Origin of the sequence: Micromonospora sp. NPDC052213, from assembly GCF_040679695.1 — a bacterium.
Lineage (GTDB): Bacteria > Actinomycetota > Actinomycetes > Mycobacteriales > Micromonosporaceae > Micromonospora.
Window position 1 is genome coordinate 1 of the sequence record NZ_JBFAVI010000025.1, and the last position, 57,671, is coordinate 57,671.

Annotated in this window: 43 protein-coding genes; 22 read left to right on the forward strand and 21 right to left on the reverse strand. The window is 73.3% G+C overall.

From position 1 onward, the window contains the following. The 6 genes from AB0L34_RS09260 to AB0L34_RS09285 form a co-directional block, all read left to right on the forward strand. A partial coding sequence (locus tag AB0L34_RS09260) for a LuxR C-terminal-related transcriptional regulator (RefSeq protein WP_363703316.1) occupies positions 1–232 on the forward strand: 232 nt, incomplete at its 5' end. Between the two features lie 171 nt (positions 233–403). Beyond that, positions 404–1,294 carry a peptidoglycan DD-metalloendopeptidase family protein gene (locus AB0L34_RS09265; protein WP_363703317.1) on the forward strand — a complete coding sequence of 297 codons (891 nt, stop codon included), beginning with the start codon at positions 404–406 and terminating at the stop codon, positions 1,292–1,294. A 191-nt stretch (positions 1,295–1,485) separates the two neighbouring features. Beyond that, positions 1,486–2,202 (forward strand): helix-turn-helix domain-containing protein, encoded by a 717-nt coding sequence (locus AB0L34_RS09270; protein WP_363703318.1) that lies wholly within the window; start codon positions 1,486–1,488, stop codon positions 2,200–2,202. 5 nt (positions 2,203–2,207) lie between these two features. Continuing rightward, the gene (locus AB0L34_RS09275; protein WP_363703319.1) at positions 2,208–3,179 is read left to right on the forward strand and encodes a VOC family protein; all 972 of its coding nucleotides are present in this window, start codon (positions 2,208–2,210) and stop codon (positions 3,177–3,179) included. 543 nt (positions 3,180–3,722) lie between these two features. Next, a complete protein-coding gene (rpmF, locus tag AB0L34_RS09280; RefSeq protein ID WP_363703320.1) occupies positions 3,723–3,908 on the forward strand; it encodes a 50S ribosomal protein L32 in 186 nt (61 codons plus the stop codon). A gap of 311 nt (positions 3,909–4,219) precedes the next feature. Further along, positions 4,220–5,023, forward strand: a complete 804-nt coding sequence (locus AB0L34_RS09285) for a radical SAM protein (protein WP_363703391.1) — start codon at positions 4,220–4,222, stop codon at positions 5,021–5,023. A 239-nt stretch (positions 5,024–5,262) separates the two neighbouring features. On the opposite strand, the gene AB0L34_RS09290 is transcribed toward AB0L34_RS09285, so the two are convergent. Further along, positions 5,263–6,165, reverse strand: a complete 903-nt coding sequence (locus AB0L34_RS09290; protein ID WP_363703321.1) for a LysR substrate-binding domain-containing protein — start codon at positions 6,163–6,165, stop codon at positions 5,263–5,265. A gap of 108 nt (positions 6,166–6,273) precedes the next feature. Between AB0L34_RS09290 and AB0L34_RS09295 the strand changes: the two genes are divergently transcribed. Beyond that, positions 6,274–7,236, forward strand: coding sequence for an FAD-dependent oxidoreductase (locus AB0L34_RS09295; RefSeq protein WP_363703322.1), 963 nt, complete (start codon positions 6,274–6,276; stop codon positions 7,234–7,236). 257 nt (positions 7,237–7,493) lie between these two features. Beyond that, positions 7,494–7,838 carry a nitroreductase/quinone reductase family protein gene (locus AB0L34_RS09300; protein WP_363703323.1) on the forward strand — a complete coding sequence of 115 codons (345 nt, stop codon included), beginning with the start codon at positions 7,494–7,496 and terminating at the stop codon, positions 7,836–7,838. A 148-nt stretch (positions 7,839–7,986) separates the two neighbouring features. Here AB0L34_RS09300 and AB0L34_RS09305 read toward each other — a convergent pair whose 3' ends face one another. The 11 genes from AB0L34_RS09305 to AB0L34_RS09355 form a co-directional block, all read right to left on the reverse strand. Further along, positions 7,987–10,185, reverse strand: coding sequence for an FtsX-like permease family protein (locus AB0L34_RS09305; RefSeq protein WP_363703325.1), 2,199 nt, complete (start codon positions 10,183–10,185; stop codon positions 7,987–7,989). Next, positions 10,182–10,853, reverse strand: a complete 672-nt coding sequence (locus AB0L34_RS09310; protein ID WP_363703327.1) for an ABC transporter ATP-binding protein — start codon at positions 10,851–10,853, stop codon at positions 10,182–10,184. The genes AB0L34_RS09305 and AB0L34_RS09310 overlap by 4 nt, the downstream gene beginning before the upstream one ends. After that, positions 10,850–11,374, reverse strand: a complete 525-nt coding sequence (locus tag AB0L34_RS09315) for a PadR family transcriptional regulator (RefSeq protein ID WP_363703329.1) — start codon at positions 11,372–11,374, stop codon at positions 10,850–10,852. The genes AB0L34_RS09310 and AB0L34_RS09315 overlap by 4 nt, the downstream gene beginning before the upstream one ends. Positions 11,375–11,426: 52 nt before the next feature. Further along, positions 11,427–12,269 (reverse strand): PPOX class F420-dependent oxidoreductase, encoded by an 843-nt coding sequence (locus tag AB0L34_RS09320; RefSeq protein ID WP_363703331.1) that lies wholly within the window; start codon positions 12,267–12,269, stop codon positions 11,427–11,429. Positions 12,270–12,505: 236 nt separating this feature from the next. Beyond that, positions 12,506–14,035, reverse strand: a complete 1,530-nt coding sequence (locus tag AB0L34_RS09325; protein WP_357461161.1) for an FGGY-family carbohydrate kinase — start codon at positions 14,033–14,035, stop codon at positions 12,506–12,508. Continuing rightward, on the reverse strand, positions 14,032–15,693 hold the full coding sequence (locus AB0L34_RS09330) for a glycerol-3-phosphate dehydrogenase/oxidase (protein ID WP_363703333.1): 1,662 nt from the start codon (positions 15,691–15,693) through the stop codon (positions 14,032–14,034). The genes AB0L34_RS09325 and AB0L34_RS09330 overlap by 4 nt, the downstream gene beginning before the upstream one ends. 60 nt (positions 15,694–15,753) lie before the next feature. Continuing rightward, positions 15,754–16,638: a 3-hydroxy-5-phosphonooxypentane-2,4-dione thiolase gene (gene lsrF / locus AB0L34_RS09335; protein ID WP_357461168.1), complete on the reverse strand. Its 885-nt coding sequence runs from the start codon at positions 16,636–16,638 to the stop codon at positions 15,754–15,756. Continuing rightward, positions 16,631–17,650: an ABC transporter permease gene (locus AB0L34_RS09340; protein WP_363703335.1), complete on the reverse strand. Its 1,020-nt coding sequence runs from the start codon at positions 17,648–17,650 to the stop codon at positions 16,631–16,633. The genes lsrF and AB0L34_RS09340 overlap by 8 nt, the downstream gene beginning before the upstream one ends. Continuing rightward, positions 17,647–18,606 (reverse strand): ABC transporter permease, encoded by a 960-nt coding sequence (locus AB0L34_RS09345; RefSeq protein ID WP_363703337.1) that lies wholly within the window; start codon positions 18,604–18,606, stop codon positions 17,647–17,649. The genes AB0L34_RS09340 and AB0L34_RS09345 overlap by 4 nt, the downstream gene beginning before the upstream one ends. Continuing rightward, on the reverse strand, positions 18,603–20,138 hold the full coding sequence (locus AB0L34_RS09350) for a sugar ABC transporter ATP-binding protein (RefSeq protein ID WP_363703339.1): 1,536 nt from the start codon (positions 20,136–20,138) through the stop codon (positions 18,603–18,605). Before AB0L34_RS09350 ends, AB0L34_RS09345 begins: the two co-directional genes overlap by 4 nt. A 25-nt stretch (positions 20,139–20,163) precedes the next feature. Next, on the reverse strand, positions 20,164–21,264 hold the full coding sequence (locus AB0L34_RS09355; RefSeq protein WP_363703341.1) for an ABC transporter substrate-binding protein: 1,101 nt from the start codon (positions 21,262–21,264) through the stop codon (positions 20,164–20,166). A 278-nt stretch (positions 21,265–21,542) separates the two neighbouring features. Here AB0L34_RS09355 and AB0L34_RS09360 point away from each other — a divergent pair, with 278 nt between their 5' ends. Further along, the gene (locus AB0L34_RS09360) at positions 21,543–22,286 is read left to right on the forward strand and encodes a GntR family transcriptional regulator (RefSeq protein ID WP_363703343.1); all 744 of its coding nucleotides are present in this window, start codon (positions 21,543–21,545) and stop codon (positions 22,284–22,286) included. A 181-nt stretch (positions 22,287–22,467) separates the two neighbouring features. Then, positions 22,468–23,079, forward strand: coding sequence for a dihydrofolate reductase family protein (locus tag AB0L34_RS09365; protein ID WP_363703345.1), 612 nt, complete (start codon positions 22,468–22,470; stop codon positions 23,077–23,079). Between the two features lie 445 nt (positions 23,080–23,524). Here AB0L34_RS09365 and AB0L34_RS09370 read toward each other — a convergent pair whose 3' ends face one another. The 3 genes from AB0L34_RS09370 to AB0L34_RS09380 form a co-directional block, all read right to left on the reverse strand. After that, positions 23,525–24,340, reverse strand: coding sequence for a hypothetical protein (locus AB0L34_RS09370; RefSeq protein WP_363703347.1), 816 nt, complete (start codon positions 24,338–24,340; stop codon positions 23,525–23,527). Positions 24,341–24,542: 202 nt separating this feature from the next. Then, positions 24,543–25,229 (reverse strand): response regulator transcription factor, encoded by a 687-nt coding sequence (locus tag AB0L34_RS09375; protein WP_363703349.1) that lies wholly within the window; start codon positions 25,227–25,229, stop codon positions 24,543–24,545. After that, complete coding sequence (locus tag AB0L34_RS09380) at positions 25,226–26,362, reverse strand: sensor histidine kinase (RefSeq protein ID WP_363703351.1); 1,137 nt, start codon at positions 26,360–26,362, stop codon at positions 25,226–25,228. Before AB0L34_RS09380 ends, AB0L34_RS09375 begins: the two co-directional genes overlap by 4 nt. A gap of 82 nt (positions 26,363–26,444) precedes the next feature. On the opposite strand from AB0L34_RS09380, the gene AB0L34_RS09385 reads away from it, so the two are divergent. Further along, positions 26,445–27,551, forward strand: coding sequence for a DUF418 domain-containing protein (locus AB0L34_RS09385; RefSeq protein WP_363703353.1), 1,107 nt, complete (start codon positions 26,445–26,447; stop codon positions 27,549–27,551). Between the two features lie 160 nt (positions 27,552–27,711). Here AB0L34_RS09385 and AB0L34_RS09390 read toward each other — a convergent pair whose 3' ends face one another. Both AB0L34_RS09390 and AB0L34_RS09395 read right to left on the reverse strand, forming a co-directional pair. Further along, complete coding sequence (locus AB0L34_RS09390) at positions 27,712–30,423, reverse strand: M48 family metalloprotease (protein WP_363703355.1); 2,712 nt, start codon at positions 30,421–30,423, stop codon at positions 27,712–27,714. A 143-nt stretch (positions 30,424–30,566) separates the two neighbouring features. Beyond that, the gene (locus AB0L34_RS09395) at positions 30,567–31,028 is read right to left on the reverse strand and encodes a hypothetical protein (protein ID WP_363703357.1); all 462 of its coding nucleotides are present in this window, start codon (positions 31,026–31,028) and stop codon (positions 30,567–30,569) included. A 113-nt stretch (positions 31,029–31,141) separates the two neighbouring features. On the opposite strand from AB0L34_RS09395, the gene AB0L34_RS09400 reads away from it, so the two are divergent. Next, positions 31,142–31,474, forward strand: a complete 333-nt coding sequence (locus tag AB0L34_RS09400) for a putative quinol monooxygenase (RefSeq protein WP_363703359.1) — start codon at positions 31,142–31,144, stop codon at positions 31,472–31,474. A gap of 153 nt (positions 31,475–31,627) precedes the next feature. After that, a complete protein-coding gene (locus AB0L34_RS09405) occupies positions 31,628–32,179 on the forward strand; it encodes a dihydrofolate reductase family protein (RefSeq protein ID WP_357461224.1) in 552 nt (183 codons plus the stop codon). Here AB0L34_RS09405 and AB0L34_RS09410 read toward each other — a convergent pair. Further along, positions 32,176–35,226 carry a BTAD domain-containing putative transcriptional regulator gene (locus AB0L34_RS09410; RefSeq protein ID WP_363703361.1) on the reverse strand — a complete coding sequence of 1,017 codons (3,051 nt, stop codon included), beginning with the start codon at positions 35,224–35,226 and terminating at the stop codon, positions 32,176–32,178. The two genes, AB0L34_RS09405 and AB0L34_RS09410, sit on opposite strands and share 4 nt — an antisense overlap. 57 nt (positions 35,227–35,283) lie before the next feature. On the opposite strand from AB0L34_RS09410, the gene AB0L34_RS09415 reads away from it, so the two are divergent. Continuing rightward, complete coding sequence (locus AB0L34_RS09415; protein ID WP_363703363.1) at positions 35,284–36,060, forward strand: alpha/beta fold hydrolase; 777 nt, start codon at positions 35,284–35,286, stop codon at positions 36,058–36,060. Positions 36,061–36,241: 181 nt separating this feature from the next. Here the strand turns inward: AB0L34_RS09415 and AB0L34_RS09420 are convergent, their stop codons facing one another. Continuing rightward, positions 36,242–37,075: a DUF4328 domain-containing protein gene (locus tag AB0L34_RS09420; protein ID WP_363703365.1), complete on the reverse strand. Its 834-nt coding sequence runs from the start codon at positions 37,073–37,075 to the stop codon at positions 36,242–36,244. 226 nt (positions 37,076–37,301) lie between these two features. After that, positions 37,302–38,213: a GNAT family N-acetyltransferase gene (locus tag AB0L34_RS09425; RefSeq protein WP_363703367.1), complete on the reverse strand. Its 912-nt coding sequence runs from the start codon at positions 38,211–38,213 to the stop codon at positions 37,302–37,304. Between the two features lie 625 nt (positions 38,214–38,838). On the opposite strand from AB0L34_RS09425, the gene helR reads away from it, so the two are divergent. After that, positions 38,839–40,983, forward strand: a complete 2,145-nt coding sequence (helR, locus tag AB0L34_RS09430) for an RNA polymerase recycling motor ATPase HelR (RefSeq protein ID WP_363703393.1) — start codon at positions 38,839–38,841, stop codon at positions 40,981–40,983. A gap of 142 nt (positions 40,984–41,125) precedes the next feature. Continuing rightward, positions 41,126–41,878 carry a HEAT repeat domain-containing protein gene (locus AB0L34_RS09435; RefSeq protein ID WP_363703369.1) on the forward strand — a complete coding sequence of 251 codons (753 nt, stop codon included), beginning with the start codon at positions 41,126–41,128 and terminating at the stop codon, positions 41,876–41,878. Positions 41,879–41,913: 35 nt separating this feature from the next. On the opposite strand, the gene AB0L34_RS09440 is transcribed toward AB0L34_RS09435, so the two are convergent. After that, positions 41,914–42,939: a DUF6461 domain-containing protein gene (locus AB0L34_RS09440; RefSeq protein WP_363703371.1), complete on the reverse strand. Its 1,026-nt coding sequence runs from the start codon at positions 42,937–42,939 to the stop codon at positions 41,914–41,916. A 144-nt stretch (positions 42,940–43,083) separates the two neighbouring features. Between AB0L34_RS09440 and AB0L34_RS09445 the strand changes: the two genes are divergently transcribed. The 6 genes from AB0L34_RS09445 (at position 43,084) to AB0L34_RS09470 (ending at position 57,410) form a co-directional block, all read left to right on the forward strand. Continuing rightward, positions 43,084–43,875, forward strand: coding sequence for an NAD-dependent deacylase (locus AB0L34_RS09445; RefSeq protein WP_363703395.1), 792 nt, complete (start codon positions 43,084–43,086; stop codon positions 43,873–43,875). 619 nt (positions 43,876–44,494) lie between these two features. Then, complete coding sequence (locus AB0L34_RS09450) at positions 44,495–45,352, forward strand: DUF4132 domain-containing protein (RefSeq protein ID WP_363703373.1); 858 nt, start codon at positions 44,495–44,497, stop codon at positions 45,350–45,352. A 5-nt stretch (positions 45,353–45,357) separates the two neighbouring features. After that, entirely contained in the window at positions 45,358–50,403 is a 5,046-nt protein-coding gene (locus tag AB0L34_RS09455; protein WP_363703375.1) for a hypothetical protein, read from the forward strand. A gap of 115 nt (positions 50,404–50,518) precedes the next feature. Beyond that, on the forward strand, positions 50,519–51,709 hold the full coding sequence (locus tag AB0L34_RS09460; protein WP_363703377.1) for an AAA family ATPase: 1,191 nt from the start codon (positions 50,519–50,521) through the stop codon (positions 51,707–51,709). Continuing rightward, positions 51,706–55,476, forward strand: a complete 3,771-nt coding sequence (locus tag AB0L34_RS09465) for a DUF5682 family protein (RefSeq protein ID WP_363703379.1) — start codon at positions 51,706–51,708, stop codon at positions 55,474–55,476. Before AB0L34_RS09460 ends, AB0L34_RS09465 begins: the two co-directional genes overlap by 4 nt. After that, the gene (locus AB0L34_RS09470; protein ID WP_363703381.1) at positions 55,473–57,410 is read left to right on the forward strand and encodes a hypothetical protein; all 1,938 of its coding nucleotides are present in this window, start codon (positions 55,473–55,475) and stop codon (positions 57,408–57,410) included. Before AB0L34_RS09465 ends, AB0L34_RS09470 begins: the two co-directional genes overlap by 4 nt. The last annotated feature ends 261 nt before the right edge of the window (positions 57,411–57,671 follow it).

Below are 57,671 nucleotides of genomic sequence, written 5' to 3' on the forward strand. Positions count from 1 at the left end.
CGCCCACCGGCCGGTGTTGTCGGCGCGCGAGACCGAGGTGCTGATCCAGTGGTTCCAGTCGCAGTCCAAGGAGTTCGTGGCTCAGCGTCTGGGGATCTCCCTTAGCACGGTCAACTCCCATCTGGAGCACATCCGGATCAAGTACGCGATGCGTGGCCGGGCGGCCCCCACCAAGGCGATGCTGGTAGCGCGCGCCATCCAGGACGGGCTGATCCAGCTCGACGATCTGTGACGGTGTGCGTGGTTGGTTTCCTGCCCCGGACGGCTGTCGGTCGAACGCACGCCTCGCCCGTCCTCCTCTGGCGCCTATCCCTGATCGGTCGATCAGCCGATATTTGTACAGTCCGATGCCCTTAGTCTCGTCGCCATCCACCCACGACAAGGCACGGATGAGGAGCCGATGATGAGTGAGGAGATTCAGCCCAACTGCTGTGGCGGTGCGACAGGCCGGCCACCGACCGGGCTCAGCCGCCGTACGTTGCTGCGCAGCACGACTCTGACCGCCGGTGCCCTCGTTGTCGGTGGCGGCGTCGTCGGGCTGCCCGGCACCGCCCACGCGGCGCCGGCGATCTACAACCCGTTCGCCGGCTACCCGATCACCGGCACCTGGCAGGACCACCTCGACTACGGGTCGCTCGGCGGGATCGACTTCGGGATGGGGGTCGGCACCGCGCTGCCCGCCTGCGGCGCCGGCACGATCCAGAACATCCCCTACAACGGTACGGGCGGGCACACCGTCACGATCCACCACGCGGACGGGTACCGCAGCCAGTACATGCACCTGTCACAGTTCCTGCTGGCCAACGGGACCGCGGTCGGCGCCGGGACGATCGTGGGACGGTCGGGCGGCGCCGTGGGTGCCCCCGGCTCGGGCAGTTCCACCGGCCCGCACCTGCACTGGCACATGATCAACCCGAGCGGGGTACGCATCAACCCGCTGACCTACATCGGCCAGAACCCGGGTGGCGGTGGCCTGCCCAAGACGACCACCGAGCAGGACGGCATCCCCGGCCCGATCTTCTACCAGCGGATGCAGAACTGGCTACGGATCACCGCCGGCTACACCGGCCCGATCGACGGCGTGCCCGGCGTGAACACGTACGCCGCACTGCAACGAGCCATGCGCAACTACGGCTACACCGGCCCCATCGACGGCATACCGGGGCCGAACACCTGGAAAGCGGTACAGCGACTCGCCTCCGGCTGGGGCTACACCGGCCCGATCGACGGCGTGATGGGACCGAACTCGTGGCGGGGCTTCGCCCGCTTCCTCAACCAGGACCAGTGGGACTGACCCCTTCCCAGACCACCGCCGCCGACGAGGCAGGCCGCTGAGGTCACGACAGCGGAAATCGACAAAGCCGTTCGGCCCCACCCGCCCGGGAGCCGAGCTACCCGCCACCGCAGCGACGGCAGCCTTCGACGCTCCCGTCGTGACTGATGACCGGAATGATATTCTGGTCATCAGTCACAGGGAGGGGTGCCATGACCGAGTCGCAACCGGGCCGGATCGACCGCGCCGACCGGATCCTGGACGCGGCGAAGGAGTTGCTGCTGCGCTGGGGATACCGGCGGGTCACCATCGACGAGATCGCCCGGCACGCCGGTGTCGGCAAGGGCACCGTCTATCTGCACTGGCGCAGCCGCGAACAGTTGTTCTTCGCAGTCGGTGCGCGGGAGGCGGTCGCGATGCTCACCGCGGTGGTGGCCGCGATGCGCCAGGACCCGAAGGAGATCGCGCTCCACCGGTACATGCGCCGGTTCTTCCTGGAGGCGATGTCGCGACCAGTGCTGCGGGCGATCTTCACCCGGGACAGTGACGTGCTGGACCGGTTCCTGTCCAGCCCCGCCCGCCGGCCGCTGCAGAGCTCCAAGCTGCTGGCCTCCCGCGAATACCTGGGCGTACTCGCCGACAACGGCCTGCTGCGGGCGGACCTGCGTCCAGCGGATCTGGACTACACCCTGCCGGCGGTCGTGTTCGGCTTCTTCGGCATCGATCCGTTTCTTGCCGACGCGGTGGAGTTGAGTCTGCCGGACAAGGCCGATCAGCTGGCCGACACGCTCCGCCACGCGTTCGAACCGGCGAAGCCGCCGCCATCGGCGCGGCTCGCCGCGGCCGCGCCGCCGGTCATCGCCATCTTCGACGGGCACACCGACGACTACCGCCGCGCTGCCTATGGCGCATCAGCCGACCAGAGGTGACAAGCATGGGCACGGACATCAACGGCCTGCACCACGTCGGCATCGTCGTGCGCGAGATGGCCGCGGCGATCGAGACCTACCGGCGGCTCGGTTTCACCGTGGCGCCGCCGGCCTATCCGACGCTGCCCGCCGCCCCGGGAGCGCCCGCCCTTCCGGTCGGCGCAGCCAACACCCACATCTACCTGCGCCGCAACTTCGTCGAACTCGTGACCGTCGTCAGGGACGGCCAGCCGGTCCCCGGCGAAGCCAAACTGATTCCCATCAACGTTCCCGACGACAAGCTCCCCGGGCTCCTGGCCGCCGTTCGCGGCGCCGCCGCGAACCTCACCGCCTGCCTGGACCGGTTTCAGGGCATGCACATCCTCATCTTCGACTCGCCGGACATCGACCGCGCTGCAGCCCGCCTCGACACCGCAGGTGTCGCCCACGGCGGCGTGCACGCGATACAGCGCCCGATCGAGACCGCCAGGGGCACCCGAATGGTTCCCGCCCGCTACCTGGAAATCAGCGACGACGAAGCGGGCGCGCCACCCGGCCGGCTGCCCGAGGGCAGGCTCGGCGTCGCCGAGAACGCCGCCGTCGAGGAGCGGCAGCCGGAGCACGCCAACGGTGCCATCGACCTGATCGGATGCACGCTGTGCGTACCCGACGGCGCCTTGCCCGACGTCAAGCGCCGCTACGAGACGTACCTCGGCCGCACCGCTCACCACGACGGCCCCACCGCGACCTTCGACCTCGACGACGCCATCGTCACCCTGGTCGCCGCCTCCGCGCTGCCCGACCTCCTGCCCCACGAGCGTCCGCCAGCCCTACCCGCCTTCGTCGGTTACACCGTCGCGGTACACGACATCGCCCAAACCGAGCACCACCTGCGGGCGGCCGACGTGCCGCACATCAAGCCCCGCGCGGGTGAAATCGTCGTACCAGCCAGCGCGGCCCTCGGCGCCACGATCGCCTTCCGCCCCGCCACCGACTGACATCCGAACTCCTGCCCGGCTCTTCCCTTGGTGCCTACGTGCTCACGGGCGCGCTCCGTCGGTTCGCGACGGACGCGCGGTAGCCCATGTGCGCGGGGAGGAGGCGGGCGGACCTCCCCGCCGCCGGGCGCGCACACATGGGCTGATACGGTGGCCGGCATGGGAATGATTGAGGTCGACAGAATCTAGCCACCGAACTGCCGGTGGCTTTCACTCGTGTGGGCAGCGCCCGCACCGGTGAATGATCGTTTCCTGACGCAGCGTGAGTCCGCCCACTCCGGGCGTCGATACCCCTGCGTGAACCTCGCCGGCACGTTCGCACCGCACCGACCTCGGTCCAGAGTGCGTGCCTGCGAACGCGCGACTTCGATCCTCTCCGTACTCGTCCGTCCATCGCCCGTCACCCAGGCAGCGGCCTGACGGCGCAGGCGGGTGTGCCTCGGCAGGTCCGATCGAATCTCCCGCCGCATCGACTCACGGCCCGTGGTCGGTTGTCCCGCCAGCTCCGCTGGCAGCCACAACCACTCACGAAAGGCCATCGCCATGCAGCACCGTACGTCGCGTTCCCGAACCCGCCACCGTCGCGCGTACTGGAAGACCAGCGTTCCGGCGCTCACCACCTGCACAAATCCCGCCTGCGGCAAGCCCACACCGCCGCACCGCGCCTGCCAGCACTGCGGCTTCTACCGGGGTCGCGAGGTCTCTCCTCCCAAGGGCGGCGACTCGTGAACACCGTCCTGACCACGAGGAGCCGCTGGATGCGCATCCGCGACCATCTTGCCCAGACCGGCGCTCTCGCGTTCCGATTCCGCCAGCTCATCACCGCGTGGCAGAGTTCGACGGCCGAGACGTTCGCCGACGTCCACGCACTGCCGGCCGGCCTGCGCGCCGAGCTTGCAGAGCAGTTCGGCCCACGGCTGCATCCGCTGACCCCGTTGGAAGTGCAACGGGACGATCAGGTCGAGAAGGTGCTCTTCGCATCCGACACCGGTGCCCGCATCGAGACCGTCGTCTCGCACTATCGGGCCGGATGGGACTCCATGTGCATCTCGTCGCAGGCCGGGTGCGGCCTGGGCTGCACCTTCTGCGCGACCGGCGCGGTGGGCCTGGTCCGCAATCTCACCGCCGACGAGATCGTCGCGCAGGTGATGCACCCGCACTGGACCCGCGAAGGGCTGCCCAGGCCCGCGAGCGTCGCGTTCATGGGAATGGGGGAGGCGCTCGCCAACCCCCACGTGTTCGACGCGCTCACCCTGCTGACCGACGCCGGATACGCGGGGATGTCCGCACGCCGGGTCACGGTGTCGACCGTGGGGTTCGCGCCGAACCTGGCACGCCTGGTCGACGAGCACCCGCAGGTGACGATCACCCTGTCCGTGCACTCGCCGTTCCCGCAGGAACGGGCCCGCATCGTCCCCCTCGAGGAACGGTTCCCGCTCGCGCGGAGCCTCGACATCCTCGACCGGCATGCCGCCACGAGCCGCCGAAAGGTCTACCTCGCCTATCTGCTCATCGCCGACGTCAACGACAGCGACGACCACCTCGCCGCTCTCACCCAACTTGTCCACGAGCGGTCTCGACCCGAGCTGTTCCACGTCAGTGTCATCCGCTACAACGAGGCGATCGGCGCGGCACCGGACCACCGCGCCCCGTCCTCGGGGCGAGCGGACGACTTCGTGCGCGGGCTCACCGCGCGGGGTGTGCACGCGACCAGGCGCCGACAGCTCGGCACCGGCATCGACGCCGCCTGCGGGCAGCTCCACGGCAGGTACCTCGCCGCGAACCCTCCGGTCGCCGCTCCCGTCGACACCGAACTGATCCCAGTCACACCCGTCCGCAGCTGACGGGACGAAAGAAGAGAAACGCCAACCATGTCTACGAAGTCCGCGATCACACTCCGCGATCCGACCGTCGAATGGCCGGACGGGACCGTCGCGCCCGCCTGTTCCTTCGGTGGGAAACTGTTCACGCCAGCCACACCCTCGGCGGCCGGCCCTGCGACCCTCCCTGTTCCGGCTCGTGAAGGCGCCTGTGCGGGAGGCGGAACGCCCGACGTCTTCGCCTGCCAGCCTCTCGCCCGGCCTCAGTCGAGCAGGGCGAGGAACCGGCGGAGGGCGGGGTTCGTGCTGTCGCGCGGCCAGGCCAGGGCGACGTCCACGGTGGGTGTCGGGGCGGTGAACCGGCGCAGCCGTACCTCGCGCAGCCGCAGCGCGCGGGCGCGGCCGGCCGGGACGGCCGCGACCACGTCTCCCTGCGCCACCGCCCGCAGCAACTGCTCGTCGTCCGGCTCCTGCCGGACGAGCCGGAACCCGCCCTGCGGCCAGACCTGGGCGATCGTACGGTCGAACATGCCGGGGCCGTTCTCGCGCGGCCACATCACGGCTGGCAGGTCGACCACCTCGGCCCGGCTGACCCGGCGGCGGCTGGCGGCGAGGGGGTGACCTGCGGGCAGGGCCAGCAGCAGCTCCTCGGTGTCGACCGTCCGGCAGGCCAACGCCGGCTCGTCGACAGGCGGGCGGACGAACGCCACGTCGAGCCGGCCGGCGAGCAGGCCGGCCACGTTCGGCGCCGTCCAGGCCGTCTCCGGGACCACCTCGATGTCCGGGTGGGTGGCCCGGAACCGGGCGACCAGCGCGTCGACCCGGCCGCCCCGCGCCGACCGCGTGTACGCGAGCCGGAGCCGGCCGCCCCGCCCGCGCACCAGGTCCCGGATGCGGGCGGTCCCCGCGTCCACCTCGGCGAGCAGCCGGGTGGCCTCGTCGGCGACCCGCGCCCCCACCTCCGTCAGCCGGCAGCCCCGGCTGGTGCGGTGCACGAGCGGCACGCCGAGCTGGCGTTCCAGGGCCCGGATCTGCTGGCTGAGCGCGGGCTGGGCGACGCGCAGCCGGGCGGCGGCCCGGGTGAAGTGCAGTTCTTCGGCGAGCACGGCGAAGTAGCGCAGCCGCCGCAGGTCCAACCAGGCGTCCAGGGTCGGCGCGTCGGACATGGATCGATCATAAGCCCCGCTTATCGCCGGCTGTCCGATCCGTCTTGGACGGCGGCCCGTCGGGACGGCGACGATCCGAGGCCAACGGCACGAGCGAGGGAGCGGATGATGACGGCAGCGACGGACGTGGTGGTGGTCGGGGGTGGGGTCGTCGGGATGACGGCGGCGGTCACCCTCCAGCGGCGGGGGGCGCGGGTGACGGTGCTGGCCGCCGACGACCCGGCGGACACGGTGTCCACGGTGGCCGCCGCCGTCTGGTACCCAAGCCACACCGACCAGGACCCGCGGGTGCTGCGCTGGGCGCGGGAGACCCACACGGAGCTGGGCCGCCAGGCCGCGGACGGCGTGCCGGGGGTGGTCGCGCGGCCGACCCGGATGCTGCTGCGCCACCCGTACGCCGGCCCGCCCTGGTGGGCGGAGGCGTGCGGGGACCTGGTGGCGGAGCCGGCGCGACCGCCGTACACGGCGCTGCTGCGGTTCACCGCGCCGACGGTGGAGATGACGCCATACCTGGCCTGGCTACGGCAGCGGCTGGAGGCGGGCGGCGGGCGGGTGCTGCGTCGCCGGGTGCGGCGGCTCGCCGACGCGTTCGACACCGCGCCGACGGTCGTCAACGCGACGGGTCTGGCCGCCGGCCAGCTCGCCGGCGACCCGGCCGTGCACCCGGTGCGCGGGCACCTGGTGCTGGTGGCGAACCCGGGCCTGACCGTCTCGGTGCGCGACGAGGACGACCCGGCCGGGATCACGTACGTGCACCCGCGCCGGCACGACGTGGTGCTCGGCGGCACATACCAGCCGGGGGTGGGGCACACCGCGCCCGACCCGGACACGGCCGCGGCGATCCGGCGCCGCTGCGTCGCGCTGGTGCCGGAGTTGGCCGAGGCGCCGGTGCTCGGCGAGCGGATCGGGCTGCGGCCGGCCCGGCACGGCGGCCCGCGGGTCGAGGTGGACCCGGAGCCGGCGGGCCCGCGCGGCAGCCGGCTCGTGCACGCGTACGGCCACGGCGGGGCGGGGGTCACCCTGTCCTGGGGGTGCGCCGCCGAGGTGGCGGACCTCGCCCTGGGCGGCTGACCGGGCGCACCCGGGCGAGGCTCCTGTGCCGCCAGGCGGCTGGGGCGGGGGCCCGGGTGCGTCCCGCCAGGTGGGGTGGCGGCTGGGCGCCGTCCGGGGAGCGGGTGGGAGCGCCCGATCCGGCTCGCACACCGGGCCGGAGCCTTCGGCCACCCCGCCTGCCGCCGGATGCCGGAATCCGGGACGAGCCTGCGCGCCGGTTCATAGGCTGGCGAGCGGGAGCACGTCGGGAGGCTGGCGGAGGTATCGTGGGCAACGTGATCAGGGACGCTCTGGAGGGCGTACAGGAGGTCGAGATCACCGTGACCGGCCGGAAGACCGGACGGCAGATCTCGCACCCGGTGTGGTTCGTGCAGGAGGAGGACAGCGTCTTCCTGGTGCCGATCACCGGCTCGGACAGCGACTGGTACAAGAACGTCCGGCGGACCCCGTTCGTCCAGCTGGCCGCGAACGGCACGGCCCTGAGTTCGAGCGCCACCCCCATCACCGACGCCGACCGGGTCGACCACGTCGTCGAGATGTTCTGCCAGAAGTACGGCGCCGACCAGGTCGAGGCGCTGTACCCGAAGCACGACGTCGCCGTGCAGGTCCCACTCGGCTGACCCGACACCACATCGACGACCGGCGGAGAGGTGTCGGTCGCCGGGGCTACTCGACGTGTCGGTGGCCGAGCCACGTTCCGTAGCGCGGTTGCACCTCGTGCACCGAGCGCCGTCGGCTCGAGATGCAACCGCGCTGCCGGAGGGCGGCTCAGTCGTTGCGGGCGGTCTCCGGGCCGGTGATCCGCCGCAGCAGCGGCAGCGTCGAGGCGACGATGCCCAGCGACACCGCCAACCCACCGACCACCGTGAGGTAGAACGACGGCTTCGGCGCCAGCAGCGTGTAGCCCAACTGCGCCCGCAGGAACAGATGCGCGGCCAGGAACCCGATCCCGATCGCCACCGCCGCGACGATCAGTAGCGGCGCGACGGTCTCCAGCGCGACCACCCGGCGCAGGGTGCGCAGTTGCACCCCGGTGAGCCGCAGCATGCTGAACGGCCGCCGCCGGTCGCTCAGCCCGCCGGCCACGCTCACCGCCAGGCTGCAACCCGCGATCGGCAGGCTGGCCAGCATCACCACGTTGGCCAGCTGCTGGAACTGCCGCAGCAGCCGCGCGGAACTCGACTCCCATTCGGCGGTGCTGGTCGGGAAGCGATCCTTCGGGAACGCGTCGATCAGCATCGTCCGGGCCCGCTCGAACGCGGAGCGGCTGGTCGTGTCGACGACCACCGACACGATCGGTTGCCGGTCGACCTGCGCGGGATCGATGTCGGCGGCCTTCCAGACGTACGTGTCGTTGGTCAGGTCGAACGCGCGCAAGCCGACGAGGTCGGGGGTCACGGTCGCGACCTTCGCGCCCGCGGGGCAGCTGCCGTACGCCGCCAGGCGGTCCAGCTCGGCACAGGTGATGATGCCGTGCCACCCGTCCGGGTCGGGGTTGCGGTGCACCACGCTCACGCTGCGCACCCCGGGGATCGCCGCGAGCCCGGCCGGGATCTGGTCCGGGGTGGGCGCGGGACCGTCCTCGGGCCAGAAGATCTTCGACAGGGACGTGGCGGCCACCGAGTCGGTGCGGGGCTCGCCGCGGTTGGCGATGTACGTGGTGATCGTGCCGGTCGCCACGCTGGTCACGAACAGCGCCACGATCAGCCCACTCACGGACCGGAACCCCGCCTGCGGGTTGTCCGACAGGCGGCGCGCGGCGATGAGCGTGGCGGGCCGGCTCGCCCGGCCGGCCAGCAGCCGCGCGGCGATCATGGTCAACCACGGTCCGGCCAGCACCAGCCCGACCAGGATCAGCAGAAACCCCGAGAGGTACGCGGTGAGCTGGCCGTTGGTCGTGGGGGGACGCCGGCCGATGAAGTAGGTCAGCTCGGCGAGCCCGGCGACCAGCGGGATGAGCCGCCAGGCGCGCGGCGGCTTCGGCGTCACCCGCCGGCTCACGCCCAGCGGCGAGATCTGCACCCGCCGCAGGGCCAGCCAGGAGGCCACGACGGCGCCGACCGGGATGCCGAGCGTGACCAGCAGGACGTCGACGATCGTGAGAGAGAGGTCGGCGGCGAAGAACGGCTCGCCGGTGAACGGGATCGCCGCGAGGCCGGGCCGGAACGCGAAGAACAGGCCGAACCCGGCTGCCGTACCGGCGACGGCGGCGAGTGTCGACTCGACCGCCGAGATCAGCGAGATCTGCCGTGGCGTGGCGCCGACCAGCCGCATCGCGGCGAAGCGCTGCTCCCGGCGGGTGGCGGCCAGCCGGGTCGCGGTGCCGATGAAGATGAGCACCGGGAAGAGCAGCGCGGCCGCGACCACGGACAGCACGAGCGCCATGCCGTCGCCGTTGATGCCGACATAGCAGCCGTCGGCGCAGCCGTCCGGAGAGGTGGTCATGATCTGGGTGACCTGGCGGGCACCCAGGTGCTCCAGGTCGGCGGGCGGGCGGCCGATGACGATCAGCAGCGAGTCCGGAGAGGGCAACGCCGCCCGGCCGATCGTGCCGACCTCGCGGCCGGGGAAGCGGTCACCGAGTTCCGCGGCCGGGGTGGCCCGCAGCAGCTCACCGAGGGCGGGGGAGACGTAGTACTCGCCGGGCCCGGGCAGGCGCGGGATGCCCGGCGGGAGGGGCGCGTCCGGGCCGGTCGCCGCGACCTCGACCCGGCCGATGGACGTGCCGTGGTAGTAGTCCTCCCGGACGAGCCACCACAGCGGGTCGACCGAGGGATCGGAGGAGGCCGGCGCGACGGCGGTGTTGAGCCAGGCGTTCCGCTGGTTCTGCGCGCCGACCGCGTTCATGCCGGCGACTGTCGCCAGGAGCATGCCGACGCCGAGCGCCACCGCGGCGGCGATGATGACGAGCCGGGTAGCGGCTTCCCGCCCGCCGGCGACGGACAGCCGTACCGCGAACCGGATCATGCGGGCACCAGCGCGTTCACCTTGCCGTCGCGCACGATGACCTGCCGGTCGGCGTACGCCGCGACGCGGGCCTCGTGGGTGACGACCACGACGGTCGTGCCCTGCTCCCGGGCGGAGGCGACCAGGAGGTTCATGACCTGCTCGCCGGTCAGCGAGTCGAGCGCCCCGGTCGGCTCGTCGGCGAACAGCGCCCCGGGCCGGGCGACCAGGCCGCGGGCCAGCGCGACCCGCTGCGCCTGACCGCCGGAGAGCTCACCGGAGCGGCGCCGCTCCAGCCCGGCCAGGCCGAGCCGCTCGAACCAGGGCCGCGCCTCCGTGAGCGCCGCGGCCCGCCTGACGCCGCTCAACAGCAGCGGCAGCGCGACGTTCTCCTCCGCGGTCAGCTCCGGTACGAGCTGTCCGAACTGGAACACGAACCCGAACTGGTCCCGGCGCAGGATGCTGCGCTCCTGCTCGCCCAGGGTGTCGATCCGGCGGCCGTCGAAGTGGATTTCGCCGGCGTCCGGCACGAGGATCCCGGCCAGGCAGTGCAGCAGGGTGGACTTGCCGGAGCCGCTCGGGCCCATGATGGCGACGATCTCGCCCGGGGCCACCGAGACGCTGGCGCCGCGCAGCGCCGGCGTCTCGCCGAAGGACAGGTGGACGTCTCGCGCCTCGATCGCCTTCATCCGCGTACCACCGTCCGGAGGGCGTCCAGCCGGGCGACCGTGGTGTCGATCCAGTGCAGGTCGGCTTCCAGGTGGAACAGGCCGTGGTCGGCCAGCATGGTGTCGACCAGGTTGCCGTTGCGCTTGATCTCGGTGAGTTCCGTCATCCGCCGCAGGTGTGTGGCGCGCTGCGTGTCGAGGTACTCCTCGGCGGGGCGGTCGAGCATGAGCGCCAGCACGACCTTGGTGAACAGCACGGTCTGCAGGTTGGGCTCGGCCTCGACCGGCTCGGTCAGCCACGACTCGAACTCGGTCGCGCCCCGGTCGGTGATGACGTAGCGCTTGCGTTCGGGGCCGACGCCCGGCTCGACCTCGCCGACCACGATCTTGCCGTCGCGGACGAGCCGGCCGAGGGTCGCGTAGACCTGGCCGAACGGCAGCGGCTTGCCGCGGCTGAAGAAGGAGTCGTAGTCGCGCTTCAGGTCGTAGCCGTGGCTGGGCTCGCGTTCGAGCAGGCCGAGGAGGGTCATGGGAACGCTCATGGCGGCCACCATACCCCGAGCGTATACCTCGCGTATATACCTCGCGCGTATATCAGCGTTCGTCGACCGCGGGCGTGGGCGGCCGACCTGCCACGGCGGTGGGGCTGACGTGCCCGGCCGACGCCACCGGGGTCAGCGCGAAGTGGACCGTACGCCCGGTCTTCGCCCGCCCGAGCCAGTGCGTCAACGGCACCACCACCCCTTGCAGCAGCGGTTGCTTGCGTACCAGCGCCCGGCTGGCCGCCCGGTCCTCGGCCCCGGTCAACCGCCGCGCCTCGGCCTCGACCGCCGCACCGGTCGGCTTTCCCAGCGCGGTCGACGGGGCCACGGCCACCCGCGGATTGTTGCGGATCCGCCTGGTCTTCCACGCCTTCTCGAAACTGCGCACGTACGCCCGTTCCCCCGCCACCGCGATGCTCACCGCCGCGGCCACGGCCGTGCCGTCGCGCTTGTACGTCGTCAGTGCCACCGTCTTCTGGCGGACCAGCGGTGCCCAGACGGCGGACGGGGCGGGATCGACGTACCCAACCACCCAGCCCAGCTGCCGCAGCCGGGCCGCCAGCGCAACCAGGGCGAGTACGGCGGACAGGCCGACCAGCCAGGTCTGCGCGGCGCTGCCGCCGGCGTCCGCGTCGACCAGGTGCGAGACCGTGTGCGCCGCCCCGCCGACCAGATACCCGGCGAGGGCGACGGCCAGGGCGTCGGCCCAGATCAGCGCCAGCAGCAGGGTCATCCCGATGCCGAGCTGGAACGCCCCCACGTCGTGCACGAAGTGCTCGTGCGGTGGGAAGTTCACCGCCGAACTGAAGGAGAAGGGCCGCAGCAGGGCCCACAGCCCGATGATCACCGACGCCGCGCCGAGCAGCGCGGCCACCCCACGTCCAAGGCTTCTCATGCCCCTGAGACGGGCCGGCCGCCCGCGGTGTGACCGTGGCCCGGCCGGGGACCGCCAAATCGACCACGCCCCGCACGTCGGGGTCAGCGACGGCGGGGCCCGGTGGGCGGCCGGGCAGCAGCAGCGGTGCGATCGCGGCCCACGAATCGTCCGAGGCGATCCACCGCGGCTGCTCACCCTTCTCACATCCGGCGGGACAGTCCTCAAGCCCGCCGGATGTCACCCGCCACCCGACGTCAGGAGTTTCCTCCAGCGCTGCGGTAACGCTCGACCTCCGACCACACGGCGGACATCCCGGCGAGGCAGCGGTCGAACGCCTGGGCGTGTTCCCGGTAGGCGGCGCGGTTCGGCCCCGGGTGCACGCAGAGGTCGTCCTCGTCGTTGACGGTCCACGGCGGCACGTCGTGGCCGAGGGCGCCGGGCAGCAGGGAGGCGACGCCCCGGGCACCGAGTTCGCTGGTGAGCTGCCGCCGGACCGGGCGGCCGAGCACGTCGGCGAAGATCTGCGCCCACACCGTCGACCGCGCTCCGCCGCCGGCCAGCCGCCAGGGCCGGTCACCGACGTCCGCGCCGCTGGCCAGCACCCGGTCGAGCTGCACCCGGTGGTACTGCGCGACGCCTTCGATGACCGCCCGGGTGAGGTGGCCCCGGCGATGGTTGCTGGAGATGCCGAGGAAGGTGCCGGACGCCGACGGATGCTCGGGCGAGCCGTTGACGAAGGGCAGGAACAGCAGGCCGTCGGCACCGGGCGGCACCGCGGCGGCCTCCTGCAGCAGTTCCGCCGCGGCGACGCCGCCGGTCTGCTGGTGGGGCACCCCGGCGCAGGCGAGCCAGTCGAGGTTGGCGGCTGACGTGGGGGCCACCTCCATGGCCAGCATCGTGGCCGGATCGGGCATGAAGGCGCTGAGCGTGACCTCCGGGGCGGGGGTGCGGGCGGGCACCACCACGCCGTTGATCGCCCAGGTGCCGACGATGATCGTCCCGTCCCCGAGCTCCCGACCTCCGGCGCCGAGTGTGGCGGCCACGCAGTCCATGCACCCGGCGATGACCGGCAGGCCCTCGGGCAGCCCCGTCCGGGCCGCCGTCGCCGCGCTCAGACCGGCGACCACCTCGTCGGACCGGCGCAGCGGTGGGAACCGGTCCAGGTCGGCGGCGGGCAGGCCCACCAGTTCGAGCGCCGTGGGCGTGTACGCGCGGGTGTCGAGCCCGACCATGCCGAACGCGCTGGCGTCGCTGTAGTCCGCGCTGGCCACGCCGGTGAGCTGCGCGGTGACCCAGTCTTTGCAGGACAGCACCCACCGGGTGGCGGCGTAGGTCGCCGGTTCGGCGTCCCGCAGCCAGCGCAGCAGGACGGCGGGCTGGGCGGCCCACGGGATCGAGCCGGTCTCCCGGGCCAGCCGGCGGGCCCCCTCCGGCGGGATCGCCTGGACGATGTGCTGCGCCCGGCTGTCCGACGAGGCGATGGCCGGCCCGATCGGGCGCAGGGACGCGTCGACCGGGTAGATGCCGTTGCCGTGTGCGGCCACGCCGATGCCCGCCGGGGCGTACCCCTCGGCGGCCAGCTTGCCGGCGACGTCCGCCAGCAGCGACAGCACCGTGTCGGCGAGGGCGGTCATGTCGACGTCGTGGCGGTGGGCGGTGACGCTGGTGCGCGGAGTGCGGGCGTGCACGACGGCCAGCTCGTTGCCGACGACGTCGAAGGCGGCCACCTTGGTGGCGGTGAGGCCGACGTCGACCCCGAGGTAGCAGGTGTGCGGGGTCGTCACGACGTCCTCCTGTCGCTCGTTCCGGTCGCCGGGGCGAGGCTCAGCCCGCGCGGGCGGAAGCGCCGCAGCTCCGCCCGGTAGGCGGCAACCTCGGCGTCGGCCCGTTCGGTGTCCCAGCCGAGATGCCGTACGGCGACGTCCGCGCAGGTCACGGCCGTCGACACCGCCATGTCCGGGCCGAGGCCGATCAGCGTACGGCGCAGCAGCACGTCCGCCAAGGTCACGGCCCGTTCCTCGCGGAAGGCCATGACAATCTCGGCGGCGACCGCCCCGGTCCGCTCGTCGACGACTTCGGCCAGTGTCGGGTCGGCTACGGCGAGTTCGAGTACCTGGCGGGCCCGGACGCCGTAGATGTCCAGCAGCCGGGCGGACTGCGCCGGAGTGAACGGAGTGGCCGAACGCGCGAAGTCCGCGCGGAAGGCGTACCAGTCCGGCGTGTCGGCGCCGGGCAGCGGGCGGGTACGGGTGGTGCACCGTTGCGCCGGCCGGCCGAGCACCTTCAGCGCCTCGTCGGTGGCGTCCTCGGCGAGGGCCCGGTGGGTGGTCAGCTTGCCGCCGATGATCGTGAGCAGCCCCTCGTACGCGGGCGCGTGGTTGAGCACCGTGTGCCCGCGACTGATCTTGGCGTTGTCCGACACGCCGGCCGTGTAGGGCAGCGGGCGGATTCCGGCGACGCTGTAGAGCACGTCGTCCGGGGTGAGGCCGGCCTGGGGGAACAACCGGTTGGCCTCGGTGAGCAGGTAGTCGATCTCGGCGTCGCTGGCGACGACCTCGTCCAGGTCACCCTCGTACGTGAGGTCGGTGCTGCCGAGGACGTAGCGGCCCTCCCAGGGGAAGATGAAGATCGGTCGCCGGTCGGCGGCGGCCTCGAAGAAGATGCAGGTGTCCGGGGCGCCCGGGAACGGGTCGATGATGATGTGGCTGCCCTTGGTGCCGCCGTTGAGGCGCCCGCTCGCCACCTGGCCGTCGAGGATCCGGTCGATCCACGGCCCGGCCGCGTTGATCGTGAGCCGTCCCCGGATCTCCCCCTCGCGCCCGGACTGGTTGTCCCGGGTCCGGACCCCGTCCACCCGCCCGCCCGTCACGAGCAGACCAGTCACCGTCGTGTAGGTCAGCACCCGCGCGCCCAGCCGCTCGGCGTCGATGAGCAGTTCGACGCAGAGCCGCTCGGCCCACGGCACCTGGGCGTCGTTGAAGAGCACCCCGCCGCGCAGCCCCTTGCGCGAGAGGTGCGGCCAGCGCCGGCCGATCGCCCGGGCGGACATGCCCCGGCTGCGTCCGCGCCCACGGCCCGCGGCCAGGACGTCGAACGCGGCCAGGCCGAGGCGGATCAGGGGTCCCGGCCGGCTGTCACCGGCGTAGAACGGGATCAGCATGGGGTAGTCGTGGACCAGGTGCGGCGCGGTGCGGAACAGCAGGTGCCGTTCCCGGATCGACTCGTGCACCAGGGCGAAGTCGTAGCGCTCGAGGTACTTCAGGCCGCCGTGGATGAGCCGGCTGGAGGTGGCGGTGGTGCCGGCGCCGACGTCACCGCGGTCGACCACGACGACGCTGAGGCCCCGGCTGGCGGCGTCTCGGGCGATGGCGAGGCCGTTGATGCCGGCGCCGATGACCACGAGGTCGACGATGTCGTCGGCGCCGGTCTGTGGGTGTGGCATGAGGAGCTCCCGGAGATGAGGGGTGCGGGCCGGGTGGGAGGCCCGCACCCCTGGCGATGATCAGGACGCGGAAGAGGCCGACCGCTCCCGGAACAGCTCGTAGGCGTCCTCGGGCTTGGCGTCGTCGTGCACCACGGCGCGGACCGCGGCCAGCATCGCGGCCGGGTACTCGCTCTGGAAGATGTTGCGGCCCATGTCGACGCCCGCCGCGCCCTCCTGCATCGCCCGGTACGCCATGGTCAGCGCGTCGAGCTCGGGCAGCTTCTTGCCGCCGGCGACGATGATCGGCACCGGGCAGGCCGCGGTCACGGTCTCGAAGCCCTCGTTGACGTAGTACGTCTTGACGATGTGGGCGCCCATCTCCGCGCTGATCCGGGTGGCGAGCCGGAAGTAGCGCGCGTCGCGGACCATGTCCTTGCCCACGGCGGTCACGCCGAGCACGGCGATGCCGTGCCGCTGCCCGGCGTCCACCAGGGCCGCCAGGTTCGCCACCGACCGGGACTCGTGCTCGCCGCCGATGAACACCTGGATCGCCAGCGCCGCGGCGTTGAGCCGGACCGCGTCCTCGATGTCCAGGGCGATGTGCTCGTCCGAGAGGTCCCGCAGCACGCTGGGCCCGCCGCTGGCCCGCAGCACGACACCGGCGTTGCTGTGCGACGGGATGCTGGTGCGCAGGGCGCCGCGGGTCATCATGATCGCGTCGGCGTCCGGCACGAGCGGGGCGATGTTGGTGTCCAGCCGCTCCAGGCCGGCCATCGGCCCGAGGAAGTAGCCGTGGTCGAAGGCCAGCATCACCGTACGGCCGTTGTCGGGTCGGAAGATCCGGGACAGCCGGTTCTGCAGGCCCCAGTCCTGGGCGTGGGCTCCCTTGACGTGGAACCCGGCGGCGGTGGCGGCGGCCCCGCCGAAATCGCGGGCGTCGAGCAGACCGTCGGTGTCAGCCATTGCTGTTTTCTCCTGTGCTAGTTCCAGCGGTTGTCGCGGCCGCGGGTCGCAGCCGTCGACGGGTTCGGGTGGTCCCGCCGGCGGTGCGGAGCGCTCCGCCACCGGCGAGGAAGAGGACGAACAGCACCAGGCCGCCCTTGAGCAGGTTCTGCGCGGCCGTGCTCCAGCCCACGAGGTTGACGAGACCGTCGAGCAGGATGAAGAAGAGCGCGCTGCCCCAGATGCCGACCGGCACGGCCCGGCCGCCCGAGATGAGCGTGCCGCCGATGACGACGACGGCGACCGAGTCGAGCAGGTAGCGCGTGCCCAGGTCGGGCGACGGCGCGATGTAGGCGGCGAGCAGCGCGCCCGCCAGTCCGGCGAGGGCGCCACTGGCCAGGTACGTCGTGCCGATGATCCGGGTGACGGGGATGCCGGCCCGTTCCGCGGCCGGCCGGCTCTGCCCGACCGCGAGCAGCGAGCGGCCGTACGTCGTGCGGCGGAGCAGGACGACGACCAGCGCGGTCAGCGCGGCCACCGCGACGGCGAGCACGGGTACGCCCGCCGGGCGCAGGTTGAGCAGCTTGCGCAGCCCGTCGTCGGGCACCGCGGTGAAGCCGTCGGCCAGCGACAGCGTCAGCGACGAGGCGATCAGCCCGGCGGCCAGGGTGGCGATGATCGGCGGGACGGACAGCCCGAGGATCGCCACCACGCTGATCACCGCGACGGCCAGCCCGGTCCCGATGCCGGCCAGGATGCCGACCGGCACCGAACCGGTCGACGCGGTCACCTGGACCGCGACGAAACCGGCGAGGGAGATGATCGGCGCCACCGACACGTCGATGTTGCCCGGCCCCGCGGTGATCACCAGCATCTGGCCGAGGCCGACGATGACCAGGTACGGGGCCAGGGACAGCGCGAGCGAGACGGTCTGCCCGCTGCCCTGACTGGAGATGGCGAGGATGGTGACCCAGACCAGCGTGGCGGCGACGAAGCCCCAGATCCAGGGGCGGGCGAGCGTACGGAGGGTCATCGGAGCACCTTTCCGACCACGGCGCGGCCGGCCAGCACGGCCAGCACGATCACGCCCTGTACGGCCGACTGCATGTTCGACGGCACGTCGAGCAGGCTGAGGACGACACTGACCAGGCCGAGGGTGATGCCGCCGATGGCGACGCCCCACGGCACGGCGGTGCCGCCGGCGAAGGATCCGCCGCCGAGGATCACCGCGGCGACCGTGATCAGGGTGTAGCTGGTGGCGGACGAGACGTCGCCGCCGCCGGTCTGCGACGCGAGGGCGAGCCCGGAGAGCACGCCGAGCGCCCCGGCCACGACGTACGCGATGATCCGCGCGGTCAGCGGTCGCAGGCCGGCCCGTTGCAACGCGACCGGGTTGCTGCCCAGCGCGCGGACCCGCACCCCGACGGAGCTGCGGGCGGACAGCAGCCAGACCACCGCGGCGACGACGAGGATCGGCAGCAGCGGGGCGGGGAAGCCGCCCGGCTGCCAGGAGCCGAAGGTCGCCAACCACTCGGGGGTGCTGCCGCCCGGCGTGGGCAGGACGAACATTCCCAGTCCCAGCCAGACGAACGAGGCGCCCAGGGTGGCGATCAGTGACGGCACCCGGCGCAGGTGGATCAACGCGCCGAGCACCGCGTAGGCCGCCACGAGGCTGAGCAGCATCAGCGCCCCGGTGCCGGGGGAGGAGACCAGCTTCGTGGCGGTGATGACGGTGACCAGGCCGACGAAGTTGCCGATGCCGAGGTCGATGTCGCCCACGGACATGAGCACCATCTGGGCCTGGGCCGCGATGACCAGGGGCACGGTGGCCGAGAGGACCAGGGTGAGACCGGGGACGGTCAGCACGTCGGACTGCAGCGACGCGCAGACCGCGATCATGGCCACCATGGCGACCGCGCTGACCATGGCGGGGCCGGTGCGGCGCAGCAGGGCCCGCGACGGCATCGCCGTCGCGACGAGATTCGTCATCGCTGTGCTCCCGTGGGCTCGGATTCGGCGAAGGAGACGGCGATGATCCGTTCCTCGGAGATTTCCGCGCCGGTCAGCTCGGCGACGACCCGGCCGGCGCGCAGCACGTAGACCCGGTCGCAGTGCGCCATCTCGGCGTTCTCGCTCGAGTACCAGACCACGCTGCGGCCGCCCGCCGCCTCCTGCCGGATGAGCGTGTAGAGGTCGGTCTTCGTGTGCACGTCGACCCCGCGGAACGGGTCGTCGAGCAGGACCAGGTCCGCCGTGGAGGCGAACGCCCGGGCCACGATGACCTTCTGCTGGTTGCCGCCGCTGAGCTCGGTCATGCCCGCGTCGGCGCCGCCACGGATGGCCAACCGGTCCACCCAGTCGCGGACCGCGGCCTCCTCCGCGCCGGTACGGCGCACGCCGTACCGGGCCAGGCCGCGCATGGCGGTGACGATGAGGTTCTCCGCCACGGACCACAGCGGCAGGATGCCGGAGCGCTGCCGGTCACCGGGCACGTAGGCGCGGGTGCCCTCGATGGTGGTGTCCCGCCGGACGGGGCGCCACAGCCGTTCGAGCACCTGCTGCTGGCCCTGGCCGGCGAGGCCGGCCAGCCCGACGACCTCGCCCCGGCCGACCGTGATCGACACGTCGTGCAGGCCGTGGCCGGTGGCGCCGCGCAGTTCGCCGACGACCGGCCGGTCGCCGGCCACGCGGGCGGGGGCGGGCGCGGCGGCGGGCTCGGCCACCTCCGCACCCATCAGGGTGAGCACGTCCTGTTCGCTGAGGCCGGCCGCGGGCCGCTCCTCGACGACCGCGCCGTCGCGCATCACCGCGACCCGGTCGGCCACGGAGAGCACCTCACGGATCCGGTGCGAGATGAGCAGGACGGCCGTGCCCTGGGCGGTGAGCCGCCGGACGTACGCGTAGAGCGACCGCGCGGCGTCCGGGCCGAGCGACTCGGTCGGCTCGTCCAGGATCAGCAGGTCGAGCCGATCGACGAGGCTCGCCCGGGCGATCTCCACCATCTGCCGCTGGGCCAGCGACAGGTCCTCGACCCGGTCCCGCGGCGACACCCCGTGGCCCGGGAACATCTCGTCCAGCCGGCGGGTGACCTTGGCGCTGGCCGCCCGCCGCCAGCGCAGGCGGGGCAGGCAGTGCCGGGAGGAGACCCAGATGTTCTCCGCGACGGTGAGGTCGGGGCAGAGCGACGTCTCCTGGTAGGCCATCCGGACCGCACGGAACGGCTCGGAGCCCGGCGCGACGGCGCGCGGCGCCTCCTGCCCACCCACGGTGACGATGCCCTCGTCGCACGCTTCCAGGCCGGCAAGGATGCGCATCAGCGTGCTCTTGCCTGCGCCGTTGTGGCCGACGAGGCCGAGCACCTCACCGGCGCGGACGTCGAGGTCCACCCCGGTGAGGGCTCGGGTGCGCCCGTACGTCCTGGTCACCCGCCGCGCGGTGACGACCGGTGGCGCCGCGGACGGCGTCCGGTCGTCCTGCGGCGGGGCCGCGTGCGACCCCACCGGCAGGTTGTCGACGTGCATGATGCGCTCCTCTGTTGCTTTTTGGTCAGCCGGCAGCCGTCGGGATCGGCGGCTGCACCGGGGCGCCGCCGCTCTTCACGGCCTCGACCTGCTTGCGGAAGAGCTCCTGGGTCCACGGCCATGCCGCGTACTCGTCGGGCTTCAGGACGCTGGCCCACGCGGCGACGTCCTTCTGCTCCACCAGCACGATCGGGAAGGTCATCTCCTTCGGGATGTCCTTGCCGTCGAGCAGGTCGATCGCCTGCCACAGGGCGGCGACCGACTGGCCCGGGTCGGACATGACCGCGACCGAGCCGTTGTCGAGCTTGCTGTCCTGCCAGTACTTCAGCGCGCGACCGTTGGTCTCGAAGGTGACCGCCGGGACCGGCTTGCCCGCGCTGGTGAAGGCCTGGGCGACGCCGTAGCCGTCACCACAGCCGATGACCCCGTCGACCTGCGGCACGCTCGACAGCACACCGAGCACGGCCTTCTGCGCCTTGGCGCCGTCGCACATGCCGTTGACGGTCGCGGCGACCTTGACGTCCGGGTTCTTGGCCAGGATGTCCTGCGTGGTCTGGTACATCTCCGCCTCGGGCTGGGAGCCGACCACGCCCCGGCTGACGATCACCGTGCCCTTGCCGCCGATGCCCTTCACCAGCGGCTCGGCGGCGGCCGTCGCCCAGTCCTTGAAGCTGTTGAGCAGCACGTGGGCGCAGGGGGCGTCGATCGCCGAGTCGAAGACCACGACCTTGATGCCGGCGTCGCAGGCCTGCTGGATGACCGGCTTGAGCGCGGTCGGCGAGGCCGGGTCGATCAGCAGGGCGTCCGGCTTCTGCAGCAGCAGGCTCTTGATCTGGGCGACCTGCTCGGTGGCCGAGTTCTCGCCGGGGGCGTTGACGACCTTGAACTTGCCGATCAGCCCGTCGCTCTGCGCCTTGGTGGCGGCGGCCTCGAACTTGGCGATCATGGTCTGCCGCCAGCCGTTGCCGATGAAGCCGTTGCTCAGCGCGATGAACGGCTTGTCGCCGTCCTTGGCGTTGCCGCCGCTCGCGCCGGAGCCGCAGCCGGCCGCGGTGACCGCGACCGTCGCGACGAGCGCGGCCACGACGGCGGTGCGCCGCCGCCGGGACGAGGGATGGGTACGCATGGTGGGGGCCTCCAGATAGAGCGAAAACCCGTCGGAGCGGGAGTGGACGTGCTCAGTCAGCCGACCGCAGCTGAGGGGCCGCGGTGAGGTCCAGTCATTACAGACCTGTAGTGACAGGTTGGCTAGATCTAGATGACAAACGTGTTTCAAGTCACAGTGATGGTGGTTACGTTAACGTGCCAATTCGGTGATTGGGCTGGCAAACGACCCTCGCTTCCTGTCATGACAGGGCTGCACGGTCATGGCATGCTGTATCCGGTCGATGGGGAAGGAAGTCCATGACGATGACGTACCGGCGGCTCACCCGCGATGGGAGCGAGCCGCTGTGGATGCAGCTGATGCGGGAGCTGCGCGGCCAGATCGAGGCCGGTGAGATAGCCCCGGACCAGCCGTTGCCGTCGGAGGCCGAGCTGACCGACCTCTATGGCGTCTCCCGCACCGTCGTCCGTGAGGCGCTGCGTGAGCTCGTCCAGCAACGGATGATCTACAAGGTCAAGGGGCGGGGCGCCTTCGTCGCTCCCCGCAAGACAGAGCTGCGCTTCGTCGGCTCCGTGTCCGGCTCCGCCGACGACCTGCGGGAGTCGGGACGCCGGGTCACCACCCACACGATCAGCCAGAGCCTCAGCCCGGCGGACCAGCGCGAGGCGGACCTGTTGCAGATTCCGGTCGGCGAGCCGGTCGTGCGGATGCGCCGGCTCCGGGGTGTCGACGGCCAGCCCTGGCTGCTCGTCGACACCGCGCTGCCCGCCCGGCTGGTGCCCGGCCTGGACCGCGCCGTCCTGGAGAACCAGTCCCTCTACGACGTGCTGCGCCGCCGGTACGGGCTCGAACCTGTCGGGGCCGACCGCTGGATCGAAGCCGTCTTCCCCGAACCCGAGGACGCCGCCCTGCTCGAGGTCACCGCCTCGACGCCCCTGCTCGGCATCGAGTCCGTGGCCTGGCTGCCGGACGGCACCCGGTTCGAGGCCTACTACGCACTGCATCGCAGCGACCAGACCCGCTTCTTCGTCGGCATCCGCTGACCTCAGCAGCACCCGAGCGGCGGGTGCCCACCGTCCTGAAACCGACCGCGCGTCGGATCGTTGCTCCCAGGGGCGGCCGGTAGGCGGCAGTGCTGGCTTCGGCCCACGGATCGGGCCGATGGTTCTCGATCCGTCGCGCGGTCTGGTCGAGGGGCGGATCGGGGAGTGGAGGGAGCGGCAGATGGGCAAGCTCGTCGTGACGGAGTTCGTGACGCTGGACGGTGTGGCGCAGGCGCCGGGGGCGCCCGACGAGGACCGCAACGGCGGCTTCGCGCATGGCGGGTGGCAGGCGCCGCTGGTGGACCAGGAGTCCGGCAGTGCCATGTTCGAGCAGGCCGCGAGCATGGACGCGCTGCTGCTGGGTCGGAAGACGTACGAGATCTTCGCCGCCTACTGGCCGAAGGCGCCTGCGGAGATCCCCTTCACCGGCCTGCTCAACCGGGTGCCCAAGTATGTGGCGAGCCGTACGCTTGCCGAGCCGTTGGGGTGGGAGGGATCGACGCTCGTCGGCGGCGATCTCGCCGAGGGCGTTGCCGGGCTGAAGGATCGCCACGACGAGCTCCACGTGATCGGCAGCCTCGACCTGGTGCAGTCGCTGCTGCGCCTCGGCCTCGTCGACCGGCTGCACCTGTGGCTCTATCCGCTGGTGCTCGGCAGCGGCAAGCGGCTGTTCGCGGGGGGCACCGTGCCCACCGCCTTCCGGCTCTCCGAGTCGATCACCCACTCCAACGGCGCACTGCAACTGACCTACACGACGGCAGGCATCCCGAGCTACGGCAACCTCGCCGTCTAACGGTGCGTCGCGCCGGACGCGGGCTCCAGCCGTTCGCGGTCCCGACCGAGCGTGAAGCGCAGCGGCCCGCCGTCACCATGAACCGGCCAGCCCGCGGCGAGCGCCGTGCTCATTCACTCGGCCCACTTCCGGACGGCGTGGAAGCCCTCGGTCTGCCGCATCCAGAAGTAGCCGTACGCCGCGGTGCTTCCGAGGTAGGGCCCGATCTGCGCGAGTAAGGCCCTGGTGCCCTTTCGGTCATGCTCGGCCAGGTAGTTGGCCAGCGCCAGCCAGTGCCGAAGCGTGATGCCCCGACCGATCAGGCGAGGCTCGCCGGCCCCGCGCCCTGACTCGGCGAACCCGGCGCGCGCCGGTGCGGTCGGTGGCGGGCGCGGGTCCGCAGAGGCGGCCTGTGGGCGTCGGGGAGGGGCGGGCCACCGTCCCTCCCGAGGTCGACCGGTCGGCCTCAGGACAGCAACTTGTCCAGGGCCGCCTCGATGGTGTCGGTGTCCGGCGACGCGTACACCCTCATGGTGTTCTTGTTGTATTGCGAGAGGAAGTTCGGGCACCGGTTCGCCGGGGTGCTCACGATGCCGCCGTCGCCGATCTTCTCGGCGGTCTTCGCCGCGTAGAAGGTCAGCTTGTAGCGCGACGAGACGTAGTCGATGGTGAACTGCTTGAGAAGGGTGTCCTTGTACTCGCACTCGATGGGCGTGCCCTCGCCCCCCACGAACTCCAGGCAGCCGACCACCGACACCGACTTGAAGTCGGTGCTCCCGGCGTAGTACGGCTTGTTCGAGGGAATCGACGTCGACGACCAGCGCGCCGGCTGGTCGGGGGAGTTCGCGAACGTGTACGCCTTCGCGCCCGACGGCCCGTCGTAGGGCGCCGCGTTGAGGATCTGGCTGCCCTCGCAGACGTTGCCCAGGTCGCTGTCGGAGCGGGCGGTCACCGCGTTGTCGCCGGGCTCCTGCGACTCGGACCCCCCAGGGGTGGGGGTGGCGTCCGCGCCCGGCCCGCCGCTGGTTGCGCTCGGGGTCTGTTCGTCGTCGTCGACGAGGGCCAACCCGACGCCGGCGAGTACGAGCAGGGCCACCACGGCGGCGGCCAGACCGATGACCAGAGCCCTTTTCGGCTTCTGCGGCGGCAGGGCCGGAGCCTCGAACCGCGGTGCCTGCCGTGGCTGGCCGTCTCCGGGGTGTCTGCCCTGCGGTGCCGGCCCGCTCCGGGGGTTGACGTTCGGATCCGGCTGCCCTCCGCGCGGAGGGTGACTGTCGGTCATGTGGCGCCCTTATCGCTGTCGACTTGTGCCCAGGATCATGCAACAGCCTAGTGAGCGCGCGCCAAATCTCGGCGGTTGCCGGCGAGCGGGTCGAGGCGTCGGTCGAAGCGTCCGGCAGCCCTGTCCCGTCGTGGGGTCGGCACGGACCGTTCGCCTGGCCGCCCAGAGGTACGCCGGGTGGGCCGCCTCGGTTCCCGTCCGGTCACCCTGGCCCGAGATCCGACTGCCGGCCGCCGCCCACTATGCGGTTTTCCCAGGCCCAGGCGGCGATCTCCACCCGGTTGCGGACGCCGAGCTTGGTCTGGATGCCGGACACGTGGCTCTTGACGGTGCTGAGGGAGATGAACAGCTGGGCGGCGATCTCCTGATTCGTACGGCCGGCGGCGATGGCCCTGACCACCTCGGTCTCCCGTTCGGACAGTGGCCGGAGCGGCTGACGTCCCGACTTCCCGGGTGATGCGGTGACCGCCAGGTGGCGCAGCAGCCGCAGCGTGACCGACGGGGAGATCAGCGCGTCGCCGACGCTGGCGGCCCGAACGGCCTCGACGAGCAGCGCGGGGCCGGCGTCCTTGAGGACGAAACCGACCGCCCCGCCACGCAGCGCACCGTAGACGTACTCGTCGAGGTCGAAGGTGGTGACCACGACCACCCGCAGCGGGTCGACGACGCCGGGACCCGCCAGCGCGCGGGTCACCTCGATGCCGTCGAGGCGGGGCATCCGAATGTCGACGAGGCACACGTCCGGGCGGAGTCGTCGGGCCGCGGCGAGCGCCTCGACACCGTCCGCGGCCTCCGCGACCACGCTGATGTCGGGCTGATTCTCCAGGATGAGCCGCAGGCCGCTGCGTACCATCGCCTGGTCGTCGGCGAGCAGGACGGTGATGGTCATCGCGGCTCCGGGGTGGGGACGGGCAGGGTGGCGTGTACGCACCAGCCGGAGCCCTCTCGCGGGCCGGCCCGCAGCGTGCCGCCGAGGGCTTCGACGCGTTCGCGCATCCCGACGAGGCCGTACCCGCCGAGGTGGTGGGGCCGAGCTCGGACCGGTCTGCCGTCGTCGGCGACCTCGACGGTGATGGCCGACCGATCCTGGGTGACGGTGACCATGACCGAGTGGGCGTGGGCGGCGTGGCGGGAGATGTTGGTCAGCGATTCCTGGACGATCCGGTAGACGGTGCTGGTCACCTCGGGTGGCCATTCGGGTTCGCCGTCGGGCATCCGCAGTCGCACCGTGGGTCCGTGGCCGCCGAAGCGGTTGACCAACTCGCTGAGCCGCTCGGGAACGACGGCGGCTGGCGGCGCGTCGTCGCTGTCGCGCAGCAGGGTGACGACGCGCCGCATCGCGGCCAACGCGTCGGAGCCGGCCTGCTCGATGCCGGACAGTACGCCGGCCAGCGCCTCCGGGCGCCTGCCGGCGACGAGTTGGGCGGCCTGGGCCTGGAGCACGATGCCGGTGACGTGGTGGGCGACGACGTCGTGCAGTTCCCGGGCCAGACTCATGCGCTCGTCCCGGCGCACCTGCTCGGCGACGGCCCGGCCGCGGGCGTCGAGCAACCGTAGACCCAGCCCGAGCGCGACAGCCGCGAGCCATCCGGCCGCGTTCCACGACGTCACGGCCCGGCTTCCCGAGTCGGCGGGGAAGGCGAGCCGGGTACCGGCGACCACTGCGAGCCCGGCGGCCGCGACGGCGCCGGCCAACGGCAGGGGGAGCGCCCTGACCGCCGAGCCGACGAGCACGGACAGGATGAGAACCATGGCGGGGCTGGGCTCGGCGGGCAGGTGAGCAAGTCGGGCGACCAGGATGGCGGTCGCCGCGACGGCGAGGCCCGCAACGGCTGCCCCGGCCGGGTGACGCCGGCGGAGCAGGACAGTTCCGTACGTCACCGCGCCGGCGGCGCAGTCGAACTGCCAGTAGCCGCCACCCCAGGTCTGCGCGATCGCGACCGCCTGGAGGGCGAGTACGGCGGCGGAGAGGACGCCGAGGCCGACATCGGCCGGCCGGCTCAGCCGATCGTGAAGACCCATTCTGCTCAGACTACGAAATCTCCGTCAGCACCGAACCGGTCAAAAGTACGGTCGTCGACGGTGTGGAGTGTGCTTTGGCCCGATGCCGGCGGCGGGCGGCGTCCGCAGGATGGAGCCCATGCCACATCACGACTCCCGCCTGACGCTCGAAGCCGAGCGCCCACCGACGCGCCCCGAAGGCCGACAACGTATCGCCGCGCTCGACGTGATTCGCGGCTTCGCGCTGTGTGGCATCCTGCTGGCCAACGTCCAGCCGATAGCCAACGTCGGTCGGGTCGTCGTCGAGTCGAGACCGCCGGCAGGCCTGGACGACGGGCACGCGTGGCTGGGGCTCCTTGTCGAACAGCGCTTCTTTCCGATCTTCGCGTTCCTGTTCGGCATCGGGTTCTCGCTGCTGCTGGCCTCCGCCGAGGGGCGCGCTGCCCGTCCACGGCTGCTCCTGCTACGCCGGCTTCTGCTGTTGCTCGCGATCGGTGTGGCGCATCTGCTGCTGTGGCAGGGCGACATCCTGCACGCCTACGCCATCGTCGGCCTGTTGATCCTGCTCCCCTCGACCTGGCTGCCCCGGTGGACGGTGGCGATCCTCGGCACCCTCCTCATCGTCACCGCGCTGATCATCGGAGACAGTCACTTCGTTCTGATCGCCGGGCTGTTTCTGGCGGGCTCAGCCCTCACCCGGTACGGCGTGATCGGCCGAATGGGGCAGTCTGCGACGGTGCCGGCCGTGCTCGGCCTGGTCTTCGCGGTAGCCGCCGCGCCGTTCCTGTGGTCGCAGGTCAAGTCGCTGACCAGTGACCAGGACAGCGGCGCCAGCCTCTCGATGTCCCTGGGCGGGTTGTTGCTCGCCGGCGCCTACGTGTGTGTCCTGCTGGTCCTGCTCAGGACGCCGCTCCGCCCGGCCCTGCGGACCGTCTTCGCGCCGTTGGGTCGGATGGCACTGACCAACTACCTGACCGCCACGATCCTGGTGCTGGTGGCCGCGAGGCTCGTCGGCGGCCGGCCGGAGGACTGGCCCGTGACGACGGTCCTCCTGATCACCATCCCTGTCCTCGTCGTCCAATGGCTGTGGTCCACCCTCTGGCTGACCCGATACCGCAACGGCCCGATCGAGTGGCTCTGGCGGTGGGCCACCTGGGCTCGCCGCCCGCCCCTGCGGGTCGCCGCGTCGTCGGATCGACCAGGCGCCTGACGCGCCGACGCGGGCAAGGACGAGTTGACCTCCGGCCGCGATCCTGACGCGCCCACGGCGGCGACCACCTCCTCGGGGGTCCGTCCATTGCGCCGAGCGGGCCGGTGCGTTGACGGGGTGAACCCAGGACGCGCCTGGTCGCCGCCCGGGAGGGCTTCCGTCAGCCGGTCAGTCCCGCCACGGCGGCCTCGACCGCCGCACCGAGCAGCCGCTCGTTCAGGGGTTCCGATATGGCGCTGGCGTAGACGGTCACCAGGTTGTGCCCTGCCTGGACGATCACGAAAGCTGATCGCCCGGTGATCCGTGTCTGCCCGCTGCCGGCGGACAGCCGGTAGTCCACCCGCCAGGAATGCTCACCGAGCACGGGCGGCGGCCGCGTGTCGACCGCGAACCGCACGGCCGAGCCGTCCCCGCCCCGGGCGGTGAAGCCGGGGCAGGCCCGGCGCGCCAGGTCCGCCTCGGCAAGCACCGACGCGGGCACCGGGACGGCATGGGACCTGATCTCGATCACCAGTTCGGTCGATGCGGTTGCGGCGGGGCCGGGCACCGTCGCGTAGCGGGCCCGCTCCCGAACCCGTTCGACTCCGCCGAGCCGGTCCAGGTAGGAGTCCTCGGCCAGTGGCCGGCAGGCCGACGGCTCTATCCGGGAGCCGCCGCTGTCACCCCGGTCGGGGCGGACCCGCCAGCCCCGCGGCAGCACCGCCCGAACCGCACCGGCCGCCCGGCGGGCCTCCGCACGGGTGAGCAGCCGACCGGGTTCGGGCCGCCCCGGACCGGGCCGCGCGGACCCGGCGGTGACGTCGGGCGCCGGCGGGACGACCGCACCCGCCGACGGCGCTGCGGCTCTGGTCGGATCCGCCACCGGAAGCGGGGCATACGTGCCGGGGATCCCCGGTCCGAGCACCACCGCGGCAAGCAGGGCCGTCAGCAGCGCGACCGCCGGTACGGGCGACCGGGTGTTGCCCGAGGATGACGGGACCGGCGCGGGGACGGGCGGCCGGGACACCAGGAACGGAAGGGTGAACGCGACGAGGTAGCCCAGCCAGACCAACGGCGCCAGCAGGTGCGCCTCGGCGGTACCCAGCCCATCTGCCCGTCCGGTGACCAGGGCGTGCAGGTACTGCAGCAGCGCCGCCGCCACGCCGGCCACCCAGCCTGCGGTCAGCGCCCGGCCGACACCGGTACGACGGCGGACCGCGAGTACCAGCAGGACCGCCCAGCCGGTGAGCGCGCAGAGCAGCCAGCGCTGTTGGGCCAGCCGGTTCGCCTCGGCCGGACTGCCCGGCGGGGACAGTTGGGTCCACCAGACGGCGGACCCGGCGCCGATCAGCACGGCAAGCAGGACCGCAGCCACGACCGCCCGGTCCCACCGGCGCTCCGGACGCCGGTGCCCGTCTCCGGCACCGCGGAGTAGCAGGCCGACCAGCACCGGGAGCAGCAACGCGAGCAGCGGCCAGCCGGTGCGGGGCAGCGCGAAGACCAGCCAGCCGCGGACCACCTCGCCATCGGCCAACACGGACGCCACCGCCGGCAACGGCCAGAGCACCGCGACACCGGCGGCCGCCGCGACCAGGTACGCGGCCGAACGCCAGCCGACCGACCCGGGCCGGAGGGCGACCACCAGCCGCGCCAGCAGCACGCAGAGCCCGGCCACCGCGGCGGCGAGTGATCCCGCCAGCGCGGCGGTGAGCATCGCGGCCGGCAGGTCCGTCCGGGCCGACACGCCCGAACTGCCCGGAACCGGCAGCGCGATGGCGATGAACGCCGTCACCGCGTAGCCGGTGCCCGCGCCGAGAACCGGCCGCCACCATCCGCCCGCGCCGGAGGCAGCCCGGCGAACCAGCGTGGGCAGCAGTCCGACGGTCAGCAGGACGGAGCCGACACAGACCGCGACGGGCGGGCCGACGGTCGCCTGCACGGTCAGGAAGAGGTCACGTACGAGGGCGTCGGCGGAGCTCATCGCCAGCATCGCGACCGCGCCGACCGCCAGGCCGTGCGTCCAACTCCCCGGCGGTTCCGCCGGCCGGCCCAGCGCCGCCGCCCGAGCCACCGGATCGGGATGCCGGGCGAGCAGTCGACGCCGTCGCGTCGGACGACCGGCCCCGGCGCGGAGCAGCGCGGCCAGGTGCACGGCGTGGCCGGCCTCGGCAGCGTACCGGTCGGCCTCCCGCTCGCGCCGCCGCAGCAGACCGGCCGCCAGCAGCGCGGTCAACACCGCGATGGCCGCCGCCCGGCCGAGCGCCGTCAGGTAGGTGGCGTTCAGCCCGAAGAAGGCCACCTCGAGCAGGCCGGCGGCGAGCACCGCCGGCACCGGCAGCCATACCAGGCCGCGGACAGCCGCCGCCCAGGCGACGTCCCGGGCGAGGACGTGCGCGAGTTCGTGCTCGACCACGGGGTCGAAGCGCGCCGGCTCGGCGTGGGCCACCGCGACGGCCGCCGGGAGCACCACCGTCGGTCTGCCGAGCACGCCACCGGTGGTGTACGCCTGCCGCACCGGCGGGGCGGCGACGACCAGTCTCGGCCGGTGTCGCGCGGCCAGCTGGTTCCGATCGCAGAGATCGGTGAAGCGTTCCTGCGCGCCGGGCACGGTGAGTCGGCGGCGAAGCCGACGCCGGTCGGCCAGCGGCTGGACCAGGACGAGCGCCGCCGCCCCGCCCAGCGCGATCCCCGTCCCGGCGAGCATGACCACTCCACGCCGGCGGAACTGCCCGGCCATGCAGCGGTCGCGGACAGTCGTCTGTTCCGCTGTCCTCCCCGAATGGGCCCGTGTGCAGACGTCGACGGCTGCCGCCCAGGGTCGGGACAGCGAGCGGTCGGCGATGAAGTAGAGGCCACCGGCGCTGATCCCGACGCTGACCAGGGACGCGAGCACGAGTGCGTAGAGCCATGCGAGCCGGTCCGGGGGAACGCGGGAGCCGGCACCAGGGCCTCCGTCGCCGCCACCACGGCCGCCGCCGGTCATGCCGTCCGCAGCCGTGCCACGGCCGTCGCGGGTTGCGCCGGTGCCGGGCCAGGTCATTCGTCCGGTGGATCGACCATCGCGCCGACGGCCGCGTCGGCGAGCAGCTCCGCCCGGTTGGGATCGAGGCCCAGCGCCACCGCATGCCGGCGGCAGGCCTCCCGCAGTCGACGTGCCTGTGTGGAATCCAGCCCGGGCCGGGCATCGGGCGGGGCGGGCAGCTCACGGCGGCGGCGACGCAGCAGGCCGACTCGGGCGGTGGTGGCACCGAGGACGAGCACCTCGCCCACGGCGGCGGCCACCACCTGGAGCACGAGTTCGGTGAGCAGGGTGGTGTCGATGCCGAAACCAACCCCACCTTGTGGGACGGACCAGCTCACCCGTCCCTTCGACATCTGCCGTCGCCAGCCGGCGGCGACCTCGTCGAAGATCGGAAGTTCCTCGGCGGCGATCCGGCGGACCACCGCGCGGGCCGCATCCACGACCAGGTCGGCGGCGGCGTTCTGAGGCTCGGTCACATGGCCATCGTGCCGGTACGGCACCAGCCCGAGAACCCGACAGTAAGGTTTCCGGCAGGGCACCTGGCCGACGCCGGTCTCTCCACCACGACGCCTACGGACGGGAGACGTCAATGATCTTCATTACCGCCAAGTTCCGGGTACTGCCCGAACACGCCGACCGGTGGCCCGAGATCGCCGACGAGTTCACCCAGGCAACTCGCCGTGAGCCGGGATGCCTGTGGTTCGACTGGTCCCGCAGCGTCGACGACCCGACGGAGTACGTCCTGGTCGAGGCGTTCCGCGACGAGAACGCCGGCGCGGCGCACGTCCAGTCCGAGCACTTCAGGGCGGCGCAGCAGGCCCTGCCGCCGCACCTCGCCGAGACGCCCCGCATCGTCAACGTGACGATCCCGCAGGACGACTGGTCCCTGCTCGGCGAGATGGCCGTTCCCGACCGCGGCTGACCACCGGTCGCGAGCGCGCACCCGCTCGGTCGTCGCCGATGCGCGGCGGCCGGCGGGAGGTGGTCCGTAAGGGCACGTGAAGCGAACCGTAAGGGGCCTCGGGCAGAGTCCTGGCTGTCGAACGGGACACGCAACAACCAGGAGGAACCCGACATGCGCAGGATCATCAACTCGACCTACCTGACCCTCGACGGCGTCATCGAGGACCCGGCGTGGACCATGCCGTACTTCGACGACGAGGCCGCCGCGTTCGCCGGCGCGCAGACCGAGGCGGCCGACGCCCTGCTCATGGGCCGGCGCACCTACGACGGCTTCGCGGCGGCCTGGCCGAACATGGACGAGAGCGACCCGAGCACCGGCGCCGCCTACTTCAACAACGTGAAGAAGTACGTCGCCTCGACCACCCTCACCGACCCGGAGTGGAAGAACAGCGAGGTGCTGCAGGGGGACCTGATCGAGGCGGTCACCGCCCTGAAGGCCCAGGACGGCAAGGACATCCTGATGTACGGCTACGGCGTGGTCACCGACGCCCTGGTCAAGGCCGGCCTGGTGGACGAGGTGCGGTTCTGGATCCACCCGGTCCTCGTGGGTGGCCCCTCGGTGTCGGCGCCGCTGTCCGACGCGCGGACCACGCTGACCCTCACCGACACGAAGGTCATGAAGAGCGGCGTGATCATCGCGACCTACACGCCGGCCGCGGCCTAGGCAGGAAGCGGCTGGACCAGGGCCCGGGCCTCGCCCGGGCCCAGGTCGTGCCCGGCCCGGTACGCCGCGGCGAATCCGTCCGCACCGAGCGCCGCGACCAGTCGCCCGGTCGTACGGTCGATCTCGTCCTGCTCGGCCGGGGCGACCGGCGCCTGCGCCGCGACCCGGGCGGCGTGTGCGGCCCCGAGGATCCGCGCCCCGACCTGCGGGGTCGGGGCCGCCGACGCGAGCCCCTCCAACGCGCCGCAGGCGTCGCGCGGCGCGTCGATGGCGACGGACACGTCGAACGCCCGGGCGTGCAGCGCCAGCGCGCGGTCGCCGTCGCCCTCCTCCGCGACGGCGTACGCCAGCTCGGAGAGCACCATCGGCAGGAACAGCGCGTCCTCTCCGCCCTGCGCGACCAGGCGTTCCAGGTGGGTGGTGGCGACGTCGAGCTTGCCGTCGCGGCGGGCGGCGATGCCGAGGCTGAGTTCGGCGAAGACCTGCGCGGACGGCGAGTCCTGCTCGACCGCCAGCCGGTACGCGCGCTCCGCCAGTTCCCGCGCCGCGCTGTGGTCCCGGGTCTGCACGGCGAGCCAGGCCAGCCAGGACAACTTGGACCCTACCTGCGGCCACAGCCCCAGCTCCTCGGCCCAGCGCAGGCCCTGGCGGTGCAGGGCGGCGGCCCGCTCGTGGTCGCCGGTCAGCTCGGCCAGCCCGCCCAGCCAGTCGGTCGCCTGCAGCCGGCCCCAGTCGTCGCCCAGCTCGGCGAAGCGCGTGGCGGCACGGGTGCCGGCGTTCTCCAACGCGGCGACGTCGCTGGCGGCGTGGGCGAGCATGGCCCGGGTCAGACACACGGCCGCCTCGACCCAGGGGTCGTCTCCGGCCGCGACGGCCCGGTCCAGCAGGTCGGCGGTCCGCGTCCGGTTGCTGTTCGCCAGCAGCGCGGCAGCCACGAACCAGGTGGCGCGGCCGTCGGCGTGGCCGGCGAGCGCGGCGTCGACCGCGGTGGGCGGGACCGGCTCACCCCTCAGCAGCGCGAACCCGACCCGCCACACGGCCGCCTCGGCGCGCGCCGCGGCGTCGCCGTCGAGCGTCAGGGCCCGGTGGGCCTCGGTGAGGCGCCCACGGAGGAACCAGTACCAGGTCAGGGCGTTCGCCAGGCGCAGGCCACCGCCGTGGGCGAGGGCCGCACGCAGGTTGCCGGTCTCGGCGTCCAGGCGGGCCAGCCACTCGCGCTGGCCGGGGCCGCGCAGCAGCGGGTCGGCGCGCTCGGCCCACCCCGTCCAGTACGCGGCGTGCCGTTCCCGGACCGGGTCGGCGGGGTCCAGGCGCTGGAGGGCGTACGCGGCGACCGACTCCAGCAGGCGGTAGCGCGGCGCCACACCGGACTCGTCCAGCACCAGCAACGACCGGTCGACCAGCCCGGACAGGACGTCGACGTCGGCGTCGCAGACCGCCTCGGCGGCTTCCGCCGGGCAGCCGTCCGCGTGCACGGCGAGCCTGGACAGGACCGTCCGCTCGTGGTCGGTGAGCAGGTCCCAGCTCCAGCCGATCACCGCGGTCAGGGTGCGCTGCCGGGCGGGGACGTCCCGCTGCGTCGTACCGAGCAGCCGGAACCGGTCGTCCAGCCGCTCGACGACACCGGCCAGACCGAACGCGCGTACCCGCTTCGCGGCCAGCTCCAGCGCGAGCGGCAGGCCGTCCAGGCGGCGGCAGAGCTGCGCGACGGCCGGCGCGGTCCGTTCGTCCAGGTGGAAGCCGCGCTGCTGCGCGGCGGCCCGGGCCGCGAACAGCCGGGCCGCCGCGGACCGCCGGACCGCGTCGAGGTCCGGCTCCTCGGCGGGTACGGGCAGTGGCCGCACCTCCCACAGCAGCTCACCGGCGAGGCCGAGCGGTTCCCGGCTGGTCGCCAGCACCGTCACCTCCGGTGCCTGCCGCAGCAGCCGGGCGACCAGCGCGGCGGCCGGCTCGACCACGTGCTCGCAGTTGTCCAGCATCAGCAGGGTCCGCCGATGCCGCAGCGCCGCCACCAGATGGTCCTCGGCGGTGACGCGGCTTCCCGCGATCTCGTGGACGTCGAGCGCGGCCAGCACCAGGTCGGCGACGCCGGTCTCACCGGGGCGCAACGCGGTCAGGTCGACCAGGTGCACCCCGTCGGGGTACGCCTGCTCACGGGCGACCTCGGTGGCCAGCCGGGTCTTGCCGACCCCACCGGGACCGACCAGCGTGACCAGCCGCTGTCCCGGCACGAGGGCGCGCAGCTCGGCGAGCGCCTCGGCGCGGCCGACCAGCTCGTCCAGCCGGGCCGGCATGCTGTTGCGGATCCGCGCGGCGGCCGGCGGCGGACGCAACGCGGTGTCCTGCTCGAGGATCCGCCGGTGCAGCGCGGTCAGGTCCGGGCCGGGGTCCAGGCCCAGCTCGTCGGCGAGCCGGCGGCGCAGGTCGGCGTAGCTGTCCAGGGCCTCGGACTGCCGTCCTGACGCGTACAGGGCCCGCATGTGCAGCGCCCGCAGCCCCTCCCGCAGCGGGTGGCGGGTGACCAGCTCGGCCAGGTCGGCGGCGACCAGCGCGTGCTCGCCCCGGGTCAACCGCGCCGACGCCAGCTTCTCGTGCACCACCAGCCGGGCTTCGGCGAGGCGGGTGACCTCGGCGCGCACCCACTCCTCGTCCGCCACGTCCGCGTACGGCTCGCCCCGCCACAATCCCAGCGCCTCGGTGAGGCTATCCACGTCGTCCTCGGCGGCCAGCGCGACGAACCGGTCGGCGTCCACCGCGTCGGTTCGCAGCACGTACCCGGGCGCGCGGGACTCGACCAGGTCCCGGGCGCCGGGTTCGGCGTCGTCGAGGGCCTTGCGTAGCTGCGACACGCGCACCTGGAGAGCGCCCGCCGCGTTGGCGGGCGGGGCGTCACCCCAGAGGTCGTCGACGAGCCGGCCGGCGGAGACCACCTGGTTGCGGTGCGCGAGCAGGTCGGCCAGCAGCGCCCGCACCTTGGCGCCCGGCACCGTGACCGGCGCGCCGGCGTCCGTGGCGACGGCGAGCGGCCCGAGGACGCCGAAACGCATGCCGGCCACCCTACCTGCGGTAAGCGGGTCGTAAGCGGCGCGGCGCAGGGTGACGCCATGGCGTACGCACCCGTGAACGGTCTGTCCATGTACTACGAGTCGCACGGCGACGGGCCCGGCCGCCCGCTCGTGCTGCTGCACGGCGCCCTGTCCGGCATCGGCACCTCGTTCGGCGCGATCCTGCCGCTGCTGGCGAAGACCCGGCGCGTCGTCGCGGTCGAGTTGCGGGCCCACGCACGTACGGCGGACAGCGATGGCCCACTGTCGGTCGACGGTTTCGCGGTCGACGTCGTCGCCCTGCTCGACCATCTCGACGTCGCCGTGGCGGACGTGTTCGGGTGGAGCCTGGGCGCGGCGGTGGCGCTGCGGCTGGGCACCGATCACGCGCACCGCGTCGGCCGTCTGGTGCTGGCCTCGGTGAGCATCGACGCCACCGGCCTGCATCCGGGGCTGCTCGACGGCATCCAGCACCTCGAACCGGAGCACCTGCACGGCTCGGAGTTCCACGACGAGTACGTGCGCACCGCCCCCGACCCGGCGGCCTGGCCCACCCTCGTACGCAAGATCAAGCAACTGGACGCGGACCCGCCCCGGTGGCCGCCCTCGGCGATCCGGGCGCTGTCCGCGCCGACGCTGCTGGTCCTGGCTGACTCGGACATCGTCCGGCCCGAGCACGCGGTGGAGATGTTCCGGCTGCTCGGCGGCGGGGTGGTCGGTGACCTGACGGGCCTGCCGGCCTGCCGGCTGGCGGTCCTGCCCGGCACCACCCACACCACGCTGCCGCAGCGCGCGGAATGGTTGGCCCCGATGATCGACGAGTTCCTCGACGCGTAACGGCGGCCCCGGCGGGTGGCGTTGCCGGGGTCGGGGAGCGCCGCGTCCGTGCCGAGCACCCACTGACTGGCCAGCGGGCTCCAGCGGGGTGGTCCGAGCCGGCGAGCAACTCCCGCGCGGCCTGCGCGCAGGCGACGCCGGATGATCGACGGCAGCGACTGCGCCGGCTGGACCAGTCCCGTCACGCCCCGATCGTGTCACCCGCCGCCGGCGGGGCCGGCGGCGACGCTGAGGCCGGACCCGGCGCGGCCGGCCTGCCGGACATCGACCCCGCCGGGTTCGCCGACGCACCCGGGGGCAGCGGGTAGGGCGCGCCCGGCACGACCCCGCCGGGGTACCCGGGCCAGAGCGGAGCTGCTTTCGCGATCCGGTCCTGCTGGGCGACGGAGATCCGGCGGATCAGCACGATGAAGGACGCGCCAGCGACCAGACAGGCGACCGTGGGGATCACCCGAGGGCCGAGCGCCTCCTGGTAGTAGCGGACGTACGTGGCGAACTCCGTCTCGCTGCGGGGCCACTCGGTCAGCCGGCCGTACCGCTGCTCGTCGCGGAGACCGAGGACCCGGTCCCCGACGACGAACACCAACCAGGCCGTCCACCAGACCCCGACCAGCACCGGCGTGTTCCGCCGCCAGAGGCTGTCCCTGGCCACGTTGGCCACCACCCGGGCCGGCACGACGACGTTGGCGAGCGGGACCAGCCAACCGGCGATGGCCCAGGCCGGGCTCAGCGTCGGCAGGGCTCCCGGGAATGCCGCCAGGTTCGTCCGCACCCGCCACGTCCAGATGATCACCAGCACCGCGGCGGTCAGGATCGCCAGCAGGTAGACCAGGGTGAGTAGCCCCTCGGCGACCGCCGCGCCCAGCAGCAGGTCGCGGTCACTCCGCTCGGCGGCCGTGCGGGCCATCCGGACGCCGAGCACGGGGAACAGCCCGCTCGGCAGGTAGAGCAGGCTGGCCGCGCCGACCGCTGTCGCGGCGGCCGTGCCCAGGCTCCGGACGGGGTACGTGGGCACGCCTGGCGTGACTGCCGGCTGGCCGAGCGGCGTGCCGCAGCGCTGGCACTCGTTGAAAGCCGGGGACGTGGCGTCCCCACAGGTCTGGCATTGCATGGTGACCGTCCAGGAAGGCGGCGAGAGGCGACGCGCGCAGACTAGACGATCATGCGGCGGACGGTGACCCCGCGTCGCGCGGCGTGGAGGGGCGTACCGGATGCTGGTCCACACCGCGATGCGTTCGACGTCAGCGAATGATGACCAGGTTGGCCATGTCGACCACAGGCCGGTAGCCGAGGGTGGCGTAGATCCTGTTGGAGGTCGGGTTCGCCTGGTCGGTGAACAGGCACACCCGGGCACCTTCGGCCTGGATCCGCCGGGAAACCTCAGCGACCGCGTTGCTGGCCCAACCGCGCCCGCGCTGGGCCGGCGGCGTGTACACCGGGCCCACGCGCGCGACCCCGAACGACGGTGGGTTGGCGCCGGTGAGGTGCACCCGCTGCCCAGTCTCGTCGACCCAGAACCAGAACTGTCCGCCTTGTAGCCGGCGCAGCATCTCCGCACGGTCGGGTGTTTCGTCAGCACTGGCACCGCGCCGGCGGCCGGCCTGTTCGTCGGCGTCGCCCATGAACGCGCCAAACCACTCCGTGACCAGTTCCAGGTCGTCCTCGGTCGCCACCTCCAAGCCGCCGGGCACTCGCGCCGGCCACACCAGCTCACCGAGCTCGTGCAGCCGCGTGTGCAGATTGACCTGGACTCGGCCACCGCCGAGTCGGGCCAGCTCGGCGGCGCACAGCTCAGCGGCAGGAAGGGCACCGTTGACCGCGAGCACCTGCTCCCCGCGCTCGTGCAACGTGTGGGCCAGGGCCACGGCCGCCTCGTCGGGCATCGGCAACAGGAACGGCGGATAGGGTGCGAACGGCGCCGTCCGCATCCCGGCACCGACCACGGCGCCGGACTCGTCCCTGACCACCAGCCACCAATTGCGGTCGGGCTGCGCGATCCCGGCGGCGCGCTGCGACAACAGTCGGTGCGCAACGGTGGTCACGACCGTGCTGACCACCGGGTCGGCGGCCAGGTGGTCGTCGGCCGCGGCAAGAAACTCACCTGGATCGGTGTGGAACTGTAGGTGCGGTCCGGTGATCGGGATTGCGCTCATTTGCGTAAGCTATCCGCCGCCACGCCCCAGCGGCACCTGGATTCCGCGCCGTCGAGACCGTGGCTGTGGGGCGACATGGGCGGCACCGGCCCGGGTCTCGGCGTGCTGGTGCCGGTCGAACACGCCGCCGGCGGCCACCGCCTACACATCGACAACCGCGCCTGCATCAGCCTGCTGACCGGGCCACAGCGCGGCGCGCCGTCGCTTCACGAAGGGCTGGTCCGTCCACAGGGGCATCCAGGCAGGGAATATCCACTCCCTGCCACTCCCAACGTATATCGCACCCGGGGGCTTGTGGCAAGACCCGGGTCGTGCCGCAGAATTGCCGGCCGAGGCCAGAACTTACGGAAATGGGAGATTCGCGGAATGCGGTTGGTGCCGGTCGGCCAGTCGGCGCGCGAGCTGACGAGCGGGACGCCGCCGCCCGCGTGAAGCACGCGGGATCGCCGAGCGGGACCCGGAACATGAAACCTGCGAACTCTGGCGACCTGAACCGACAACGCCACGGGATCCGCGTCCGGCGGAGCGTTGCTCGTCACGGCCCCCAGGTTCGTCACGCCGCTTCAGACGCCCTGCCGCGCAATCGTTGCAAGCGGCCTCAGATCGGAGCTATGCCGTGAACCCGCTGACCACCAGCGCGTTTGATCTTCCCGACAACCTCTCTGCCAAGGCCGATCCGAAGCTGATCGCCGCCGACGAGCAGCATTTCGCGGCCATCGCGGAGAGCCTCGAGCAGTCGATCGCCGACCTGTCCGGCCGCCTCGATGCCGCGCGCAAGGCGCCCGGCGGGATGGGCCGGCGGGCGATGGACCGGGACGAGGAGGTCTACCGGCTGACCGCTCGCCTACGCGCCCTGCGTCGCTTCGGTCTGGACCTGTGCCTCGGACGCATGGTCGGCCCGGACAACTCCGAGCCCGTGTACGTCGGACGATTCGGCCTCACGGACGGCGCGGGTCGCCGGCTGCTGCTCGACTGGCGTTCCCCGGCGGCGGAGCCGTTCTTCGGGGCGACCCATGCCAACCCGATGGGCCTGGCAAGCCGCCGCAGGTATCGCTGGACCCGTGGCCGGATCAGCGACTACTGGGACGAGGTGTTCACCTCGGACGGGCTTGACGGGCACGCCGCGCTCGACGACCAGTCCGCCTTCATCGCCAGCCTGGGCGGCACCCGGTCGTCCCGGATGCGCGACGTGCTCGGCACCATCCAGGCCGACCAGGACGCCATCATCCGCGCGGGGTCTAGCGGCGCGCTCGTCGTCGACGGTGGTCCGGGCACGGGGAAGACCGTCGTCGCCCTGCACCGCACCGCCTACCTCCTCTACGCCGACCCTCGCCTCGGTCACCGCCGGGGCGGCGTGCTGTTCGTCGGTCCGCACGAGCCCTACCTGGCCTACGTCGCCGACGTCCTTCCCAGCCTCGGTGAGGAGGACGTACAGACCTGTACCCTGCGGGACCTCGTCCCCGAGGGTGCCGCGGCAACCGTCGAGACCGACCCGGACGTGGCCCGGCTGAAGTCGTCCGCGGACCTGGTGAAGGCGATCGAGGCGGCCGTCAGGTTCTACGAGGAGCCGCCGGACAAGGGGATGACGGTCACGACCGACGAGTGCGACATCTGGCTGAGCGCCGACGACTGGGCCGAGGCGTTCGAGGCGCCGGGGCCCGGTACCCCACACAACGAGGCACGTGACGAGATCTGGGCGGAGTTGCTCACCGTCCTGCTGGACAAGTACGACGGCGACGAGCCGGATGACGTGGTCCGCAGGTCGCTGCTGCGGAACAGGGAGCTGCTCACGACCTTCCACCGCGCCTGGCCGCTGCTCGACCCGGCCGACCTCGTCGCGGACCTGTGGTCGGTCCCCGCCTACCTGCGCAAGTGCGCTCCCTGGCTCGGCCCCGACGACGTACGGAAGCTGCAACGCGGCGACGCGCGGGCCTGGACGGTGTCCGACCTGCCGCTCCTGGACGCGGCGCGGCAGCGGCTCGGCGACCCGGAGGCGTCCCGACGCCGGCATCGGCGCGACACCGCCGTCGCCGCCCAGCGCGAGCACATGGCCAGGGTCGTCGACGACCTGATCGCATCCGCCGCGTACGACGACGGCGAAGGCCTGATGACGATGCTGCACCAGCAGGACCTGCGGGACGCCCTGATCGACGGGACCGGACTGCCCGAAGCTGATCGGGACCCGCTCGCCGGCCCGTTCGCGCACATCGTCGTCGACGAGGCCCAGGAACTGACCGACGCCGAGTGGCGGATGCTGCTGCTGCGCTGCCCGTCGCGCAGCTTCACCATCGTCGGGGACCGCGCCCAGGCCCGGCACGGATTCACCGAGTCCTGGCAGGACCGGCTCGAGCGGATCGGGCTCGACCGGACCAACCTGGCCTCCCTGACCATCAACTACCGGACGCCGGAAGAGGTCATGGCGGAAGCCGAGCCGGTCATCCGGGCCGCGCTCCCGGACGCCAACGTGCCGACCTCCGTCCGCGGCAGCGGCGTCCCCGTCGTACACGGATCCGCTGCGGATCTGGACTCGGTCCTCGCCACCTGGCTCGCCGCGCACGCCGAGGGGATCGCCTGCGTCATCGGCGATCCCACGTACCGGGCGACGTCCCGCGTCCGGTCGCTGACCCCGGAGCTGTCGAAGGGGCTCGAGTTCGACCTGGTGGTCCTCATCGACCCGGAGGCGTTCGGCGAGGGCATCGAAGGAGCGGTCGACCGCTATGTCGCGATGACCCGAGCCACCCAGCAACTCGTCATCCTCACCAGCCCCTGATCTTCCCACCGCATACCGCCGAGCGGGCGCGGGCGGTGCGGATCCTTACCCGAGACGAGTACGTTGTCGGTCGCCCCGATCGCGTAGGACGCCCGAAAACTCGTGGCCGTCGCCACCCGCCGGCCGGCTACCATCCCCAACAATGGCGGAGTTCGTGCACATCACCGTGAGGCGGTCGGCTCGACGCATCGAGCGCTCGGGAATCGCCGCACGCAGCCACGGGCGGTCCGGCGGACGGGGCGTGTACTGCATGCCGGTGCTGCCGTCGTACACGCTCACCCACCAGTGGGTTCGTGAGCTGCGGCGGTGGCACTCGGGGGTGCTGGTAGGGGTGCATCTGCGGCTGCCCGACGACGAGCCGGTGACCGTCGGGCACTACGGCGCCCCACCGCGCGAGGCTACCGCCGCCCAGGCGGTCGCGGCGCTGCGCGAACTCGACGATCCGCGCGGCTACGAGGTGTTCGTGCCTCGCGCGATCACGAGCGCCGAGATACGACGGATCCGTGACGTCCCGCAAGGAGTCGGTTGGCGGTACCTGCCGGCAGCTCACGGTCGGCGCCCCTGCCCGTGCCCATCCTGCCTGCCACGCGGAGGGTACAAGGTGGACAAGCTGCGCCGCCGGTTCCCCCACGACGAGCCACCGAAGCCGAAGGCTGAGCTGATGATGCGGTTGCGGGCGGCAAGCAGCGCCGACGAGATCATCGATGTGCTCTGCGAGCTGGGCCGCGGCCGGCGCGGCGGTGCGGAGGAGTTGGCATACCTGGCCGATCATCCCGATCCGCACGTACGCGACACGCTGGAAGGCGTCCTGCGGGCGTACCGCGGCCGGGAAGCGCGGCGGCTACGCGAGCGGTTACAGCTCAGCGATTCAACAGCGTCGGATCCGGACAACTGATCGACACCGTCGACTCGGCCGGCACTCTCGAACGGTCAGCCGTGCAGCAGCCCGTCGATCGCCTGGCGCAGGCGGGGCCATTCGTCGGGAATCGCGTACGTGGCCGCGTTGAGCAGGTCGAGCGGTTCGTCCGCGTGCCGGCCCGGCAGGGCGGTTGCGGCGTAGAGCCCGTGGACGGCCGAGGGGGCCACACCGTCGCCAGTAGCCCGCGAGCGGAACATCCGCGTACGCATCTCCGGGGCGAGTGGCACCCCTCGCTCGACCGAATCCACCGTCGATGCCACTGCCTCGGGGTCGCTGAAGGTGAACCGATCGGCGAGTGCCCGCGCGACCAACGTGAGGGCGGCGCGGCGCGTCGGCTCCGCCGCACTCCGCAGCCGGGCGTCCAGGTCGGGGTCCTCGTGCCCGAACCGGCCCGGCGGCCTCGGGTCCCGTGGGATGTCGCCGATCATCACGGCCTGGCCGGGCTCCTCGAAGCCGTCGACCCAGCCGACGTCGAGCCGGACGCCGGTGCGCCGCTCGACGAGCGCCATCGCCTCGGCGTCGAAGTCGGCACCCGCCAGGTCGCCGGCGTCCCACCGGCGGCGGGCTTCGCGCAGTCCGTCCAGGTCGTGGTCGAGAACGTCCGGCTGCTCACCGTGACGCCGACCGGGGGCGTTCTTGTCCACCCACGCCAGGACCTTGCCGTAGACGGCGTAGCTGATGCCGCCGTTGCCGTTGATCGTCCAGTCGATGTTGTGCACGCGGGCACCGTCGCTGAGCCAGCGCAGCACCTCCCGCCGGGCGCCCTCGAAGCCGTTGGGCTGGAGCATCACCACGGCCGGGCCGACCTGGGTCAGGTAGGCCACCTTCGACTCGTCGGGCATCCCGGGCCGGAAGTCGTTGACGTGCGGGAAGTGGATCTCGGTGAGGTCGACTCGCCGGCCGCGCAGCCGTCGCAGGACGACGTCCTCCGTGACCGGCTCGCTCGCCGGCTGGATCACCGTCCAGCTCAACCCTTCGGCGTACCAGGAGCGCTCGTCGAGGAACTGACGGTAGTACGCGACCACGTCGTCGGACACGACGGGCAGACTAACGCTCGGTGGCGCCGAGCGCAGACCGGTGGACGGTCGGGTCGTGTCGGACCTGCGGTCCGCCCGATGCGGCCATCCGCCGCGAGGCGGTTGCGCGCCGGCCGCCGTGGCGTGGTGGCAGGATCTCCACATATGGAAGGTGTTCTGCTCCGTCGAGCTGCCCAACTCCTCGGCAGCGCCCGCCGTGTCGTCGTCCTCACCGGCGCCGGTATCTCCGCCGAGAGCGGTGTGCCCACCTTTCGTGACGGTCTCACCGGCCTGTGGGCGCGCTTCGACGCTCAGCGGCTCGCTACCGCGGAGGCGTTCCATGCCGATCCAGACCTGGTCTGGGGCTGGTACGAGTGGCGGCGCGCGCGGGTGTCCCGAGCCGAGCCCAACCCCGGTCATCTGGCGATCGCCACCATCCAGACCCGGGTCCTCGACAGCACCGTCATCACCCAGAATGTCGATGACCTGCACGAACGGGCCGGGACCCCGGCGCCGATCCATCTGCACGGCAGCCTGTTCGCACCCCGCTGCATCGCGGCGGCCGCCCATCCGGCGACCTTCGAGGGCACATCGGACGGCGAGCCCGCGCAGCCGCACGGAGGTCGCCGGATTCCACCGCCGCGGTGCGCGTCCTGCGCAGCGCTCGTCCGCCCGGGAGTGGTGTGGTTCGGTGAGCCACTGCCCGAGGCGGCGTTGACCGCGGCGGTCGAAGCGGCCGTTGCCTGCGACGTGCTGCTGACGGTCGGCACCTCCGGTGTCGTCCACCCGGCGGCCGAGATCCCCCGGGTCGCGGCACGCTCGGGCGCTGCCGTGATTCAGGTCAACCCGGAGCCGACCCCACTCGACCGGGTCTGCGCCATCAACCTGCGCGGCACCGCCGCACACGTCCTCCCGGCCCTGGTCGCGGCCGCCTGGGCGGAGACCGACGAGGAATAGCGGCGGCGGGCCGGCTCACCCTCCGCAGTCACAAGCGCCGGTGTCACACCTCGCGACCGCCGTGTCTCGCACACTTCCACTGGCCGGCGGCGGTGTGCGGGTCCGGCTGCCGCAGGCCGGCGGTCCGGGCGGGCGTCCAGCCGGTGACCGCCCGGTCTCTGTTCTCGGTGTCAGAACGGATCAGCGTACGGACGGTCTCTCACGTGGTCGGTGAGCGGATCTTCCCGGATCGCCGCGTTGAGGAGCGGCCTGCCGGTAAACCGAGCATGCCGGACCGCCTCGACCGCCTCGGCTCACCTGACAATTCGGCACGGTTCGATCAACGGTCGCCGCCCTCGCCGGGCGGGACCCGGGCCACCCGGCCACGGACGCCATGTCGTGACCTAGGTCACAAACCCGCCTCCCGTTCGGGCCGCGCCTGACCCTTCACAGTGCCCTCGGACTGGCCGGACCTGCGACTCCCGCGAGTTCGTCTTGGTCGCCCCGCCCGGCCCCGGCCCCGTCACCCCGCCGCCGGGCCGATGTCGTGTCGGTCACTACTGTTAGCGTGCCCTGCGTTGTCATTCGTGGTCGATTCCTCACGAAATCTGGCTAATTGCCACTGCGGAGGGTATTCCTGATGGGCTGGCTACCGGTGGGAGACTCGTACGAGATCTCTCTCCTGGACGGAAAGGTGACGGCGCGGGCCACAGGCCCGCGAGCCACCGGCCGTCCACTGAAGACTCTGCCGAAGGTGCTGCGGGACACCCCCGAGGTGGACCGGTTGCGCCAGCTCGCCCAGTGGCTGGACCGGCACACCGCGGAATGTCTGACCCGGGTCGACGCCTGGGTGGTGTCCTCGCTGCCGGTGCCGACCGGGCTGCTGGCCCGGGTCTGGCCGGACCCGGCCTGGCGGGACGCGCTGCGCGACCTCGTGGTGCTCGGGGACGACCCGACCGAGCCGGGCTTCCTGCGGGACGTCACCGACACCGGCGACCTGCGCGTGGTCAACCTCGACGGGGAGACCGTCCGGCTCTCGCCGGCCAGCGCCACGCTGCCCCACCCGGTGCGCCTGCCCGACCTGGCAGACCTGCGGGAGTTCGCCGACGAACTGGACATCGCCCAGCGGGTCGAGCAACTGCACCGGGGCACCTGGGGCAAGCCGACCGACCTGAAGGACCGTGACACCACGATCACCGACTTCCGCGGCACCAAGGTCCCCAACCGACTGGCCGCCCGGGCCGCCACGCTCGGCTTCCGGGTCTCCGGCTCGCAGGTCAAGTGCCGGGTCTGGGAGGCCGGACGCACGGTCGAGGCTGCCATGTGGTTCGACGAGGACTACTGGGACTCCGAGGCGACTCTGGGCAACCTCTCCTGGTCGGTCGTGGACGGACCGACGCTGCGGTTGACCGAGGTCGGGCCGGTGGCCTGGTCGGAAGGAATGCGGATGGCGACGGCCCTGTCCGGCGCCGTGACCGGAACGGGGAAGAAGGCGTGACCGGGATGACGACCATGTCGGGCGAGGAATCGGCCGAGAGCCTGCTCACCGCCGGCGCGGTGCTGCCGATCGACACCGCCGGGGCAGGCGACCGGGCGGTGCCCCTCACCGCCCGCACCTACCGGCACCCGGCACTCGACGACCGGCCGGTGGTCCGCCTGGTCGACGCGGCCCTCGGCGAGGGCGAGGACATCGCTGTCGGGTTCCTCGGCCTGACACCGGGTGCCGAGCCGGCCGTCGTCGGGCTGGGCCCGCGCCGCCCGTTGGCCTTCCCGGAGTGGGTGCTGGTGCACCACGCGGCGGACGGCCGGCACGCGTTGGCGGTGGTGCCGGAGTTGCAGAAGCTGGCCAAGCAGGTACGGTCGCGGCCGAAGGCCGCCCTGGACGGGCACCAGACCGTCGCCGACCGGTTCGCCCGTACGCTGCCGCACTTCCTGCCGACGTTCTTCGAGCAGGCGGCGCGGGTGTTCCTGGCCGCCGGGCAGGACACCTACGCGACGCAGCTGTTCAACAAGGCGCGCAAGGCAGAGGCGCAGCACGGCCTGCCGGTCGACCTGAACCGGCTGGACGAGGTCTACCTGGAGTTCGCGTCGGCCAAGGTGGTGTCCGCGACCGCATTGGCCGGCTACGCGAAGGAGCTGTCCGCCCAGTTGCCGGCCGACGAGGCGCTGGACCGGTTCTGCCGGCTGGCGCTGCGGGCCGCGGCTGCCGGCGTGGTTCCGTCCGCGCAGTCGGCAACCGCGGTGAACCGGCTGGTCCGGGCCGCCACCAAGGCCGCTGGCAAGGCCAGCGCCGCCGTCGCCGACCGCGAGGCGGCCTACCTGACCGAGCTGCTCCGGCTGCCGGTGGCCGCCGAGGCGCCGGCCGGCTGGTGGAAGGCGCACCTGCCGGCGGTGACGACGCTGGCCGGCCGCGACCCGGCGATCCGCGGCAGCCTGCTCGACCTGATGCCCACCGATCGGGACAACCTGGTCACGTGGCTGGCCCTGCTGACCGACACCGGTGCGCTCGCCGGACTGTTTGAACCGGACGTGCCGGACACGGCCCGCCCGCAGGACGGCTCCGTCGGCTGGCTGCGCCGCTTCGTGAGCCGGGCCGAATCCGGCTACCACCGCCGACGGGTGCCGGAGCTGTACCCGCTCGTCGAGCGGATGGCCGACCGGCTGCGCGCCGAACTGACCGACAGCGGCGAGATGCTCGCCGCCGACGGCGACCTGGACCTGCTCGACCTGCTGCTCGCCCTCGACCTGCCGGTGGCCCCGCCGAAGGAGCGCGAAGCCCTGGACCTGGCGCACTGGGTCAGGGTCGGGGGAGAGCGGGACCTGCTCGCCGTGGCCGGCGACGACCGGTTCGCCCGGGCCCTGCGCCGCGGCCTCGACCAGGTCGACGACCAGCAGGCCGCCCTGCGCCGGCTGGCCGGGACGCCGGGCATCCGGCCGTCGCTGACCGAGTGGCTGCGGGCCCGGATCCGCGACGGGTTCGCCACCGGACTGCCGTACCTGCCGAAGTCGGTGGACTGGTTGGGCAGGCTCCCGGTCGAGGCGCTGCGCCTGGTGTCCGACGACCTCGACCGGTCCGGTGACCCCGGTCAGGGCGGCGGCCTCAGGCAGGCCCTCGACGTCGACCTCGCCGAACACGTCGCCCGCAGCCTGCGCGGCGGGATCATCGACGAGTTGGGCTGGCCGGACTGGGAGCTGGCCTGGCAGGAGGTGACCGGTGGAGACCGCAAGGTCGAGGTGACCCGGCAGGAAGCCTGGCCGTACGTGATCCTGGGCGGGCCGACGACGGTGCGCGTGCTCGGCGCCGAGGGCATCGTGCTCCGCCACGACCTGCGCATCCCCGCCGGCGACATGTGGGGCCAGCCCGGCTACCACTACGTCGACGGCCAACTGCTGGTCTACTGGCGTTCCGAGGCGCTCGGCTACGATCTGCGCGGCTACTGGCACTCGTCGCCCGGCGAGCCGCAGCCCATCAATGGCCGTCGCCACGGCAGCCAGCCGCGCGGGAACGAGATCACCCTGCCGCTGCCCGGCGGCGGGCGGACCACCGGCGGCGGCGTGCTGCACGCCGGTGACACCGTTGTCCCGTCGGAGCTGCCGGTCATCACCGACGGCACCTCACACTGGGTCTACCGCCGGGGGGAGGATGACGCCACCTACGGCTGGCGCGAGTACGACCCGGCCGGCAACACCCACGGCCGGCGCAGCCTGCCCCGGTTCCTGGCCGACCTCCCGGTCGAGGGAAGCCACCTCCAGGAGTCTGCGAGCTGGCTGCGGCCGGCCCTGTCCGACCGGGCCACCCCGGCCGCCGTTCCGGTGGACGGTCTGCTCGGCTGGCGGGTGGTCACCCTGCCGGACGGCTCGGTACGCGGCGAGGACCTGGCCGGTCGTACCGTCACCGTGGCCTCGGGACAGGAACCGGTCGCGGCGCTGGTGCTGCCCGGCGACGACCGGCCGCGGGCCGTCCTCGAGGGTTTCGTCCTGGTCGACCCGGACGGGGTGGTGTCGGCCGCCGGCAGCGGGGGCTACGCCCCCGACGCGGTCCCGCCGCCGGGACAGAACTTCCTCGGCACCATGCTGCCCCGGGACCCGGCCGGCTCCACCGCCCTGCGCCGGGTGGACCGGGACACCGCCGCCGTGCTGTTCAAGGTCGCCCTCGACGAACGCCGCGCCGCCCTGGCCGAGGAGGCCGCGCGGGCCGCGGCCCGGGCGGCGACCGGACCCCGGTTGACCGCTGCCACGCAGGCCGTCACCGGCCTTCCCGTCGCCGTCCCGGCGTCCATGGTCGGCACACCGGCCGGCACCTCCAGCACCGGACCGTCCACCGCCGACGCGGACGACAAGGACGCGCTGGTCGAGCTGATCCGCTCGACGTTGCCGGCGGTCAGCCACGACGCGGTGCTGGCCGGGGTGGCCGGGGTGCTGCGGCTGGCCGCCCGGGTGCGTACCGACCTGGACGCGGTGACCGAGCGGCTCACCAGGTCGTTGTCCGCGCCGAAGACGGTGGCGCCGGTGGCCACCGCGGCCGGACCCACCGACGAGCAGCTCAACATGGCGCTGGACGGTCTGCGTGGCTCAACCTACGGGGGGGCCCGCTCGACCCACGCCTTCACCCAGCTCCAGGCGTTCGCCGCCCAGCGGTCCGCCACCACCGGGAGCGAACCCGCCGTACGGCTGCACCTCGACGGACCGTCGCTGCCGGCCGCTCTGGACTGGTGGTCCCTGCTCGGCGGTGTCGCAGCCGTCGCCTATCGGGCCGTCGCCGCGGTCACCCCGGACGAACACCGGGAGACGCTGCGCGCCCTGCTCACGGAGCTGGACCGGCTCGACCTGAGCACGGTGGCCGAGCCGACCCGGTGGCGCCGGTTCAGGCTGCACCTGTTGGACGACGACCTGAACAATCCGGACGGCACGCGCCGTTCCCCCCGGCCGGGCATCCTGCCGCTGCCCGACGGGGCGTTCATCGCCGTCCTCAACTACCACGGCACGACCACCGGCTACCGCCTCGACGCGCTGTACCACGACCCGGCCGGCGTGTTCGCCGTGCCCGAGCCGTACACCGTGATGTTCTCGGCGCCGGTCGGTGACGAACGGCCGGCCGGCTGGCTGGCCGGTTTCCTCACCGAGTGGGCCGCGCGCGGCCCACTGCCCTGGCGGCCGGAAGCAGCCGAGCGGTTCGCCGAGCTGACGGGTGTCACCCCCACCGCCGCGAAGCTGGTGCTGGCCGGCCTGCCGTACGTGGACTCGTCGAACACCGTGCCGACCGAGCTGCGCAAGGCGCTCGGGGTCAAGCAGGTCGGCGAGGTCAAGCTGGCTTTCGGGGTGCTGGACGAGGCCAGCCCGGAGGTCCGGCGGGCCGTGGTCTCGGCGCTGCTGCCGGACGACCCGGCTCGGCTGTGGGCCGACGGCCCGGACGTGGCTGCGGCCGCGGCGGCCTGGAACGCCGCCGTGGGACGCCGGGTGGTGGTGCCCGAACAGTTGCTCGCCGAAGCGGTGCGCGCGATCCGACACGGCTGGGGACCCGCGAAGGCGTTGCCGGCGCTGGTCGACCCGGCCCGTTCGGTCGAGCTGAGCACCGACCTGGCCTTCCAGATCAAGGGCGACCGGGCCCGGCAGGTCGACGGCCGGGCAGCGGGCTTCACCGGTGAGGTGCTGCGCTCCACGATCGCCCTGGCAGCATGGGTCGCCCACCACACGCCGGCCGGCGACCCGTGCCGGGCCGCGCTGCCGGCCGCGCTGGCCGCGATCCGGGACCGGCTGGCCAACCCCGACCTGCTGCTCGACCTCGACCAGTACGTCTCCCTGCCCGACTTCCAACAGGTGGCCGGCACCCCGTCGGAGACCGGTCCTGGCTGGGAACGGTACGGCGCCATCGTCCTGTCCACCTACGACAGCCAACCGTCGCCCGCGTTGCGGCCGGACCTGCTCGACGCCGACGGGACGGACCCGTACCTTCCGGCGCTGCGGCGGGACGCGGCCAAGCCGTACCCGATGGAGGTGGCGCTGCGCCTGGTCCGTGACCCGCGGTTCGCGGCGCTGCTCGGCGGTCCGGGGGAGCCGGACGGCGGCGCGCGCGCGGCGGACGGGGCCTGGTGGCCGCAGGATCCGACCCGGTCGGTGCCCGAACTGGTCGCGGAGGCGGCCGGGGAACACGGCCTGGGCGCCGACGCGGCGGCGGTGTACCTGATGCTGCTGGCCATGCCGGACCCGACCGACCGCAACACGGCGAAGTGGACCGGTTGGAAGCCGAGCCGGCTGAAGGCGGCCCGCGCCGAACTGGCCGGCACCGACCTGGTCATCGAGGCCAGCCGGTCCCGGGCCGGCCGGTCGCTGTTCCTGCCCGGGCCGTGGCTGGAGCGCGGCAGCGGGCAGGCACCGATCGAGGGCTGGAAGGTCGCCCTGTTCGACCTCGCGCCCGACGGTACGGCCGGTCTCGGCGTGACCGTGCCGTTCGAACCGGCCGCCGACCTCTACCGGCGGGCCTGGCAACGCCTCCGCGACGGCGACCGGCCCCGGTTCGACAACCTGCCCACCCGCGGCACCCGCCGCTGACCCGACCCGGAGGGCGGTGGTGGCCGCGACGACCGACCAGGCCGTCGCGGCACCACCCCGCCGCCGACCCCTGTCCCGCACACCCCATCCGAACCAGAGAGATCGAGGAACACCCGTGACCGTGACGGAACACGTCCGCCCCATCGCGGCGCCGGAGACCGCAGCCCAGGTCCTCTCCGCCGAACAGCGGTACGCCGACGAGCTGGCCTTCCTGGCCGCGTACGACGACGGCGCCCGGCCGCCGGGCTGGGCGCTGACCCCGCGCGCCGTGGTCACCTTCATCCGGGGCAGCGACGGCGAGGCGTTGAAGCTGCCCGCCGACCGGCGCACCGGCCCGGACGGCACCGAGCTGCCGGACAGCATGACCATCGCGCCGAAGTTCGTCGGTGAGCGGAGCCTGGTCGAGCGGTGCGTGGTCACCCTGGCCGGTGAGCGGGGCCTGCTGCTGGTCGGCGAGCCCGGTACCGCGAAGTCCATGCTGTCCGAGCTGCTGGCCGCCGCGGTCTGCGGCACCAGCGCGCTGACCGTGCAGGGCACCGCCGGCACCACCGAGGACGCCTTCCGGTACGGCTGGAACTACGCCCTGCTGCTCGCCCAGGGCCCGACCCCGCAGGCGCTGGTCGACTCGCCGGTGCTGACCGCGATGCGCACCGGCCGGGTGGTCCGGATCGAGGAGGTCACCCGCTGCCTGCCCGAGGTGCAGGACGCGCTGGTGTCCATCCTGTCCGACCGGCGGATGAACGTCCCGGAGCTGGCCGGCACCGAGGACGGCCTGATCCGCGCCGTGCCCGGGTTCACCGTGATCGCCACCGCCAACCTGCGGGACCGGGGCGTGTCGGAGATGTCCTCGGCCCTCAAGCGCCGGTTCAACTTCGAGACCGTCCACCCGATCTCGGACGCCGACACCGAGACCGACCTGGTCCGCCGGCAGGCCACCGCCGCCGTGCAGCGTGCCGGCGCGGCGTACACGGTGGACGACGCGGTGCTGGACGCCCTGGTCACCGTGTTCCGCGACCTGCGTACCGGCCGGTCGGGCGAGGGCTGGGACGTGGAACGGCCCGGCACGGTCATGTCCACCGCCGAGGCGGTGCAGGTGGCGGCGTCGCTCGGCCTGGCCGCCGCGTACCTGCCCGGCGGGGACGCGCTCGACCTGGTGCCCGGGCACCTGCTCGGCGTGGTCCGCAAGGACGACCAGAACGACCACGCCCGACTGCTCGGCTACTGGGACGGCCCGGTCCGCCGCCGCGCCGAGGACGGCTCGGCGATGTGGCGTCGGCTCTGGGACCTGCGGGAGAGCCTGCGGTGACGACCCTCTCCAGCACGTCGACCGGTGCGGCGCCGCCGACCGCCGCCCCGTCGACGGTCGACCCGACGACGGCCGATCCGCGAGCCGTGGTCGACGCGCTCGCCGGTTCGGTCCGGCCGTACCTGATCGGGGTGCGGCATCACAGCCCGGCCCTCGCCGCGGTGGTCCCGGCACTGCTGGACGCCGCCGGCGCCGAGGTGGTCTGTATCGAGCTGCCGGCCGACTTCCAGGGCTGGCTGCCGTACCTGTCCGACCCGGCCGCCCGGGCCCCGCTGGCCCTGGTGGGCAGCCACGGCACGGACGGGCCGATGGGCTTCTACCCGTTCGCCGACTTCTCCCCGGAACTGGCCGCGATCCGCTGGGCCCGGCAACGCGGCGTCGAGGTGGTCTGCTGCGACCTGCCGCTGGCCGACCCCGGCTGGACCGCCGACAGCACCGACCCGGCCACCGAACCCGGCCCGACTGCCGGTTCCGCGCCGACCGCCGATCCCGACCCGGACGCCGGTGAGCCGGTGCCCGGCCTGCGCCGGTCCGGCTACGCCGTCGCGCTCAGCGCCAGCGGCACCGGCCGGGACGGCGACGACCTGTGGGACCGGGTGGTCGAGGTGCGTGCCCCGGGCTGCCCGCCGGAGGCGGTCCGCCGGGCCGCCCTCGGCGTCGGCTGGGCGATGCGTACCGACAGCGCCAGCGGCGACGGCGTGCCGGCCCGGGACCTGGCCCGCGAGCGGCACATGCGCCGGGTGCTGGCCGAGGCCGGCGCAGCCGGCCGGCGGGTCGCCGCCGTCATCGGCGCCTTCCACGCCCCGGCCCTGCTCGCCGCCCCGTCGACCGACGACGGCGACGGCCCGGCCCGGTCGGCCGGCCCGGTCGGCGGAGATCCGGTGTCGACCGCCGGTGTCGCCGCCGCGTCCACCCGGCCCGTCGTCGCCCCGGCCGGTCCGGTGCGGTCCGTGACGACCCGACCCGGGTCGGCCACCACCAGCGGCGGCGGTACGGTGGTCACCTCGCTGGTGCCGTACGCGTTCGACCTGCTCGACTCCCGGTCCGGCTACCCGGCCGGGATCCGCGACCCGCGCTGGCAGCAGTCCGTCTTCACCGCTGGCGGCGACCCGGAACTGATCCGCGCCGCCGCCGCCCGGGCGGTCACCGACCTGTGCCGGGAACTCCGCTCGGCCGGTCACACCGCCGGTACCGGCGAGGCCGCCGAGACGGTACGGCTGGCCGGCGACCTGGCCCGGCTGCGGGACCTGCCCGCCCCCGGCCGGGGCGAGGTGCTGGAGGCGGTGACCACCGTGCTCGGTCAGGGTGAACTGCTCGGCCGCGGCCGGGCGCTGGCGAAGGCGCTGGAGACCGTGCTGGTCGGTGCCGACCGGGGCCGGGTCGCCCCCGGTACGCCGCGGTCCGGGCTCGGCCCAGCGGTCGAGGCGGAACTCACCGCGCTGCGGATGCCCAACCCGGACAGCCCGAAGTCCCGCGAGGTGCGGCTGGACCCGCTGCGCACCGAGCTGGACGGGCGGCGGGAGATCCTGCTGCAACGCCTCCAGATCTGCGGCGTCGGCTACGGCGAGCCGATCGCGGTGTCCGGGACCGGCGACGGTGCCGCCCTGACCACCCGCTGGCAACTGGCCTGGACGCCGTCCGTGGCGGCCCGGCTGGACCTGGTCGGCGTACGCGGGGTGACCGCGGCGCTGGCCGCGGCCGGCACCCTGCGGGAGCGGTTCCGCCGGGAGGCCGCCGACGGCGGCCCCACCGCCGCTCAGCTGCTCACCGGGCTACGCGACGCCGCCCGGTGCGACCTGCCCGAACTGGTCACCGACCGGCTCGAGCTGGCGGCCGCGGTGCTGCCGGGCACCGGCACGCTGCCCGAGCTGCTGGCCGCACTGGACCTGCTGGAGGCGCTGCGCCGGGAACACCTGCCCGGCACCACCGCCGACGGTCGGGCCCGGGCGGCCGAGCTGGCGGTCGTGCTGCTGGACGCGGCGGTCCGCGGGCTGCCCGGCCTGGCCGGCAGCGACGCCGCGGCCGATGCCGCCGCGCTGGTGGACCTCGCGGTCCGGGCCGGCGAGGACCGGATCGGCCTACGCCTGGACGAGGCCCTCGCCTACCTGGCCCGGGCCGGTTCGTCGCTGATCCAGGGTGCCGCCCTGGCCGCCCGGGTGCTGCTCGACCTGACCGACCTGGAAACCCTGGGCACGCGGGTGGCCGGCTGGATCGACGCGGCGACCGGGCCGGACACCCGTCGGCACCTGCACCGGCTGCTCGGTGGTCTGCTCATCGCGGCGCATCCGCTGCTGCAGTCCGCCCCGGCCGCGCTGGACCCGCTGCTGGAGCGGATCGAGCGGCTCACCGACACCGAGTTCCTGGACCGGCTGCCGGCGCTGCGTGGCGGGTTCGACGTGCTCACCCCGGCGGCCCGGGAGCGGCTGCTGCACACCGTTGCCGAACGGCTGGGCGACCGACTCGATCTGGCCCTGTCCGCCGCGCCCGAGCTGCTGGCCCGCTGGGCCGCCGCCGACGCGGCCGGCCGGGCCGCCCTGGTCGCCCGCGACATCCCGATCCCGGGCACGCCGACCGGCGCCGCCGACGTCGAACCCGGGCCGGGCACGCCGACCGGCGCCGCCGACGTCGAACCCGGGGCGGGCACGCCGGCCGCCTGGCTCACCGCCACGGACCGGTGGCGGCTGCTGCTCGGCCGCCAACCCGACCGGTTGCCGACCGACGCCCGCCGCTACGCCCGCGCCCTGGACGAGCTGTACGGGGCGGGCCAGGGCGAGGGGGCCACCGACCTCGGCCAGGCGGCCGGCGGCGGCCAGGACGCCTCCTTCCCGACCGCGCGCGAGTGGGCCGACGAACTCGAGGCGCTGTTCGGCACCGCGGTACGCGAGGAGGTCATCGCCCGGGCGGCCGAGAGCGGCCGTACCGACGTGCTCACCGAACTCGACCCGGCCGCGGTACGCCCCTCGATGGAGCTGTTGACCTCGGTGCTGTCGCTGGCCGGTGGCCTGCCCGAGGGGCAGTTGGCCAAGCTGCGGCCACTGGTCCGGCGGCTGGTCGAGGAGCTGACCAGGCAGTTGGCCACCCAGGTCCGTCCGGCGCTGACCGGGCTGACCAACCCGCGTCCGTCCCGCCGTCCCGGCGGCCGGATCAACCTCGCCCGTACGCTGCGGGCGAACCTGGCGCACACCCAGCGGCTCGGCGACGGCCGGACGGTGGTGGTGCCGGAACGTCCGGTCTTCAACACCCGGACCCGCAAGGAGGCCGACTGGCGGCTGGTGCTGGTGGTCGACGTGTCCGGCTCGATGGAGGCGTCGGTGGTGTGGTCGGCGTTGACCGCCGCCGTGCTGGCCGGGGTGCCCACCCTGTCCACCCACTTCCTCGCCTTCTCCACCGAGGTGGTCGACCTGACCGACCGGGTCGACGACCCGCTGTCGCTGCTGCTGGAGGTGCGCGTCGGCGGCGGTACGCACATTGCCGCCGGGCTGGCCCACGCCCGCTCGCTGGTGACCGTGCCGAGCCGCACCATCGTCGCGGTGGTCAGCGACTTCGAGGAGGGCTACCCGCTGGCCGGGCTGCTCGGCGAGGTCCGCACGCTGGCCAGTTCCGGCGTGCATCTGCTCGGCTGTGCCGCGCTGAACGACAGGGGAGTGCCCTGCTACTCGGTACCGGTCGCCGAGCAGCTCGTCGCGGCGGGGATGCCGGTCGCCGCTCTCAGCCCGCTCGAACTCGCCCGCTGGGTGGGCGACCGTGTACGCGGAGGATCACGTTGACGGACCGCACATCCACCGCCGTGGACACCGACCGGCTGCCGCCGGTGCTGCCGGGGGTCGCCGCCGCGGCGGTGGCGGCCCTGCCGTCCCGGCTGCACAAGCGGCTGGACGCCACTGTCGAACGGCTGGCCGGTGTACCGGTCGGCCGGGTCGACGGCGGCGTGTCGGTCGACTGCGGCGCCGAGGCTCTGGTCACCCTGACGCCCGGACCGACCGGCGCGGTCACCGACCCGCACCAGGCAAGGTGCAGCTGCCTGCTGTCGCCCCGCTGCCTGCACCGGACCGCGGTCCTGGTCGCCTGCCCGGTCGCCGACCCGGCCACCCACCCCGATCCGGTGTCCACCACCGCCGCGTCGTCCACTTCGGATGACGTCGGCGCGGCCACCGGGCGTACCGGGAGGGCCGGGCGCACCGGAAAGACGGATGGCGCGGCCGCCGGTCGTGCCGGACGGAGCGCGGCACCGACGAAGGCGCAACGGGCCGCCGCCGGCGCGCTGTGGCGGGCAGCCGCCGCGGTGCTCGCGGCCGGCGTCCCGGCCGCCGGCGCGGTCCCGCAGGCCGAACTGCTGCGGGCCGCGCACAGCGCCCGGCTGGCCGGCCTGCCGCGGGCCGAGAGCGCCGCGCTGCGCACGGTACGTGGACTGCGCGCCCACCGGGGACGACAGACCGGCCATCGGCTGGCGGAACTGGTCGAGGTGCTGCACGACCTGCTGTACGTGGCCGGTCGGCTGGCCGCCGGCGATCCCGACCCGGCGTTGGTCGGCATCCTCCGGCGGGCCTACCAGCCGGACGGCACGCTGGAGGTGTACGGCGTCTGCCGGGAACCGGTGATCAGCGCGACCGGGTACGCCGGGGTGGTCACCCACCTGGTCGCCGCCGACGGGCGTCAGCTCTCCTTCGGCGACGTGAAGCCGGGCGGCCCGGACCGGGCACAGGACTGCGCCCGGGCGGTCACCGAGATGGGCGCGGTCGCGGTCAACCACGCGGTGCTGGCCCGCGGCGGCCTGCGGATCACCGGCACCACCGTCTCCCCGGACGGCCGGCTCGGTGCCGGCAAGGGGGTCCGAGCCACCCCGATCTCCGGGACCGACTGGTCCACCGGGCCCCTGGCGGAACTGTTCGCCCGCCCGCTCGCCGAGGTGGTGACCGCCCAACTCGCCGCCGACGATCCGGAGGACCCGGCCCGGGCCGGGACCGCGCTGGTCGGCTGTGACCTGATGGTGGTCGGTGCCGCCGGTGACCAGGTGCTGGCCCGGGAGCTGGCCCCCGCCACCGACGCCGGGCCGGACCGCGCGCCGGTGCCGGATGGGCCGGTGATCCGGCTGGTGCCGGTCAACTCCCACCCGGTGCTGGCCCACGTGGCGAACCTGCGGCGGCTCGCCTCCAGGCCGGGCCTGCGGATCCGGGTGGTCGGCCGGCTGGACCCGGACCGGGCCAGCACGCTGCACCCGCTCGCGGTCGGCCCGGTGCCCGGTGCCGCCACGACGCTGCGGCTGCCGGCGGACTGGCACGGCCGGGCGGACCTCGGCTACGACCAGATCCAGGGCGGCCACCTGCCGCCGCGTGACCCGGCCGCGATGACCGAACCGGTTCTCGCCGTCGGTGCCGACGCGGTTGCGGAGTCCCCGTTGTGGCGGGTCCGCCGGCTGGTGGAGCTGGCCGTCTCCGGCGGTCGCCGCGCCGTCGGCGAGGCGGCCCGGGGCGAGGGCGCCGGGCTGGCCGGTCCGCTGCGCCGCGCCGGCTTCACCACCGCCGCCGCGGTGGCCGCCGCGCTCGCCGACGAGTCCGACCGGCGCGGCCGGGACGCGTTCGGCCGGCTCACCGATCCCGACCCGGACCGGTACGCCTGGGCCTGGCTCGCCGCGACCGCCCACCTCGCCGCCACCGAGCGGGAGCTGATCCGGTCCTCCTGGATCGGCCCACCGGTTGGCTGACCTGCCGGAATCCCGGGGGCGATCGAGCCACCGGCCGGTGGGTGGCAGGCCAGGTGACGCGAAACACGACCCGGACCACCTGCGCCCCGGCGCCCGCCCGAACCCGGGCGGGCGCCGACCCTCCGGCGAAAGGCAGCAGGTCCAGGCCCTCGTCGCCGAGGGCGACAACATCCGGGTTCGGATCCGGCTCAGTACCACCGGCGGCTGGCCGGGCAGGTGCGGCCGGAACGACGCCGCAGCCCTTGGCGGTCAAGCCCGCGG

Coding starts and splice junctions, on each gene's coding strand:
- AB0L34_RS09295 (WP_363703322.1), top strand. CDS start 6,274: ATGACGGCAGCGACGGACGTGGTGGTGGTCGGGGGTGGGGTCGTCGGG.
- AB0L34_RS09385 (WP_363703353.1), top strand. CDS start 26,445: ATGCCGGCGGCGGGCGGCGTCCGCAGGATGGAGCCCATGCCACATCAC.
- AB0L34_RS09365 (WP_363703345.1), top strand. CDS start 22,468: ATGGGCAAGCTCGTCGTGACGGAGTTCGTGACGCTGGACGGTGTGGCG.
- AB0L34_RS09370 (WP_363703347.1), bottom strand. CDS start 24,340: ATGACCGACAGTCACCCTCCGCGCGGAGGGCAGCCGGATCCGAACGTC.
- AB0L34_RS09405 (WP_357461224.1), top strand. CDS start 31,628: ATGCGCAGGATCATCAACTCGACCTACCTGACCCTCGACGGCGTCATC.
- AB0L34_RS09345 (WP_363703337.1), bottom strand. CDS start 18,606: ATGACGAATCTCGTCGCGACGGCGATGCCGTCGCGGGCCCTGCTGCGC.
- AB0L34_RS09315 (WP_363703329.1), bottom strand. CDS start 11,374: ATGAGCGTTCCCATGACCCTCCTCGGCCTGCTCGAACGCGAGCCCAGC.
- AB0L34_RS09375 (WP_363703349.1), bottom strand. CDS start 25,229: ATGACCATCACCGTCCTGCTCGCCGACGACCAGGCGATGGTACGCAGC.
- AB0L34_RS09320 (WP_363703331.1), bottom strand. CDS start 12,269: ATGAGAAGCCTTGGACGTGGGGTGGCCGCGCTGCTCGGCGCGGCGTCG.
- AB0L34_RS09350 (WP_363703339.1), bottom strand. CDS start 20,138: ATGCACGTCGACAACCTGCCGGTGGGGTCGCACGCGGCCCCGCCGCAG.
- AB0L34_RS09330 (WP_363703333.1), bottom strand. CDS start 15,693: ATGCCACACCCACAGACCGGCGCCGACGACATCGTCGACCTCGTGGTC.
- AB0L34_RS09445 (WP_363703395.1), top strand. CDS start 43,084: ATGGAAGGTGTTCTGCTCCGTCGAGCTGCCCAACTCCTCGGCAGCGCC.
- AB0L34_RS09410 (WP_363703361.1), bottom strand. CDS start 35,226: ATGCGTTTCGGCGTCCTCGGGCCGCTCGCCGTCGCCACGGACGCCGGC.
- AB0L34_RS09450 (WP_363703373.1), top strand. CDS start 44,495: ATGGGCTGGCTACCGGTGGGAGACTCGTACGAGATCTCTCTCCTGGAC.
- AB0L34_RS09340 (WP_363703335.1), bottom strand. CDS start 17,650: ATGACCCTCCGTACGCTCGCCCGCCCCTGGATCTGGGGCTTCGTCGCC.
- AB0L34_RS09415 (WP_363703363.1), top strand. CDS start 35,284: ATGGCGTACGCACCCGTGAACGGTCTGTCCATGTACTACGAGTCGCAC.
- lsrF (WP_357461168.1), bottom strand. CDS start 16,638: ATGGCTGACACCGACGGTCTGCTCGACGCCCGCGATTTCGGCGGGGCC.
- AB0L34_RS09285 (WP_363703391.1), top strand. CDS start 4,220: ATGTGCATCTCGTCGCAGGCCGGGTGCGGCCTGGGCTGCACCTTCTGC.
- AB0L34_RS09310 (WP_363703327.1), bottom strand. CDS start 10,853: ATGAAGGCGATCGAGGCGCGAGACGTCCACCTGTCCTTCGGCGAGACG.
- AB0L34_RS09265 (WP_363703317.1), top strand. CDS start 404: ATGAGTGAGGAGATTCAGCCCAACTGCTGTGGCGGTGCGACAGGCCGG.
- AB0L34_RS09425 (WP_363703367.1), bottom strand. CDS start 38,213: ATGAGCGCAATCCCGATCACCGGACCGCACCTACAGTTCCACACCGAT.
- AB0L34_RS09435 (WP_363703369.1), top strand. CDS start 41,126: ATGGCGGAGTTCGTGCACATCACCGTGAGGCGGTCGGCTCGACGCATC.
- AB0L34_RS09360 (WP_363703343.1), top strand. CDS start 21,543: ATGACGATGACGTACCGGCGGCTCACCCGCGATGGGAGCGAGCCGCTG.
- AB0L34_RS09290 (WP_363703321.1), bottom strand. CDS start 6,165: ATGTCCGACGCGCCGACCCTGGACGCCTGGTTGGACCTGCGGCGGCTG.
- AB0L34_RS09355 (WP_363703341.1), bottom strand. CDS start 21,264: ATGCGTACCCATCCCTCGTCCCGGCGGCGGCGCACCGCCGTCGTGGCC.
- AB0L34_RS09275 (WP_363703319.1), top strand. CDS start 2,208: ATGGGCACGGACATCAACGGCCTGCACCACGTCGGCATCGTCGTGCGC.
- AB0L34_RS09400 (WP_363703359.1), top strand. CDS start 31,142: ATGATCTTCATTACCGCCAAGTTCCGGGTACTGCCCGAACACGCCGAC.
- AB0L34_RS09380 (WP_363703351.1), bottom strand. CDS start 26,362: ATGGGTCTTCACGATCGGCTGAGCCGGCCGGCCGATGTCGGCCTCGGC.
- AB0L34_RS09270 (WP_363703318.1), top strand. CDS start 1,486: ATGACCGAGTCGCAACCGGGCCGGATCGACCGCGCCGACCGGATCCTG.
- rpmF (WP_363703320.1), top strand. CDS start 3,723: ATGCAGCACCGTACGTCGCGTTCCCGAACCCGCCACCGTCGCGCGTAC.
- AB0L34_RS09455 (WP_363703375.1), top strand. CDS start 45,358: ATGACGACCATGTCGGGCGAGGAATCGGCCGAGAGCCTGCTCACCGCC.
- AB0L34_RS09305 (WP_363703325.1), bottom strand. CDS start 10,185: ATGATCCGGTTCGCGGTACGGCTGTCCGTCGCCGGCGGGCGGGAAGCC.